Origin of the sequence: Psychrobacter sp. S1-30-MNA-CIBAN-0213 (assembly GCF_040309845.1) — a bacterium.
Taxonomy (GTDB): domain Bacteria; phylum Pseudomonadota; class Gammaproteobacteria; order Pseudomonadales; family Moraxellaceae; genus Psychrobacter.
Map to the genome: position 1 here is coordinate 57,672 of NZ_JBEOPE010000001.1, position 57,671 is coordinate 115,342.

Below are 57,671 nucleotides of genomic sequence, written 5' to 3' on the forward strand. Positions count from 1 at the left end.
ATAAAAAGTTATTGATTCAATATTTTCTAACAAATGCATTTAATAACAATTTAGTATGTTTCTACGACAAATAAACCATATCTTTATTACAGAAATTTACAATGAATAATACTTAAGTAACTTTGCAAAAGCAATCAAGGTAAGCGGATAGTAAATGACATCTATTTTCATTTGATGGTATATAAACATCTGTTTGCGTTTACAGCCTAATGAAAAACACAGTTTCAAGTTTAGGTAGGCTTATATTTTATTAGGAACACAAAAAAGCATTTATACGTATTAATCGTATGAATGCTTTTTTGCAGAAAAAAATATAAAAGGTCAGATCGCTTTGATTTTATCGAAATTTAGCTCGTCTTTAACATTTTTTGCTGTTTTAAAGCCGTTTCAGTCAAGTCTTCACCAAACCATTTTGTCGTTAACACAGCATACGTACCATCTTTTTTAACCCTTCTAGCCCTGTATTGACCTTTTTAAGTAATTCAGGCTGATTTTCATCAATGAGGAAAACTTTTCGAGCACCATCTGCACCAATACCTTCATAGTCAAAATATATTGGCGTTAAATCTGATAAATCGTTTAATAAATAGCGAATAACACCAGAACCATCTACGACCGCATCGACTTTATCTTGTGCCATAGCTTGTACTGCTGCAAATGTGGTTGGATACTGTTCTACGGCACCCACTTTATAATCGCCTTTTGCAAAAAATTGATAAGGTTCAGAATCGCTTAATACACCAATACGCACGTCATTCAAATCATTTAGTGACTTAATATTCAATTTATCATCTAAACACACTAGGCTGGTAGGCAGGGGCGCATAAACATCTGACAGTAAATATTTGCTATTTCTTTCATCACTGTAAGTAAGACCAGCTGCCACCATATCTCTATTTTTACTATCTATATTATCAAATAGCTTCTTCCAAGGATCATTATAGACTTCGACTTTAAATCCTTGATCTTCACCGATCTGACGCATGAGATCGATATCAAACCCAGTGACACTACCGTACTCGTCGTTAAAACCATAAGGCGCAAACTGTGCATCAGTAGAAAGCTTCACTATTGACGCTGTATCAGGCAACTTACTCACAAATTGACTTTCGTTTTCAACAGCTGCTGTACTACTCTTATTAGCGCTCTCTTGCGTAGTCGCGTTATTAGTGGAGTTGCTACATCCAAACAATCCAACACTTAACATAATTGGAAGTACTTTATACAATGTCTTCATAATTCATAGTTGAACATTAGAAAATATTTGCTATACCTCGAATAAGAACTTAATAGATTTGTAGAATATCTTGATAATATTAAATACAAACTATTACATTCGATAATAATTCAGTAACTTTTCGATAGCTATGGACATATACATAAATATAGACAGGTGGACAGATAAGTTGACAAGTGGTATTAACAACTAGTATTAGGAGAATTTAGACGAATAATCACTGATTTAAGATGAAACAGACAGTAGGAACTTTATTAACTGGGCTTACTTGTATTTGAGTTTTACTTATATTTTAATAAAGACGAAAAAAAAGCATCCACTACGTATTAAACGTATGGATGCTTATTAAATAGAGAGAACTCCTTAAATAAAGAGAACTTCAACTTGCCAATCGGTTATTCAGTGTCGTCAAGATTCAAATTACGGTCTATTTTCCAAATCAAAAAACAGCCAAGACTCATTAAGGTAAACATAGCAATCCCAATCTTAAGTACTGGATTAACCGGAAACAGGTTTAATAATAAACCACCAAAGATACCTACTGAAAACATCAATGAGCCTTGCATTGCACTTGCCATACCAGCACGACGCTTTTGAAAAGCCAGCGCAATGGCAGAAGCGTTTGGCTGGGTCAAACCAAGACCGGCAATACAAAAGAAGATACAGGTTAATACCAACGGCAGCCACGCATCTACACCAAGAGTAAGACCTATGATAAACAGTGCAGCGGCAGAGATTACCTGCATCATCGCGCCGAAACGTAAGATACTTAAAATACGGAAGCGATTGGTGAGCCATTGGTTTAGCTGGGTTAATGCTACAAAGCCTGCGGCATTCATACCAAAAAGCCAACCAAAATGCGTTGCAGAAACACCATAAGTATCCATTATTAGCTCAGAAGCTGAGCTGATATAGACAAACATCGCCCCCATCAATAGACCACCTCCAATCGCTGGATAATTAAAGGTTGGATCTTTTAATAGCTCCCAGTATTGACTGAGCACTTCTTTGGCAGGACGCACGTTACGGTTTTCTTCAGTGAGGGTTTCAAAGAAGAAAAACTTAGTTAGCAATAGATTGAGCACCCCAAAAGCTGCTAAAAACCAAAAAATAGAATGCCAATCAAAGAACTGCAAAAATAGTGCACCAAGCGATGGCGCTAGTATAGGCGCTAACCCCATTACTAATATCATAATAGAAAATGCTTTGGCAGTTTGTCGTGCAGTAAGTCGATCACGTATCGCTGCACGAGTAACGACTGCACCTACACACGCTCCTAGCGCCTGCAGCGTACGCCCAGCGAATAACACATACTCGTTACTGGTCGTAGCACACACTATTGACGCAACCACATACAAGCTCATACCAATATATAAAGGTTTTACGCGACCAACGCGATCACTAAAAGGACCATAAAACAGCTGTCCAAATACCAAGCCAAAAAAATAGGCAGGGACAGAGTTGGCCATAAATGCCGTTGATACACCAAAGTCATCTGCCATTGATGGGAGTGCAGGTAAATACATATCAATAGATAATGGCCCTACCGCAACAATCAGCCCGAGCATCATAATCCATGCAACGGGCAAATCAGCAGAACGCACGCGTTCAGAAGCAACAGGTCTATTAGGCAGAGAGGATTTTGGAGCAGACATAGTTAGGCCGTTTTATATAGGTTTATTATTTTGTTATTGATATTTTAATTGCTTGTAGATTTTATTTATGAATAAAAATAGACTACTAAAAACAATAATTATGCATACATAAGTGTTTATAAACCTAGGTACATAATCTGACAGTGTTATATCGTACTGCTCGCTTATATTTCAATGGATGTATAACGTTAATAGAACAAACCCTGACAATTAAAAATCAACTAAAATAATGCCTTAAGATATGTTCCAGCTTAACGGAATTGGCGTTTAGCGAAAGCAGTGCTGGCTTGCTTAGCTTTCTTTAATGCAAGCTTACGGTTGCGTCCCATCATTAGCTTCAATTGCCACATTTTTTCTTTATACAAAGTAATATTCGATTGCTGATACATCGCATTGATGACTCGCTTGCTAGCAAGTACTGCATCAGGAGAACGCTCGGCGAACTCAGCAGCAAGTGTCTGCGCCTGTTGTAATGGCGACTCGCTACAATGACTAACCAATCCCAATTGCTTCCCTTCTTCTGCATCAATGGTACGTGCACTCATCGCCAGCTCTTTTAGGACGTCTGCACGCACTACTCCTAGCGCTGATTGCGTTAGTCCCATATCTGGCACCAAACCCCATTTAGCTTCCATAATAGAAAGCTTGCAATCAGGATGACTGATACGTACATCACAAGCTAACGCTAATTGCAAACCTGCGCCGATACAATATCCTTCTAATACGGCAATCACGGGAATTGGTACATCACGCCAGACCAAACAAACTCGCTGAAATAAACTCTGGCATGGTTTGATTAATTCCCAAAATGCATAAGCCTGATTTTTAGGATGATTTAAATCACCCAGATCAATACCAGCGCAAAACGTCCCTTCAGCACCATTAAGAATGACAGCACGCAACGTTTTATCCTTGCTAATGTGCCCAGCAGCAGCAATCAGTTCATCAACTACTTTAAAGCTCATGGCATTCTTTTTTTCTGGCCGATTTATCGTAACGGTTGCAATATTTTCAGTCACGCTGACTTGCAGGGTTTTATATTGATAGGCGGTGATAGCATGCATAATGATCCTTAATAATAAATGAGGGAGATAAGATAATGTTCATTTTAGCTGCAATATGCTATCAATCTTAACAGGCTTATATCTGCTATACCTTACGAATAATTGACTGTAGCGCTATCAATATCTTTATGTTTAAAAACACGTTTCCATGACATTATAAATAACTTATCAAATAGCTATTTACTACTTATCTAGCCTATTATTTTAGCCAATATTTATTCAACTTATTTTTTATTCTCATTAAATCATCTTCCATGTCATATCATTTTCGCTTAGACGGTGATAGGTCAATTGCGGGTATGGAGATAGATCAAGCATCTGTAAATTGGTCAACGCGAGCAATAGGGCTTCATGATAAGGCTTGAGCATTGCAAACTGTGCTGGCGTAGTGTGTTGTACATTTAATAAGCACTTATCTTCTAAGTCTTGGCTAGCTTGGCGTAATTGCGGAACACCAGTGTAACGACTTGCACCTAAAATTCGATGCGCAACTTGCGCGAGCATGTTTCGGTCTCGTGCCTGCCATGCTTGAGCCAAGGCGTCTTTTTCATCTGCAATCGTATCAATCATCATAATGATTAGCTTAGCAGCAAGATCTGGCTTATTCGCCGAACGGGTCAAGGCGTCTTCCCAGTCCAATACCTTTAATCCATCAATAGCACTACTCTTCCAACCGTTGTCTTTTGACGACTGCTCTTGTGATTGCCCATCTTGTTCGCTGGAAGACTCTTGCAGTTGGTCTTGGTATTGTAAGCCTTGATAACGCGGCTGAGTAACACGTTGCGGTTCTCGCATATAATCATCACGAGGTTGAATATCCCGCATATAATCGTCACGAATTTTCTTTAATGATAATGGGCGCGGCACTACTTTATCTGCTGGCGTGCTTTTTAGCGTGCTGACACTAGCACTATCTATGATCTCAGGAGCTATGACTTTAGAAGCTTCGCCATCAATATTATCAGCAGGCGTAACTGTGCTCAGACTTTGTGTGGTTGACGTGCGCCCTAACCATTTTTGTAGCACTTGTAACAATTGCGGTTGGCTGATTGGTTTGCCAACATAATCATCGATACCGCACGCAAGCAGCTTGTCACGCTCATCAGATAATCCATGCGCGGTTAACGCAATAATAGGAATATGACTATCACCGACTTCGATTTTGCGAATTTGCTGCGCTGCCTCGCGTCCTGACATGCGCGGCATTTGGATATCCATAAAGATAAGATCGATACTGTCTTTATCCTGTGCCTTATCTTGCGCCTTATTTTTTGAGTTAGCTGATTTTTCTTCTGTGTGCATATCTGTAGTCGATGCAGTATTAGTAGAAGCTGTATTGATTTGAGCACGAGCTTGGGCTTTTGAAATCTGCGTTTTGTTGGATAAGCTTTGCTGAGTAGGTTTAGCATTTTTTATATTTTTAGTTTGCTGTTTACTAATCAATTCAATAGCATCAAAGCCACTATTGGCAGTAATGACGTGAATGCCAAGCTCGCTGAGAAGTGCATCTAACACCAAGAGATTGGGCAGATGATCGTCTACAGCAAGCACAGTCACGCCATGCCAGCGCGGTGCTTGCGCTTCGATTGGTTCGCTTTTCTTTTGGGTATCGAGCATGGCATACAGCTGCCTTTTATCCAACGGCTCATATAGGATATTGGCGTGATAACGGTTTAATAGTGCCTGATCGGCGGCAACCTGATAGCCAAAGACAGCGAGCTTACCTTGATAATGCAAACGAATTTGTTTAAGCAGTGCCATCATGTCATCTTGAGTATCATTATCAACGATTACCCAGTCCCAATAATTGCCCTGCTCTTTAAGCGACTCAAGCACACCTGGCAAAGAGTTGGCTTGAGTAAGCTTAATCGGTAAAGTCTGCAAGCTGGCTTTGAGTACTTGTCTGGAAGCATTGTGATTGATCCAAACCAAGACGTTAAATTCATCATTTTCGCTGGCAAGTGGCGCCAGTACCGGTAATGCAATGGTCTGCCCTGTCGCCGCTTCTAACACATCGATATGAGTTGGCATGCGGAACCAAAACGTCGCCCCTTGATTGGCTATGTTCTCTTGGGCGTTATCATAAAAACCAATATCACCGCCCATAAGGCGCGTTAATTGCTTAGAGATTACAAGGCCCAGCCCTGTGCCGCCATACTGACGTGTAATGGATGGATCGCCTTGGCTAAAGCTTTGAAATAACATCTTTTGATCTGCTAGAGAAATCCCTTTACCACTATCTTGGACACTAATCATCAGATAATTATCGCGATGATCGTCCAAGCTTACCCGCACTACTACATCACCGCTATCTGTAAACTTAATGGCATTACCGACTAGATTGGTCAAAACCTGCTTAAGGCGTAGGGCATCACCCACAATGCGCATTGGCACATCATTGTAGAACAACACGGCCATACGTAGGCCTTTCTCCGCCGATACTGGAGAGAGCATATCGACCACGTCATATATGGTGTCGTAAAGGTCAAACTCATGACGATCAAGCACCAACTTACCTGCTTCAATCTTAGAGAAGTCCAACACATCATTCACGAGCGCCAGTAGATGCGCAGACGATTTACGAATCGTATGCACATATAAGTCTTGCTCAGGATTTAGCTCACCGTGGCGTGCCAGCAGATTAATAAAGCCATCGATACTGTTTAGCGGTGTCCGCAGCTCATGGCTAATATTGGCTAAAAATGCAGATTTGGCTTGGCTGGTTGAAATCGCGTCATCACGCGCATTGCGAATAGAGATGTTTTGCATTTCCATCTCATCAAAAGCCAGACGTAAGTCATCCTCGGTCTGTTCAGCATGATCTTTCAATTCTTGAAAACTTGAGTGCAAGCGCCGTAAAGTTTTTACCAAGTCTTGTTGCAGCAAGTTTAATTCACCATCGGACTCTACTGGAATAGGCTTATATAAATTATCTACATGAGTACGCTGTAGCTGCAAACGCAGCTCATAAATAGGCGCAATCCAGCGTTTGGCATAAATATTAAGACTCAACAGCAAGATTAAGATAGTAAAGAGACCGGTAATAACCAGCGCCATAGCGATACGGTAGCGCGCAATGTAAAGCGGCTCATTATCCATATCGACGAACAGCCACAATCTTTGTCCTTCAAAATCACCCAATACGCTGCCATAAGCTGTACCAATAGGCGTGGCTTGCTGTGATAAAAAATTTTGCGACGTATCAATTAAAGGCCAGCTTTCACTAACCCCATAACCTACCGTCGCGAGCACCTGATCATTCTCATTGATAATTGCAATGCGTTGTACATGCTGTTCCGACTGCATACGACTCAGTCTATCGCGAATCGATACCAATGTTGCCATGGCGCCTTTAGGAGCATCAGTTGTCGCACTGAGACTTTCATCAATTACTCGAGCAGTAGATGAATGAGAGGTAGGCATTCCTCCCAGCGCTTCTTCTGATAGAATTGCACTACTCAATCTACCACCACGAGCACTAATATAATGGTCTGAATGTACTTGAGATAAGGGTAGATTCTCAGGTCGGATATTGTTTTCAAGTGCCGCTTGGCTAGCAGCTGCCATATCACTAACCATATTTTGAGAATTTTCCTCATTAGCTTTTGACTGCTGACGTTCTTGCTCCAACAATGCAGGGATCAGCTCAGTTACCATAGGTTTATAACGAATCAACACGGCTTCAGCTAAAGCCTCCTGCTCTGATTCACTGGCACGCATAGTTTCATGAAAAACTAGAATGCCACCTACCGCTGCCAACACACAAATCGGCAAAAACACCAATATGATCAACTGACCATAGGCGCTACTGGTATCAAAGCGTTTTTTGTATGCCATGTTAGATTTAATCCCTACAGACGTTTATGCTATGTATAAATAGCAAATATAAGCTGTTTTGCCTAGGGCATGTCCTCATTTTAAAAATGGTGATAAAAATGAGATAAATTGCAGTCAAACAAGGAAGGTAGCGCAGATAATATCGAGATATTAACCAGCTATTTGACGCTGTTTGGCAAAATTTAGCCATTTTTAGTCCATTTAGATGATAATCGATTGAATTGAGGACATGCCCTAATAGTTAACTTTCTAAATATTTTAGGTATTTTAACAGTATTTATAGATATAAAGGTTGTCATCGCAAATCATTGCTGATGAGCGACTGTAAATCACAACTTAGAAGATTGTTGTTGCCAACTTGCTATGGATTTTAGTGCTTACCTTATATTCCAATAGCTAAAAAACGCTTCATCATTTATGGTTAATAGTTATTACTGGGAGGCAATTTACTTGCACAGCCTTGTTTTTAGCACTATTTGTTTACCAAAATATCTTGATGCTATCAGCGTAGCTAAAAACAAAATGATATAATGGTGCAAATTTTTAATTGTCGCCATTTTCTTATGATTGAAATGCTTTAATGAGCGTTTATATCAATCATTAGCTAACACGGCTAGTAGCTGTGGAAACACTTAGTCAAAAACCAAAACTATATTTAAAAAAACAAACTATTATTTGAAAATAAACAAGGATACCTTATGTCCTCTACGGCCATGTCAAACGCCAACTTTATTACTCAAGTCACTGAGCTTGCCGATTGCGTTGGTCAGACGCCATTAGTGAAATTACATCGTTTGCCTATAGAAGAAAACATTATAAATGGTGCGGTGTTATTGGCCAAACTTGAAGGTAATAATCCTGCAGGTTCTGTAAAGGATCGTCCTGCTTTTAATATGATTTATCAAGCGGAGAAGCGTGGTGATATCAAGCCTGGTGACACTTTGATTGAAGCAACTAGTGGCAATACTGGCATTGCTTTAGCCATGGTCGCCGCTATGCGCGGTTATCCAATGACACTACTGATGCCGACCAACTCTACCCAAGAGCGCAAAGATGCGATGATAGCTTATGGTGCTACTTTGATTGAAGTAGACGAAGGAATAGAAGCAGCACGTGATTTAGCGCTACAAATGCAATCTGAAGGTCAGGGTATCGTATTAGATCAATTTAATAATCCTGATAATAAGCAAGCGCATTATCTGACTACGGGTCCTGAGCTATGGGCACAAACTGATGGTAAAATCACCCACTTTATTAGCTCAATGGGGACTACAGGTACTATCACAGGCGTGTCAAAATATCTTAAAGAGCAAAACCCTGCGATTAAAGTTATCGGTTTGCAACCTGATGAAGAAGCTTCTATCGCTGGTATCCGCCGCTGGCCTGCTGCCTACATGCCCGGTATCTTTGAAGCAGATTTAGTCGATGAAGTTATGGATATTGATCAGCGTATCGCTGAAGTCTATATGCGTAAACTGTCGAAGACTGAAGGTATCTTTGCAGGTGTTTCATCAGGAGCAGCAGCATGGGCAGCTACGCAAGTTGCCAAAGAAAACCCAGATGCCGTTATTGCCTTTATTATCTGTGATCGTGGCGATCGTTATCTATCAACTGGCTTGTATAATGTTGATGACAGCAGCACGCAAGCATAAGTAAGTAACTAGGATTATTTATGTCACATGCCCTACCTGCTAATCCCATACTGGTTTTCGATATTGAGACAGTAGCAGATACTGACGCCGCACGCCGTATCTATCCGCAGTTGGCTGATTTAAACAATGCCGATGCTTTAAGTGCATTGACTGCGATCAGAATACAAGAGGCTGGGCATGACTTTATGCGTTTACCATTACAACGTATTGTCTGCATATCGGCGTTATATATTAAAGATGGACAGTTTTCTTTGTTTTCTTTAACTGCAGATAAATTTAGCGAAAAAGATATTCTTGCCAAGTTTTTTCGAGCATTTAATGATATTGAAACCTTGCCACAGCTGATTAGTTGGAATGGCTCTGGCTTTGATATTCCGGTTCTTATTTACCGTGCTATGCAATACGATTTGTCCGCCCCATGGTTATTTGAGGAAGGCGAACGTATAAAAAGTATGCGTTTTGATAATTACGTCAACCGTTTTCAAACAAAGCATTTGGATCTGATGGACAGATTTAGCCAATACGGTGCGAGTCGACGTGAAGCAATGGATGTCGTTGCAAGCCTATATGGCCTACCCGGTAAGACTGATGTGGATGGCAGCATGGTTGGCGAACTCGTTAACCAGGGTGATTGGCAAACGCTATCGATATATTGCGAATCTGATGTCATGAATACATGGCTGATATATTTACGCTGGCTGCGTCTGACAGGTAAGCTGTCGTCACCGTCTTATACTTATTGGCAACAGCAGAGTCGTGATTATTTGGCAAAATTCACTCAAGCAGATGGCAAAGCTCGCCATCATGAGTTTATTGCTGATTGGTCATCTGCGCCCCAATCATAAAAAACAAAGCCATAATCACCCCAATTGTAAAAACCAGAGTCATAGAAATAGCGCCATAAATAGTAGCACGCGCCATCATTCTTTTAGTTATTTATCATTTATTATTAAGGCAGGTTTATGCAACCCACCGATTCACAAACGTCTACAGCACCTGATACTACGTCACAAGTCAACGATACCCAAACGATCACTATCCCGCCTAATAAGAAAAAATCTAAACCATCGTCAAAGACGCGTCGTCGTCTAAAAGAGGCAGAGCCACTACCTTTTACTATTGATGGCTTATCGCATGATGGTCGCGGGGTTGCGGTATATGGCAATGGCTTTGGTGAGGCCGATGGTCATGTAGAAGATAAGCATGGCAAAAAGGTCTTTGTCAGCTTTGCTTTACCGGGTGAAAGTGCTTTAGTGAAACTAACTAATAGCCGTACCAGTTTTGAAGAAGGCGACGCAATTAGTATCACTGCCAATCCAAACCCTGAACGCGCTGTACCGCCTTGCCCACACTTCGGTGTATGCGGTGGTTGTAACTTGCAACACTGGCAGCCAGATAGTCAGATCAACTTTAAACAATCGGTACTTGCGGAGATGCTCGTGCATCAAGCGAATGTTGAGCCTGATACTTGGCTTGCGCCGGTAGTGGGTGATCGCCTTGGCTATCGCACCAAAGCTCGATTGGGCGTACGCTATGTCGCCAAAAAAGAAACCGCTTTGGTCGGCTTTCGTGAGCGCTCAAGTAACTTTTTGGCAGAGTTAAATGAGTGTCATATCTTAGATCCGCGCATTGGCTTTGAGATTGAGAATTTAAAAACACTTATTAGTACGCTTGAGAGCCGTGACAAAATTGCTCAGCTTGAGCTGGCGATGGGTGAGCAGATGCCAGAGCTACCCGATGGCAATCAGCCAGTTGCACTCATTGTGCGTAACTTGGCTCCCTTATCTGACGCAGATATAGAGAAGCTCAAAGTCTTTTTTACTGCACGCAACTGGCAGTTATATTTACAGTCTAAAGGCGCTGACAGTATTAAACGTATTGCTTTAACTGATGCTGATGATATGACCGAGCAGTTTGGGCGTCTATATTATCAATTGCCAGAATACAATCTTACTTTTGAGTTTATCCCTACGGACTTTACCCAAGTAAATCTATCTGTTAATCGACAGATGACTAAGCTTGCTTGCGAATTATTAGACCTAAAAGCGGGCGAACGTGTACTGGATTTATTCAGCGGCTTAGGCAATTTTAGTTTGCCATTAGCACGCCTCGTCGGTGAAACTGGCTCAGTCGTAGGCGTTGAAGGTAGTGATGCGATGACTGCACGTGCAGCAGAGAATGCGCGTCGCAATGACATTCATAATACTGAATTTTATACTCAAGATTTGACTCATGATTGCTCAGATAAACCATGGGCTAATCAAGGCTTTGATGCATTACTTATCGATCCACCCCGCTCTGGCGCTTGGGAAATTATGCAGTATTTACCTAAGTTTAACGCTGAGCGGATTGTTTATGTCTCTTGCAACCCTGCTACTCTCGCTCGTGATACAAAAGCACTATTGGAGCAAGGTTATCGTCTGACTCATGCTGGAGTGATGGATATGTTTTGTCATACTGGGCACGTTGAGTCAATCGCACGCTTCGAAAAAGTAGCAGCTTAACTTATTTGGGCTGGGCTATTGAATACATTTTTAGGTTCTTTATTGCTTTAGCTGGGACGTTTTCTTAACAAACAAAAGCTTGTTAGGATATAGTTACTCTTATATGCATTATCACTACAGAGCCTTGCTTGAATTACAACTTTAAAATGACATAATAATACCCATACAGTCTGTATGTGTATTATTTAATCTTTATACGTATTGTTAAACAATATTGTGTGCATTTGCACTTATAGTCTTAAGATACTGGGCATTAATTCTTTATCATCGTTAGCAAAAATGGACTTTTGCAGCGGTGTTGGTTATATCCGATAATAATTTATTACGGGTTAGAACGAGAGTTTGTGCATAGCAGGTAAGACAATAAGAAATTTCGAAGATAGCTAAGAGGAGCCGGCTATGGTAAAGATTCGAGAAGGTTTACCGCTGATTGATGGACAAACAACGCATGCTGATAGTGCGGCATTGGCAGCACAGTTAGTTGCCAGCCAGCGCTCTCATCAATCTGCTAATAGCTATGCTCAAGTGCCGCTTGATATCAAACAACAGCTGGCAACTCACAAACTCCATACTACTTTCGATCGCTCTGCCCGATACTCTTATCATAATCATGATCCGAAGCTAGAAAACGAATATTCAGAGCATATTCTTCTAGATAACGTTCAAATGCTCTCAGAAGTATCCAATGTCGATGACTTGGCTCAAGCCAATATTGATGTACCTGCTTGGCTTGATAACGTTGCAAAACGTATTGGTCAAGACTCTGTACCTAATCTATCTACTGCTTGCGAGTTTATCCGCAGTCGCATGAACACTAGCGAATCTGAGCGTTCTGGTGCTTATGTTACTGGTATTGGTATGGCTGATATTCTAACCTATCTATATCAAGACGAAGATGCTTTAGTCGCGGCTATGCTCTATCGTAGCGCACGTAAGTCACTAGTCAGTTTGGTAGAAATCGAGCAAAACTTTGGTGCCGATATCGCGACCTTAGTTAAAGACGCTTTGGCGATGGGAAAACTATCTGCCATTATAGAGAGCAACAAACGCTTGGAAGATCACTTCGTTAATAACCAGCGCGACCAGTTATCGAATATCTACAGTATGCTTATTTCAGTGACTAACGATGTGCGCGTCGTGCTTATTAAGCTTGCTGAACGTACCTTTGCCATGCGTGAGTTGTCATTTTCCAATCCGGAACGCCAGCAACGTGTAGCTCGTGAAGTAATGACCATTTATGCCCCGCTGGCCCACCGTTTAGGTATTGCTCAGCTAAAATGGGAGCTTGAAGACTTAGCTTTTCGCTACCTTGCTCCTGAGCGTTATAAAGAGATTGCCAAGCTATTATCCGAAAAACGTAGCGAACGTGAGGATTATATTCAGCGGGTACAGGACAAGCTCAACGAGGCTTTAGCAGAATCTGATATTACTGCTGATGTTTCAGGACGAGTCAAGCACATCTACTCCATTTACCGCAAAATGAAATTAAAGCGCTTATCTTTTGATCAGCTTTATGATATTCGAGCACTGCGAGTATTGGTTGAAAACCCATCAGATTGTTATCATGTTTTAGGATTGGTACACGGCTTGTGGCGTTATATCCCTGAGCAGTTCGATGACTATATTACTAACCCAAAACCGAATGGCTACCGCTCTTTACATACGGCTGTCATCGCTGAAAATAAATCACTCGAAGTACAAATTCGTACACAAGGCATGCACTTTGAAGCCGAGCTTGGCATGTGCGCACATGTCAATTATAAGGAAGGCCTAAAAAAGAAAAAAGACAGCTATCTAACTCAAAGAATCAGCTCCCTACGTCATCTACTATCTGTTAATAATGAGACACGCAATCAAACACGCTCAGGCCTAGAAACAGATGGTGACTTTAATGATCATGGTTTAAACGAATTTGAAGATGAAGAGCCAATCGTCGATTTCGATGAGCTTGAAAGAATCTATATTTTTAGCCGAGACGGCGACATCACTGAGCTACCAAAAGGCGCTACCGTGCTCGATTTTGCCTATTACGTTCACACACAAGTAGGCAATCGCGCCCAAGCTGCTCGGGTAAACCAGCGTTATGTGCCTTTAACTTATCAGCTAAAAACTGGTGAGCAAGTTGAGATTATTACTAAAGCATCACGCGAGCCCAATCGTGATTGGCTAGTGGCTGCACTCGGTTATATCCATACCAATCGTGCACGCTCTAAATTACGCCAATGGTTCAATAAGCAAGACCGTGATAAGAATATTGAAATTGGCAAACAGATGCTTAGTAAGGAGCTTGAGCGCCTGTCAGTACATCCTAATAGCATTGACTTGAATGACTACACCCAGTTCTTTCACGTCAACACCACTGACGATATTATCGTAGGCCTAGTCACAGGAGATATAGGCCTGCATCAACTGACCGGACATATTTCTCGTCAGCTGCATCTTGAGCCTGAAAAAGAAAAAGAAGAATATGCACCTAGTGTTGACCCAAAAGCTACAGGGAAGCTTGACGCGTATAAAATCTGTATTGATGGTCTTGATAATATTGAGATTAATCTAGCAGGTTGCTGTCACCCTGTGCACGGTGAGCCAATCTCTGGTTACATTACTTTATCTCGTGGCGTTAGTGTTCATAATCGCGGTTGCCCTGAATATATACGCTTGATCGAACGTGATCCTGAACGAGAAATAAGTGCCGCTTGGAAATCTAAATCCGGTCGTTATCAACCCGTTGATATCCATATTGAAGCCTATGATAGACGTGGACTGTTACGTGATTTGACCCAAGTTATTGATAAAGAGAGTGTCAACATACGTAAGGTTGAGACTCTAAGCACTGATGACAATATCGCTTCTTTAAAGTTCCATATTGAAGTGTCAGGTTTAGCCCATTTATCCAAACTACTTGCCAAACTTGAGCAGCAACCGGGAATTCTGCACGCGCGTCGTTCTGTTGCCTAGTGGTAAATAATCAACAGTAGTCATGCAGGAGATATATGCATTAATCATGAATATATCTCCTGCATGACTGAACTTCTATTTTAAATAATATTGTTATATGCAGCTAATAACTTAACTTTTAATTAATGCTTTCCAAATTTTTATAGAAAATTACTATGCCTGAATTACCTGAAGTTGAAACCACTAAAACCAGTCTTGCGCCTTTATTGGAGCAAAGACTAACCGCTGTAGAAGTGTTTCAGCCAAAATTGCGTTGGCCTATGCCTGCCGACTTAGACGCTCTGATTGATTATACTTTGCAGAACGTAGAGCGCCGCGCAAAATATCTAATCCTTACCTTTATACCGAACGCAGAGCTTGTAGAAAACAGTCAAACTATGACTGAGAGCAACTCTTTACGTCAACGTAAGCTGATAATACACTTAGGAATGTCAGGAAGTTTGCAACAACATCCCGTTGGTACTGATAAACGTAAGCATGATCATTTAGTAATCACTTTTGACAATGCTTACGGCATACAGTCGCAACTGCATTACCATGATCCCAGACGTTTTGGAGCTGTGTTATGGTATAAGGATTATAGTGCCAAGCTTTTAGATCATCTAGGTCCTGAGCCGTTATCAGCCGATTTCACTGCTGACTATTTATACCAGCTGATTCAACGTAGTAATGGTGATGAAACGACGGACAAGAAAACTAAGAAACGCCCTATCACCCGTGCTATCAAATCAGTAATTATGGAACAGCAAGTTGTCGTTGGCGTCGGAAATATCTATGCGACAGAAAGTCTATATTTGGCAGCCATACATCCTGCTACCCCAGCGCACAACTTATCTTACAATCAAATAGTAATTTTGGTTGATCATATTAAGATCATACTACAACGAGCCATTAAGCTTGGTGGTTCAACATTACGTGATTTCACAGTAGCAAGTGGGCAAACTGGCTACTTTCAGCAAACTTTAAACGTCTATGGTAAACAAGGCGAATCATGTCCGCATTGTGATACTGCGCTTGATAATATTAAAATCAATGGGCGCGCTAGTGTATTTTGTCCAAGTTGTCAGCGGATTTAATAAACAAAGTTCTATCATAATATATAAGACAAAAAACAGTGTAACGTGCTTTTATGTTGCTTATCGGCACGCATCTTGCTTTAATAAGTAAGCAATGCTGTTTTATGATTACTTTTAACCAGCAGTGCTCATTATTCATACCGCTTACACGTTTTAGGAAATCATGATGACTGTTAATGCCAATACCCAACGCATTGTTAAGAGTAAGCTTCTTACCGCTATTCTAAGCGTAAGCTTCATTGTAGCGTTCACACAGCCTGCCTCGGCCGCGATAGAGATAGATGAGGGCGACTTTGGCCCATCTTATGATACGATGATAGTCGATACAGTCGTTGGTAAGCCCTTACAGCTAGTCACCGCAGTCGCTGGTACCGCCGCTTATCTTGTGAGCCTGCCCTTCTCCCTTATCGGTGGTAATGCTGATCAAGCTCAGCAAAAACTATTCGTTGAACCTTGGGATGCTATGGCGCGCTGCTTAGGTTGTACGGTTGCTGAAGATAATTTTTATAAATCACAAAGTGTTAACGATAATGTCGTACGTATCGTTGTTGATCGTCCATCAGAGATTTTGATTAATACCAATGATTATGTGATCGTTAATCAACCTTAAAACCTAACTTCTCACTTTAAATATTTTAGCTCGGATTAAAGCAAAATAGAATAAAAACAAAACCAACAAAAAGGGCTAACTCATTGAGTTAGCCCTTTTTATTATTTAACTATTTTATCAATGAAGATTGATATTAAGCACCTTTCTTACGACCATAACGCTTACGCTCACTTTCAGTCAAATAACGCTTACGTAGACGAATCGCTTTTGGCGTGACTTCTACTAATTCATCATCTTGAATGAATTCAAGTGCTTGCTCAAGCGTAAACTTAACCGCTGGCGTTAGCGTTAGCGCTTCATCAGTACCACTGGCACGAACGTTGGTTAACTGCTTAGCAGTCGTTGGGTTAACGGCCATATCATCGTTACGTGAGTTAAGACCAACGATCATACCTTCGTAAACTTCAAGCTGTGGCTCAGCAAATAATTTACCGCGTTTTTGTAGGTTAAATAGAGCAAAACCTAAGCAAACACCCTTCGCCATAGAAACTAAGACGCCATTCGAGCGACCACCAACATCACCGATCTTTTGTGGACCGTAATGTGAGAAACTTGACGTCATGATACCGGTACCTGAAGTCAAGGTTAAGAATTCAGAGCGGAAACCAATCAAACCACGTGCAGGCATAGTCGCTTCGATACGCATACGACCTTTACCATCAAGCTCCATATTGGTCATCTCGCCTTTACGCAAGCCGACCTGCTCCATGATAGAACCTTGATGCTCATCTTCGATATCGAAGACAACGTTTTCATACGGCTCTTGTAACTTACCATCAACTTCTTTAACGATAACTTCTGGGCCTGAAACACCCATCTCAAAACCTTCACGGCGCATGTTTTCGATAAGTACAGATAGATGAAGCTCACCTCGACCTGATACTTTGAATTTATCAGGAGACTCTGTATCTTCTACACGTAATGCTACGTTATGAATCAATTCACGCTCAAGACGCTCACGAATATTACGTGAGGTCACAAACTTGCCGTCACGACCAGCGAACGGTGAGTTATTCACTTGGAAGTTCATCGATACGGTTGGTTCGTCAACGGTCAATGCTGGCAATGCTTCAACGTGGTTAGGATCGCAAATAGTATCTGAAATATTAAGCGCATCAATACCTGTAATACAGATGATATCACCCGCTTGTGCATCTTCTACTTCGATACGATCCAAACCGTGGTAACCCATAATCTTTAGGATACGGCCGTTACGCGTGTTGCCATTCTTGTCGATTACAGTCACTTGCGTGTTGGTTTTAACTTTACCACGCTGGATACGGCCAATACCGATAACACCAACGAAGCTATTAAAATCAAGGCTTGAGATTTGCATGCGGAATGGCGCATCTGCATCAACCTGTGGTGGCTGTACAACATCAACGATAGTTTTAAATAACGGCGTCATGTCATCAGCTAAATTATCTGCTTCTAGACCTGCAATACCATTCAGCGCTGATGCATAAACAACTGGAAAATCTAATTGCTCATCAGTTGCACCTAAGTTGTCAAATAAATCAAAAATCTGATCCATCACCCAATCAGGACGTGCACCAGGACGATCAATTTTGTTAATAACAACAATTGGTTTCAAGCCTTGCTCAAACGCTTTTTGAGTCACGAAACGGGTTTGAGGCATTGGTCCATCAACAGCATCAACGACTAGAAGTACACAGTCAACCATTGACATTACACGCTCAACTTCACCACCGAAATCGGCGTGACCTGGAGTGTCAACAATGTTAATACGATATTCAGTATCGTCAGTGCTGTCTGTCCAACGAATGGCTGTATTTTTAGCCAAAATGGTAATACCACGTTCTTGCTCAATATCACCTGAATCCATTGCACGTTCAGCAATGTTTGCACGATCGCCAAAAGTACCAGATTGATGTAATAATTTATCAACTAGCGTTGTTTTACCGTGATCAACGTGGGCAATAATTGCAATGTTACGCAGGTGTTTGATATCGTTCGCCATATAAAATGCTCGTTTTGTCTTAATAAAATGCAGTAGCAGTAAGCGCCGCTGGAGAAACTTTTATCATAAAGCAGATAGATATTTTTACTTTACTATCAAATGACTACGCAATAGGGGTAGTGGGATAAGAAATGCTGGCAAAGTAGAATTTCTATACTGATAAATCCATCGTACAGATAGCTATGCTAATGTACACTTTGTCAATCTACAAAGTGTTTGGGCGGCTAGTATAACATTATTACATTATAAATTTATGCAATAAGTTATTTATCTGAGTACTTAAACAAAAAAAAGCCACCTAATAGGCAGCTTTTTTTGTAACTTTATGATTTAGAACATAACTAACTAGTTATATATTATTGAATAACCATGTCTTTAGTTTGCTCAACAGTCATTGTTTTGTCACCAGTAATGATGGCATAAACACGACGGTTCATAGCACGACCTTCTTCAGTATCGTTTGGAGCGATTGGACGGTCATAACCGTAACCAACTGTTGATAGACGGTTTGGAGCAATACCAAATTCGTTAGTCAACATAGATTTCACAGCAACTGCACGGGCTTCAGATAGACGTTGGTTATAGCGTGCTGAAGGACCAGTTTTAGAAGCATGACCTTCTACACGAGCGCTAGAGTTAGGATACTCACGCATCTTCTCTGCTACTTTAGAGATTTCAGTTTTGTACTGGTCTTTGATAGCTGATTTGTCGTTATCAAAGAATACACGTAGTTCCATTTTCAGCTCGTCAGTAATATCTACTGCTACTGGGCAACCGCGCTCATCGACTACTACGTTCATTGGAGTTCCTGGGCATTCATCGATGCTATCAGGTACGCCATCGCCGTCTGAATCAACGTCTTGCTCAACGATTACCACTGGTGGAACAGAAACTTCAGGCTCTACTTGTGGTGGTACTGCTACTGTTGGTGATAAATGGCCACCAAGTACAACTTCTAGACCGGCCAAAGCCATGCCTTCCCACCAGTTGTTATCAAAGTTATGAATCGCACGAGCTTCACCACGTAGGCTTAAAGCGTCGTTGATGCGATACATAGCACCTAGACCTAGGTTACCGATAGTATCTTTAGATGATGAAACTTCAGTACCAGCCTCAACACGACCTACAGAAGAACCTTGTGCAGTATCATAAGTTTCTTGGTTTTCAACTTCAATCTTAGACTGACCAGCACCAATTAGAACATATGGTTTGAACGCACTATCAGTATAACCAGTAAATTCTTCAGTACCGATTAAGAAGTTACCAGAAATCATAGTTTGTTCGATATCAAAACGGTTAACACCAGCATCTGCAGAATCTTCAGAAGCTTCACCGTTAGCACTTGTTACGCCATACTCTACTTGGAACTGAGTAGAAGGAGTAAGCTCGATACCTAGAGCAGCACCAGTGTAAAGGCTGCTTTCTTTAGCTACGCCACCATTCGGTACATTACCACCACGACCATCGATCGAGTTACCGTTGGCATCGATATATAGGTCTTTACCAGTCTTTAAGATATCACGCTGCTTATCACTAGTATCACTGAACTCTTCAGTCATGTGATAACCAAGTAGTAATGGGCTGATAGTAACGCCAGCATTAGCTGCTAAAGGTGCAGCTGCTACGGCAACTAGAGCTAGAGCAATTTTATTCAATTTCATGGACTTCCTCCAAAGGATGATTTGAGTGATGCGTTAAGCAAAACCGCTTCCTAAGATGTAATAAAAGTAGACATCTTTTACGAATGCATAATTATACAACAAAACTAATTAGGAAGTAGCTTATCGACTATCAATTAAGTTTACAACTTTTTTCGTTAGGCAGCTACACATTATTACACGATAGTGTTGCAACTAAAACACAATAGCCTGCTTATTTTACTAAGAACTAACACACGTTGCAATTTTAGTCTTTTGAATGCTAATTCGCAATAGAAGTAACTCTGGTTGTATCTATTGTCTGTCATCAGTTTAATACAATTGTATTTTTTTCTCTATTACAAAAGATGTGTTTTCACTAATTGAAACATTTTTTGACAGTTGTACTATATTTTGTTTATATTAAAACAATGAACATTATTTGATTCAATAACCAAGATAACGATGTAAAAAATTTGTAAGTGTAGAGAAGTCAGTACGTTTTAGAAATCTAATGCTTTATATAAGGCAAAATAGAAGAATGAATGTTTATTTAAAATTATAAGTCCAATCAAGTTAGCTCACACAATAAATCCATCATTATAGGTAATGACTATATATGACTAAGCGACATAATACGCCATGCCCTACTCAGCAGATATCAAACCCTGGTTTGCTTAATTTCATTGTCATTGACCATTTAAAAGCTATCAAAAACCTTTCTAAACACTATAATCAAAAAGGATTTAATCTTGTAGAACTCATAGTAACAATAGCAATTTTAGCCATTATCGCTACCATAGCAGCTCCAGCCATTTTAACCCAACTGGCAAGTATGGAAGCTAAACGTATTAAAAATCAATTAGAGACCACGCTTAAGATAGCAAAAGCTGAGAGCTTTATAAGAAGACAGAATTTGTTGGTTTGCCTATCTAATTCAGGAGGGCGTTGCCACCGAGATAGCTATAAAAAGCTTCTATTATTTGTAGACAATAACAATAATAAGCATTTTGATGTTCAGGTTGATGTGCTATTAAAAGAGGAATCTTTGAACCCTAAATACAGCACCCTAAGTTTGCGAGTAGGAAATAAGCGCCATTATACTAAGTTTTGGGGAGATAGCGGTAAACCACGTGGGCATTTTGGTCATATAAAATACTGTCCAAGCTCAACTTATGGTCAAGCTATGTATCAGATCTCATTTAATCAAGGTGGTATCATTAGATACAAGCCTAATGATATACATCCTACTGACTGTTTATAAATATAACATCTATCATAACAATATTAGTTAGTCACTATCAGATTCAACCCTGTATAGAAAATCACTCATACATCGCAGTTTTCATCATAGTCACTGCTTGCGACAACCCTACAAATATTGCATCGGCAATCAATGCGTGCCCAATGTTCAGCTCATAAATATCGTCAATTTGTGCAATCGCATTAACATTGTCACGAGTTAGACCATGACCTGCATTAATTAGCAATTTATCATCTAAATTTTTTGCGACAATCACTGCTTGTTTAATACGTTGTAGCTCAACATTCTGCGCATCAAAATCTCCAGCCAAACCTACCTCGGCATAAGTACCGGTATGCAGCTCAATAGCATCAGCATGACAAGCAACTGCTGCAGCAATTTGGACCTCATCTGGATCGATAAATAAAGAGACCTTAATACCTGCTGCATGTAACTCATTGATGTATTTTTTCAGATGAGTGATTTGCCCTGCAACGTCCAACCCTCCCTCAGTAGTTAGCTCCGCACGCTTTTCAGGTACTAAGCAAACCCAAAATGGTTTAACTTCGCAAGCAATAGATAGCATTTCAGAAGTTGCTGCCATCTCCAGATTCAACCTAGTAGTCAATTGTCTCGCTATCTCATACACATCTGAGTCTTGGATATGACGACGATCTTCACGTAAATGTATAGTAATGCCATCTGCGCCTGCTTGCTCGCATAATAATACTGCCTCTAAAGGGCTAGGATAGTTGACACCACGCGCTTGACGTAAGGTTGCTACATGATCAACGTTGACACCTAATAGCGGTCTGTTTACTGAGTTTTGTGAAGAGGTGACCATAAGAAATCCTTTTAAAAACGAAATCTGATTGACGTATAGATGATAATGCTAAAATAGCGTCACATTTAATATTGATTTAAACAGCTATATGTTAAACAAATGACTGCTTTATTATTGGTAACGCTGCTGCTGTTGCCATAGTAAGCGACTTTGTAATGGCTGATAGTCAAGCAGATGATCAATCAGATGTCTATGTAGCCTTGACCAATTGCTTAGCGTCGCGTCAGTAATGCCCAGTTGTGCCATTTTTATAATATCAGCCCCACTGAAAACTGTTTGTAATGCATTAATTGTCGTTTTATCAGGTTGAAAAGTAACAACAAAACCTACATCAGACAAAAACCGATAATCAGTATCAGGCTCAATAGGTGCTAGCATATTGTCATGCGTTAACGTTAAAGAAAAGCCCAGCTCTTCGAATAAATGAGATTCAAATTGGCGTAAGCATAATCTCAACGCATCCGCTGCTAACGGCTGCTTTAGCTGTAATAAGCTGTTTTGATAATGTCGCCATAATACTGGCATTGGATCTTCGCTAGGCAACAACTTCCACAATATCTCATTTAAATATAATGCAGCGTACTGTTGCTGACCGCTTATCTGTTGATAACGTGATGGCTTAGTGGCCGTAGTAGACTCTGTAGAGTCATCCTCTGCTGGCATCAAATTAATCTGACTAAAGGTTTTTAAATCACGCTTGCCCGTTGCAAACAGTTGTAACGGCTCAAAGAGAGGTGCACCCTTTTTACCAATACCGTGCACTACACCATGTTGCTCGGAAAACAAATAGTAAAGCGCACGTTTTTCTTGATAAGGTCGCTGATGTAATAAATAACCTATTAATACTTCATTGCGCATTGTTTGTTACCTCAACATCATGTCCAGACTTGATGTTTAGTTTAATCAATAACCCAAGCTTGTTAATGCACGCTCATCATCAGACCAACCACGCTTGACTTTTACCCATAGAGTTAACATTACTTTTTTATCAAATAACTTTTCCATATCTTTACGGGCGTCCATACCAACTTGCTTGATACGCTGACCTTTTTCACCAATCACGATGGCTTTTTGGCCATTACGTTCTACATATATTGTTGCATCGATGAAAGTACATGCTTTACGTGGACGACCTGTTTTAGGATCCATATGAGCCGCTTCATCTTTGAACTCGTCAATCTGTACGGTTAAATCATAAGGCACTTCATCACCAGCGCTACGCATAATTTTTTCGCGGATAATCTCACTGGCTAAAAATCTCTCTGAGCGGTCAGTGATTTGTTCAGTGTCATAAATTGGCGTCGCCTTTGGTAGGTGCGAAGCAATAACTTCCTCAAGACGATCTAGGTTTTGGTTCTTTAGAGCTGAGACCGGTACGATGTCGGCAAAGTCAAAGCTGTCACTGAAAGTTTCAATCAGTGGCAGAATAGACCCTTTATCTTTTAACGTATCTGCTTTATTAATGACCAATACGACAGTCAAGTTAGTATCACCAAGCTTCTGTAAGGTCAATAAATCATCATCACGCCACTGGTCTGAGTCAACCACAAACAGTACCAAATCTACATCTACCAGCGCTGATACAGCAGCTTTATTCATACGCTCATTGATAGCACGTACTTCATTGCGATGAATACCGGGCGTATCTACAAATACTGCCTGCATTTCATGAGTGCTCAAAATGCCATGAATGCGGTGACGAGTCGTTTGGGGCTTACGTGAGGTAATCGACAGCTTTTGGCCTAACAAATGGTTCATTAAAGTCGACTTGCCAACGTTTGGACGACCAATGATCGCTACGTAGCCTGCTTTAAAGTCTTCAGCAACGCCATCATTATTACTTGGCGCAAAGAACCCATCAATCGCATCGTTATTTTCAAGATCAGTATCGCTATCAGATTCGTCGGCATCGTCATTATCTTGCTGCTGAATAGCTGTTAACGACTCTCCTATTTTTCTACTTTCTTGTGTGTTTTCTACTTGTTCTACAGTAGTAGCTTGGTTTGTATCAGTGTTCTCTGTCATATTATTGGCATTATCTTCGGGGGTAGATGGCAAGTCAGTATGATTGCTCATAGGGTAATCCTGTGGAGTTTTGATGATAGGCCTAGCAGTATATTTAATCTGTTAATAATACTTACTAGGCTAATTTCAATTTAGAAATAAAGAAATTTGAAGGTCTGTATTGTTTATTAAGTTGTTGATAACCATTAGGTTAGTCTTTAACAAGTATCTAATATTTAATCGAGTCAGGTGAACAAGTTATCAACGTTAGGAATTAAGTTATTAACGTTTTTTAAGCGCGCCAGGTAACTTGTGCAATTGATTGATCATTAGTTCAGCTGCTTTTTGCTCAGCAATCCGGCGACTCTCACCAGACTCAGTGATATCAGGGCAACTGCTAATATTCACCTGACAGCGTACAACAAATATCTGATAAGGCGCATTGCCACGGGTTTCGACCAACTCATAGTGTGGCAAATCAAACTGTTTGGATTGTAGCCATTCCTGTAAACGACTTTTGGCGTCTTTTAGTGCTTTTTGGTCATTAACGTTGTCGATTAAGTCACCATACCATGACAGCACACAATTACGAGTGATTTCCATATCTTGGCTGTCTAGATAAATAGCCCCAATCAACGATTCTACCGCATCAGCCAATATCGAAGCGCGATTACGTCCACCACCTTTACGTTCACCAATACCCAAGATCAGATGGTTGGATAGCTCTAAGTTCTGAGCGATGGTAACTAGGGACTCTTGGCGTACCAATGTGGCACGCATACGAGTCAAACGCCCTTCATTCTGACTAGGATAGCGATGATATAGTGCCTCGCCAACAATCATTCCAAGAAGTGCATCACCTAAAAACTCTAAGCGCTCATAGTTTTTTTTGCTATCGAACGAGCGATGCGTTAAGGCTAACTTTGGTAGATTTAAATCATTAAAGACGTAGCCTAATTTGCGTGTCAATACTTCCAGACGCTGAATAAAATCTGAGCTGATTGGCAAAGTCTCCATAGTTGCGCTATTTTTTTTGGCGGCAGGCAGCGCTTGATACTGTTGTGGAGTTGATTTCATGCGTGGCTTTTGGCTATCCTTTAATGTTAGTAATTTAAACGTTTAAATAATTGATAGAATTATTTCACAAGAGTCGTCTGACCCTTATGAATTATTGTTAATGGGTAAAAATCTTATGAGAATGCCTACTCTACCGAGGCAGCATTTATTTCACCTTCAAAACGATTAACGATATCGACATTACCGAAAAAGTTACTGGTTTTATCATAGTCTTTATAAATGGCCAGTTGACCTGTCTTGTTATTGGTAAAAGTAAATACTTCTTCAGCGGTCGTATCATAATCAGCATTAATAGAGAGTTGACGGTTAACACGTTCAACGAACTGTTTTGCAGTCTCACCATTATTATTAGCTTCTTTTAACTGCGCACCTAACGTTTTGCTTAGCTGGTAATCACCAACTTGTGCAGGCATGATCGCAATAATCAATTTGCCAGCAATAACAATAATAATTAGCAGCAAGACAATACTAGTCACACTAGACCCACGCTGAGACGTCAAACTCGTTAACTGGTGCGCCATGAGGCCCCCTCTAATGATTTAATTTAATGTATTCTAACCAGTTGTTTTATCCGCCCTATCTATTTTTATATCTCATTTTTTTATTATCCGTTTGTGTACCTTGATATCCACTACGATTAATATGTCAAATATAGTATAAATTTTATTTTGATTAGGGTCAGTATGAATACTAGCATAATATATAATAAACAAAACAGTTACTGATTAGAAACAATAATCAATCAATTGAACCATTACGAGAGAAAGTTGGAAGATTAAGTCCTGGTGGCTTATGCATCCAAATATAGACGGCTTTACCCGCTAAATTTTCATCGGGTACGAAGCCCCAAAAGCGTCCATCAGCACTACGATCTCGGTTATCACCCATGACGAAATACTCACCATCAGGCACAGTAACTTGCCACTCTGTCCCCACTGAACTGACTACTTCTGGCGATTGCTGCTGTAAGAACGGTGCATATTGCGAACTATTCATATCTGAAAGATAGCGCACTAAATGCTTATTCTCACCTTGAGTTTCTTGAAAATATTGTGCTTGGTCTTCTTCTTGCTGCCCCATCTGTGTCGCTTCATTCTCAGTCAGTACCTGACCTGGCATCACTTGACCAGCTGGGTAAAGTTGCGCCGTTAGATCAGTGTTAGCATCGAAATTCACTGACTTAGTATCTACTGGCACATCATTAATCGCAATTTGTCCCTGATTATAGCTGACCGTATCTCCCGGTAGACCTATTACCCGCTTGATATAATAGATGCTAGGGTTTTCAGGATAGCGAAATACTATGACATCACCATGCTCTGGTGAGCCAGTATCTAGTACTTTATTATAGGTGAGCGGTAAGCGTACGCCATAAGCATATTTATTGACGGCAATAAAGTCACCAGTATATAGAGTTGGCACCATAGACGATGATGGAATATTAAAAGGTTCAATCAAAAATGAGCGCACAACCAGCACTACTGCCAATACAGGGAAAAAGTCATAGGCCCAGCGCACTAGCAAGCTCTCTTTACCGCGGCCACGTGTTTTACGCTGTTTTAGTGTTAACTTGTCTAGTAACCATATAAAACCTAAGGCTATAGTTAACGGCACCAAAATCAAATTGAAATCAAAATCCATGCTAATTTGCCTATTAAAGATCTGCTTCTATGACCATGTCAATTTGTCATGCCAGTCATGGTCATTTAGAGTTTTAAACAGTGACTTACATGCAGTGATTACTTACTAACTCAGCTATCAGATTATTTAATCTACCTGCAATACCGCTAAGAAGGCTTCTTGTGGAATCTCCACATTACCAACTTGCTTCATACGTTTTTTACCAGCTTTTTGCTTAGATAGCAGCTTTTTCTTACGCGAGACATCACCGCCATAACATTTGGCTAATACATCTTTACGCATGGCTTTAACCGTACTACGTCCAATTATTTGGCCGCCGATAGCGGCTTGAATGGCCACGTCAAACATCTGCCGTGGAATAAGCTCTTTCATCTTGGTAACCAGCGCATTACCGCGATAACGAGATTGTGTTTCGTGCACAATCATGGCTAAAGCGTCAACTTTTTCACCGTTGATAAGTACGTCAACTTTAACCAATTTATCGACTTGATAACGTTCAAAGTTATAATCAAGTGACGCAAATCCGCGCGAGACTGACTTTAGGCGATCAAAGAAATCCATCACCACCTCACCCATCGGAATATCAAATATCAGCTGAACTTGTCTGCCCATAAAGCGCATATCAACCTGTACACCGCGGCGCTCAATACACAAAGTCATAACGTTACCGAGATAATCCTGCGGCACTAAAATCTGACAACGGGCAATCGGCTCACGGAACTCTTCGATATTATTCGGTTCAGGCAATCTTGATGGATTATCAACATAGATGATGCTGCCATCTTTTTTTACAATCTCATAGATAACTGACGGCGCAGTGGTGATAAGATCCAAGTCATACTCACGCTCTAGGCGCTCTTGGATAATCTCCATATGCAGCATACCTAAGAAGCCACAACGGAAACCAAAGCCCAACGCATCAGAAGTATCTGGCTCAAAAAATAGCGACGCATCATTAATTTGCAACTTCTGTAGTGCTTCACGAAACTTTTCAAAGTCAGTAGATTCAACAGGGAACATACCAGCATAGACTTGCGGCGTAATCTGTTTAAATCCAGGGATACGATCAACGTCAGGTGTCTTAGAATGCGTAATGGTATCACCGACTGGTGCACCAGCAATATCCTTGATACCAGCGATAATAAAGCCTACTTCACCAGCTTCTAAAATCCCTGTATCTAAAGGTTTAGGCGTAAACACGCCAATAGAGCTGACTGGATGAGCCTCTTTGGTCGATTTAATATAAATTTTATCGCCTTTTTTAACAGTACCTTGACGGACACGTACTAACGAGACAACGCCTAAATAGCTATCAAACCATGAATCAATAATTAATGCTTGTAATGGTGCTTCACGATCACCTGTTGGCGGTGGAATAAACTCAACCAACGCTTCAAGTAGTTTATCAACACCAAGACCAGATTTTGCTGATACTCGCGGCGCATCTACCGCGTCAATACCAATAATATCTTCAATCTCTTGGATAACGCGCTCAGGCTCAACTTGTGGTAAGTCAATCTTATTCAAGACTGCCATCACTTCCAAGCCTTGATCAACGGCAGTATAGCAGTTGGCAACAGACTGGGCTTCCACGCCCTGCGCCGCATCTACAACCAATAACGCACCTTCACAGGCAGCTAATGAACGCGAAACTTCGTATGAAAAATCAACGTGGCCAGGGGTATCAATAAAGTTAAGCTGATAGCGCTCACCATTTGGATGGTCATAAAATAAGGTGACCGATTGTGCTTTGATAGTAATCCCACGCTCGCGCTCAATATCCATGGAGTCGAGTACTTGCGCCTGCATTTCACGATCTTGCAAGGCACCGCACATCTGAATAAAGCGATCGGCAAGCGTCGACTTGCCGTGATCAATGTGGGCAATGATAGAAAAGTTACGAATATTGGCTAATGCAGTCACAAAGCGCCTACTAAATAAAAGGTGATTGGATAACCGCTACTGAACAAAAATACTTGAACAAACGGTACTTGAACAACAGTGGAAAAATAACGGTTATTAGATATTATTGCGATAATAATTTTGGAAATAAGATTTAAAAAATAAAAACTAGTGGTGTCAATTGTGGTAACTAAAGCGTATTTAAAAAGAGCTAAGTTAATAACATTTATTATTAAAGCCACTGTTCATGACGCTTGATGATATACACAGACATGTGAGCGTATTCTAGCAGTTTTCCACTGTAAAGTAAGGCGATTTTATTGGTAAGGATTTGATTCGTAGCTAAAATTGACGACTGACTGGAGCTAATAGTTATAGAAAGCTTTAAATTAAAGGTTTATAACTCTAAAATAGTTACTGCAAGATATCGACAGATATTTACTGACTATGGCTGCTGAACTATTTAGCAGTATCAGACATTATGCCTGTGGTCTCTGACTGCGGTAAGTACTTATACATCCATGGCGATTTACCGTAAAACGCCCCGTTGATTTGAGTTTGCTCAATCAGATACTCACGGAATCTTAGATAGAACTCATTATCTGGATGTGTAGGCTGCTGCCAAAATTGCGCAAGTGTCTTAGGATCTGTGAGCTTAGGGGTATCGTAGATGGCTCGTCCCATCACTTTGGTAGGTTTTTTATGGTACACCGACTGCAGACCCGTTGTACTATTGATAGTCACCATACCGATACTATGCTTCATAAGTGTTGGCAAGTGCATATCACAACCATAAAACACTCTTGATTTAACTTGATAACGTGCTGCTAGGCTTGCCACCAACTCACGATAATCACGGTGACCACGATCTAACGGATGATGCTTAAATACCAGTATCTGCGTTGTGTCAGCATATTCTGCAAAACTAGCGATCACCTCGTCAATGAACTGCACCACATCACGGTAACCACTATGATGAGTAATTTGCGAGTCATTATGTACCTGCAAGCTAACCAAGAAATAGTTGTTGTCTGCTTGGGTGATTAGCTGCTTTTGTAGCTTTTTATCGGGTAGATAACCACATAGCTTACGCCAAGGTGCTTTTAGCCAAGCTATCGCTTCTTGCCATGCTGTCATCCCGCGATAATGGGAATAATGCGGATAGCGCGATTTATATAGTCTAGTAATAATGTAATACACAATGGCGGCGATACTCAATCGATAAAAGCGATTATGCGTATACAGTGGTTTATCATTGGCTTTTTTGAGTGCCTTAATATCCGCTATATTTAAGCGCGAATAACCATTGATGCCGTGCTCTTGCAGGGTAATATAATCAGGACGTAAATAGCCTTCTTCAAATACAAAAAAGGATATGCCTAGTTTTTCACTTAAGCAGGCAGCCTGTGTATGATGAGGACGACAATCACCAAAACAGACAATCGCATCAATACCATGTTCGACAATAAAAGCTTGCAGCCAAGATGAGAACTGCGCCAAAGTACCTGTATATTCATGAGCATTAGAATGGCGATAAAAAAATGCATCACCAGCATTAAAGTTAATTTTGCTCACTTCAATATCTTGAGTTTGCAAAAACGTAGCAAAACGGCTAAAAAACCCGCCCATCTTTCCTTGTAGCAGCAAAACGTGTCGATGAGTAAGCAATTGATGCATCGATGCTGCCATAATATTACATACCATTAATTAATGAATAAAGGATGAGACTAAATTGAACGGAAAAATTTCTGATAATAACCAGATTGTACATAAATTATACCGAAAAAAATCATACTTGTCGTAATGGATTTATTTTGACATAAATTAATGAGAAATTTTGCGTAGGCGCTGTTGCCATTTATGACGCTGCTGCATAAAACGCGTGGCAGTACGACGTTTAAGATGAGCAGTTACTTCTGATAGTTCGGACAATTTCGCTGATGAACTATTGGTTGCACTGGCTATACTACTATGTTGTTTAATTTGCAAAGTCTTCGCATTCTTATTAGGCGGATATAAGTAGTCAATCACTTGTTCTACTTGAGCAAGCCCATAGCCTTTAGGCAGGCGATATAGTGGATAACGTATGAGTGCACAATGCAGCAGTTGCTCAAGTGATAACGTAGTGTCTCGTTTGCGCCTATGTAGATAGTCAGATTTTGGCGATAACTGTGCATCAATATCGGTCGTTAAGCCCCAACCTGCATAAAACGGCAAACCGTAACAAGTGACTTTTAAACCACGCAATAATGCCTCAAAGCCCGTTAATGAACTGATCGTATGTACCTCATCAATACACTCTAAACAATCAGGCATCGCTGTATCATAAGCGACCGCTTGCACCTGCCGTAAGCATTCTGCCTCGACTCTGCCTGTACGCAGTCCTGCTTCCACATCTGGATGGGGTTTGTAAATTAAATAAGCATCAGGATTGTCTCGTCGTACACGCTTAATCAAATCTCGATTGGTTTTAATGTCTGAACCACAATACTGAACCGATAAATCATCCTCTACTTGTCCAACGATAAGTAAGCGCGGTTTACCAGATACCTTTGCATCCTGCATCCATTGCATTTTTTGACTGACAGCGTTCAATTTATTATCAGAACCAACCTTATTAGCAATGTCAGCATCAACCTCAGTACCAACATTATACTTACTAACTCGCTGAGTAAGCAGTTTGGCTTGAAGCTCCCGTACTCGTGCATTTTGCTGTGGATTTAACGCCTCACAGTTACGTAATAATGTCTCTAAATCCGACGGCTGAGTCGCATCATAGTAGATACCTTGCTTATCTATCACAACCGACAAGGGTGCTAGTAATGTAGCACCCAAGCCATTTGAACGGATAAAACCATCTTCCATACAATAAATAGTTGGCATGTCCGACATTGGCTGTTTCGTAAGTTTGCTCTGTAATTTTTTTTGAATTTGTTGCCGTTTAGCTAAGCCCCAGACTAATAGTGGCTGCTGGTAATTGACTGTAAAATGATCTGGATGTAGCAAGTTTTTCAGACGCGGTTTGGGTTTAATGAATAATGTCGTGCGCGGCAGATTAACAAAAGCCTTCACAAAAGGCAGCTTCCAACGGCTGAATTCATATACCGTCAAGTTACCTTCGAGACGTGCTTGCCAATATCGATTGGTCACTAACCATTCAATCGCGGTATCAATGTCACAAGCCTGCTTGGTTGCTGGATCTACATAATGACTATAGTCAATATAGACGCTATAGAATAATGCCTCTAACGTCGCATTGAATGTACTATTAGCTGCTATAGAAGATTGTTTGTTACGCAAGTTACGCAGTCGCTGAGTGATTTTCAATCGTTTAGTAGATTGCTTAGATAATGATGCTGATTTTGATGGTTTTAATGACTCTTCAACCGCCGGCAATGTGGCTGCGAATGTTTGACGACGTTGTTTGACTGATTTGAGTAAATTTTTTGGTGCACCACTATCATCGGTAAGCCCCCAACCACTATACCAATTAACCCCAAAGCAATGCACTGTTTTGCCTAGCATTAATGCTTCAAAGCCCATATGTGAGCTGACCGTATAGACATCACTGACTTGCGCAAGCAATCCAATAGGATTAAATGCTTGAGTCAATAGTCGGACGTTTTTGGGTAATTTTAGGCTGGTAAGATATCCTGACTTTGCGGCAGGATGAGCCTTGATCCAAATGTGAGCATCGGGATGATTGCGACAAGCAGCTTTTAGCATTCGCTTAAACTGGTTTTTATCCGCACCAGCACCTTTGATGGAGGCATCGCCAGCGACTTGATCAATCAATAACACATGCGATTTTAACGAGTCTTGTTCTACGTGACCGTTTTCTTCAGCAATCAGTTTATCTAATGACGGACAAGTAATCACAGCATTATATTTACTTAGTTTCTCTTCGCAAATACGTGTCATCAACTGCAGAGCATGTTTTTTATCTAAGACATTGCTATCAGCGTTAGAGCATTCTTTGGCACGCGCAACGATTAACTGCTCAAGGCGTGAGGTTTGCATTAAATCAAAGTAAATACCCACATCATCGACAACTACGCTTAACCCATGACGACTGCTAATACCAGAATCTAATGAGCGTAAAAAGCCATCTTCGATACTTAAAGTCGTCAGCTGTTGACGATCAGCAGACTTTTTGGCTCGTTGATAGCTCTTTTTATGACCCCATCCAATAAAGGCGTCAGGTGTCTCAAGATCCGAATTAAGATGCTGCTGTAAACCTGACCATGGATACCAGCGCTGAATGTTTGCTTGTAGCACCTGAGATAACAGTACGTTGTTGCGACGCATGCCTTTGCCAATTACTGCTAGATTATTCGGTAGTTGGCGTTGAGTGGGCAAAAAACGTAGCGCATCATTAGAGGTAGAAGTTATCGCCACCTTGCCTTCACGTGCTACGTTTTTTGCCATTTTTGACATCCTTTTTGATTATTTCTGCCTCAACTTATGAATCTAGCATCAATAGTTATAAGTCTAAAATAACTTTAGCTGCGACTGCCAATTGATAAACAATCTGTGAGATTCCGCGCGTAATCTCTACACGTTTGGTTTTAACCTTTGGTAAGACCATAATTTCATCACCTTGCTGAATACGATAAGCAGTATTGACCACTTCGTTTGCACCATTTTGATGAATAATCAGAATCTCTTTAGTATCGGCATTATCCCCAAAGCCACCTGAATTAGCAATATAATCGCCAACCGTAAAGTCTGGATTAAAGGTCAACGCACCTTGTGCTCGCACTTGACCGTTGACGGTAATCACTGATGTTTGCGCAGGTATCTCAATGATATCGCCTTGCTGGAGAATAATATCCTGCCAAGAGTTTGGTACGACCACTATTCGACCATCAGTCTTTACACTACGTGCTTTAGCCACGAATTGTTTAACTAAATTGGCATCATCTTGACGTAGCGCTGCCTCTTCACGCGTCGTTGATTGAGTAGCCAGCGTTAATTCTTCTAAGCGATCAAGCGACTCATTAATCATGCGTTTTTGCTGCTCAGCCACTGATTGACGGTAAATAGTCAAATGGGTCAGCTTCGCTAACGGGCTCGGTTGTAATTTTGGCACGATATCTTTCAGGCGTGCGCCGTAAGGTACGACCATTGCACCATTACCAGTATGAGCGCCTTTGACTTGTACCGCGATAGTACCTGCATAACGGTCTGAGGTCACTACCATCTGATCGCCATTATAGACAGGAACGTTTTGGGCGTCAGCAAGTGAATAATACTCTGCCGTCTGCGCGCGTCCTGCACTACGAGTAATACTAACGTTGGTGGCATTCGCTGCGGGACTGGCAACTTGCAATACGTCACCAATGGTCAAGTCATTGACATCAAACTCAAAAGTATATTCGTTCTGAACTTGCCCGCCAACTACAAACGTCTTTTTCTGCGGTGCAACAGTAATCACATCACCATCTCGAAATGCGAATGACTGTAGCTTACCTGCTAATAGAAAATCATACAGGTTAACTTGCTGTAGCAACTGACCATTACGTTTTATTTGAATATCGATATAGCTACCACGAGTCGGATCAACACCGCCTGCCCGATCTAAATATGACAATACTGAATCTGCCGCAAGCCCGCCATAATAACCGGGTTGCTTGACGAAACCTGTCACAAATACTTTAACCGGTTGCGCTTGCTCTAATGAGGCATAGACACCAACGTTTGAGCGATAAATACGACTGACAGCACTTTTAACTACGTTTTGTAGGTTGCCGTTCTGTACACCGGAGACACGAACTGGACCGATATTAGGTAAGAAGATATTGCCTTGTGGATCGACTGTCATCGTTGAGGCGTATTGATAGGCACCCCACATGCGTACCTGTACATTATCACCAGGATTAATCGAATAGCTATCATTAAAGGTAGAACCCGAAGTCGTTGAAAATGCACCACGGAACAGCTGCTCACCAAACATCAAGTCTTTAGTATTGATATCTTGATAAGGGCGCGTCGTATTGATAACCGACTGACTAGGCAAGCTTGCTGAGTTAACCGCCTCTTGCGTCGCTCCTTGTCCTAGAACACCACCAGCAAAAGCTTGCGTTGAGACATTAATATTATTGCGATTTTGATCTTGGCTCGCATTATTAGCACTGGTACCAAAGCTAGAACCTGCTATTTGATCTGCGTAACTGCTCGCTGCTAGCGCTGGAACGCTGGTTGCAGCCATCGTTAAACTTAATACTTTAATCATCGTCACGATAGGACGTGGTTTCATGTTCATGAGCTGTATTCCTTTGCTGATCTGTCGATCATTACTAATATCTGGTTTATCCAATCGTTCACGATTATCAAGTGTATTAAGCTTTTAACATTCTACAGTGTAAATAACCAATAGATGTGATTATAAAGAAGTCATAATCAAACTAGCTGCGATGGTCACGCACAACGGCCATTACTAAACGCACGAAGCCATAAAACATTAATAGTAGTGCCAGCGATGTCCAGATGATATAAAGACGGCGTGGATATAACGCTTCTTCAGCTTCATAAGGAGTCGAAATCACAATCAAATTTTTCATTTTTCTAAAGGCTTCTAAGCGCGACTTTTCAAGTGAAGACAGTGACAACTTATATAGCTCAGTAGCGAACTCAACATCAGCTTTTATACTCTCAAACTGTACAGCTTGACGGTTCAATTTGGTCGTATTTGGTGAAGTTAGCTTGGTTTGCTCTTGACTGATTTGTTCTTCAACCGCTTTGATTTGGCTTCTTAACGATACTACTTGCGGCGCATCAGGATTTAGATAGCTAAGCAGTTGGCGCTCTTCAGTCCGTAGTGAACTAAGTTGCCCTTGCAAACTACCGATCAGCTGGTTAACAATTTGCGCATTGGCTTGCGGATCGTAAATCTCATTTTCATTTTGGTAGTTAAGTAATTGTTCTTTCGCTTCATTTAAACGATCTTGTGATTCATCCAATTGAGTTTCAGCAAATATTAGCTGATCACGAGCGACTTCTTGTGAGATACGGTTAACGAACTGCTCAGACTCACCCAAGATAGCTTTGTTAAGCTCAAAAGCATAATCTGAATCAAAAGCTTCTGTCGATACTGAGAGTACATAGCTTTGCTCATCGAGATCGATATGCACACGTTTTTTAAAGTATTCTAGTAAATCCTCTTGCGAGGCGTCAGGGTCTATCTCATAGATAGGATCTGAGCCATCTACATAATAAGCTTCACGGAACTTAAACTTATTATCAAGACGTTTGACCATATCATTTGACAAGATATATTCAGTCAAATAAGTGGCATCTTCTTTACTGGTGCTGTTTACCCCTAACAATGCCGATAAACCACCGCCAGAAGGCACACTAGCATCACTGACTTGCTTTACCACCACGTCAGCAGTTGAAATAAAGCGCGGATGAGCAAGTGTCATGACATAATAAATCACCAGCACCCAAGGGAGGATCACCAAGCCAATAAACAGCAAGAAGTCAATAATCTTATTTTTTCGCTTTGTGGACATGCTCTTCATATACCTCAATCGCTTCTTTTGTATCCTCAAACACGTGTGCTGTTTGATCCATTAACACAATACCAATATCACAGTTTCGCTTAATATCACCAATATTATGTGACACTATTAGAAATCCTGCTTGCGCACGGCGAGCCGCTAAAATATCTTCACTACGTTTACGAAAAGCGGCATCACCAACAGCGCCCGCTTCATCAAGCATATAATAATCAAAATCAAACGCTAGGCTTAAACCAAAAGTGAGGCGAGATTTCATGCCCGATGAGTAGCTTTTGACCGGCATATCAAAGTAATTACCGATATCAGCAAACTCTTCAACGAAACGAATCTTTTCATCAATATAAGGTCCGCTTGAGTACAGACGACAGACAAAACGTACATTTTGCCGTCCCGTCAAGCTACCCTGAAAGCCACCTGCCACGCCAACTGGCCACGAGATCGTTGAGTTGGTGATAATTTCGCCATGATCTGGCTCATCAAGTCCGCATATAATACGTAGCAGCGTTGATTTACCAGCACCATTACGGCCTAGCAAACCGACACTTTGTTTATCACCAATGGTCAGATTTAGATCTTTAAATAAATAATGCCGACCTTGCTTGGTCATAAACGATTTAGAAACGTTCTTAATTTCAATCATTTACTTACCATACTTTTACTTACCATACCTTGTTATTTAATATATCTGAAAACTAATCACTATAAATGGATTGGTAGTCCTTCAAACCTTCTATTTTGAACGTATTAAATCTCTTTCCACTGCTTTATACATTAATAGACCTAGGAAATTAACAGCTACTGTCCACTTTAAAAAATAACTCATATCGATATGATATGCAGGATAATTGGGCGCGAGTGAGTGCCTCATGAGTTCAATATTATGGATAAAAGGATTATAGAGCAGGTAGCTAAAATAAGGTTCAGGAATGATATGAATAGAATAAATAATACCAGAAGCAAAATATAAAATAGTGAAAATCAAACTGATAATTTTACTAATCTCACCACCATAATAGCCGATAACCATCATAATCATCGCTAGACCAAAGCCAAATAAAAATAAGGTCAGCCAGCAAAATAACACCACGTCTAAATGCGCAAGACTAATAGGAATATCGATAAATGCCAGTACGAGCAACAGAAGTACAAAGGTAAAAAAGTAAATCACTAACTCTAAGAATGAGCGCGCAATAATAACGTCAATATGACGGACTGAGCGGTACATTAAGAGACCTTGATTGGCTTCTACTGCCCCTAATGATCGTGTTGCTATCGTACTCATCATACGAAACGGTACTAAGCCTGCCACCAAAAACAGCATGTAGTCCATCCCTGGGAGCACACGCGTCATAATAGTACCAAAAATAACTAAATAAATAGCAACTTGGAATATGATTTCTAAGGGTGCCCACAGATAACCTAATCGATAACCACCAAAGCGCGTTTGTAGCTCACGCATGAGCAAAGCGTGGAATGCAGCACCCATGACTTTCAGGCCACTGCGATGCTTAATAGGACGATAAGGAGGCAATTGTACGGACATGTCGTTACAGGACTTCACTAAAAACAGCCCCTATGATAAGTAAGAGGGACTTAAGTTACAAGAATTAATCTGTGAGTAAGCAGATAAAGCTATGATTTAGCAAGAAATAGGCAGGTAAACGGAATAGGTAGCAATCGTTTGTCAGTCTTATATCATTGCTATGCACGTTATCTAGCAGTTTATTTTAGGCAAAAAAAAACCAACCACAAAGGATTGGAGTTTTTAATAAAACGAGCTACTGCAATATAAATGGTGGCGATGAAGAGACTTGAACTCTTGACCTCACGATTATGAGTCATGCGCTCTAACCAGCTGAGCTACATCGCCATTTTAGGCTCGGTATTATGCCGATACAGGTGACTAACGTCAACCCCTAAACAGCATTTTTTTGCAAAAAATATGAATTTTATTCAAATTAACTGCAATTATTAATACTACTACCAAAAAACGAACAATAAAAATGTTGGTAAACCGATAAGCCGGGTTCTGTCGTGGACAATCATTCCTCTAGGCGTACAATCGCTCGTACGCTCAAGCAACCTACCCGCATCGAACGCGGGCCGCGCCATGCCGATGCCTATTTGGTCTTGCTACGCGTGGAGTTTACCATGCCGTGAACTGTTGCCAGCCACGCGGTGCGCTCTTACCGCACCCTTTCACCCTTACCGATGATATCTAGGATACCAAAGGCGGTCTACTCTCTGCTGCACTGGTCGTCAAGTTACCCTGCCCAGCCGTTAGCTGGCACGCTGCCCTATGTAGCCCGGACTTTCCTCCCCTGCTCATCTGTTGCCAGTGTGCAGCGGCGATTGCCTAGTCTACCAAGCGCGCTAGTATAGCAAATCTAATGACAATATAGGAATGTCTTTTGGGTTTATTTGCACTTTTATAATAATACTGTCAAAAAATCACTCAAATAAAGCCCTGTGGTAAAGTCCAATCATTATCTCTCAGTGATATTTTAGTATCAGACACTGCTATGTTTCTTAAGTAAGGCAACTGTAGCCAATGCGTGGTTGGATACCTTTGACTGAGATGCTGTTGTAGAAAATCAATGGTGCTGTTCGCAATCTCGGTATCCGTATTATCAGTAACGTCATGAATATGATTATAAATGACGCTATGAATTTGTAGACCACGCGATTTTATTGCTTCCAAACTAAGTAAAGTATGATTGATACTACCAAGCCGTCCCGAAGTCACTAAAACAATAGGATAGCCTTGAGCTGCAATATAATCTAAGGTTAATAATTGCTCAGTTACTGGCACTAATAACCCGCCAGCCCCTTCTAATAGCACTACCTCATAATCTACTTGCAGGCTTTTTGTAGCACCAGTAATAACATCAGGATTGAGCGTTTGCCCTGCTAATCTGCTAGCTAAATGCGGTGAAGCAGGTTTTGGATAACGATAAGGGCAAGTTGTAAAATCCAAATCGCATGGCTGTAGTGGAATAGCCATTAATTGACGATGAATAATAATATCGTCAGCAACACTCATTTCACCATTGTTTGAATTTATTGCCACCCCCGTTTGCACAAGCTTTTGGGTCATGACACTGATGCCTTGCTGCATTAGCGCTTTAGCAATCATTCCGGTAGCATAAGTTTTACCAATATCGGTATCAATGCCGGATATAAATAGAACACTCATCGTTTACCTTATAAAAATAGCTTAATTTTATAACTTAATTTTATAACTTGGTTTTTGCGTATGCTTAATTTCATTGAGCCAGTTTTGAGGTTTCAAGATAGCTTGTCACTACCTTTAACAATGCTTGGCATAAGACCTCAAGTTCACTATCAGTGATAATATAAGGGGGCATGATATAGACCAATTTACCAAAGGGTCTGACCCAAATACCTTGAGCTAATAGCAGCGTTTGAAAGATAGGCATGTCAACGGCCTCATACAGCTCAATGACTGCTACCGCTCCTAAACAGCGCACTTCTTTGACACCGTTTAACCTTGCGGCTGGGGCAAGCTGTTGCTCCATCATCGTTTGCATCTCTACGGTACGATTAGGAATGTCGTAAGACAATATCAAGTCAATCGAAGCACAGGCAACTGCACAGGCTAGCGGGTTCCCCATAAAAGTAGGGCCATGCATCAGTGCTGGATAATCACTATCATGAATGGTATCAGCAATTTTTCGGGTACATAAGGTAGCGGCAAAAGTCATGTAGCCGCCTGTAAGCGCCTTACCAATGGTCATAATATCAGGGCTAATATCAGCATGCTCACAGGCAAATAATTTGCCGCTACGGCCAAAACCGGTCGCAATCTCATCAGCTATCAGCACCACATCATGCTCATCGCAAAGCTGACGCAACAGTTGCAAATACTCAGGGCTATAAAAGCGCATACCACCTGCGCCTTGAATAATGGGCTCAATAATAAAACCTGCTAACTTTGAACCATACTCTACAAAAAATGTGGTCAATACTGCGCGCTCAGACTCTGTTAACGCTCGTCCAAACCCTAAAGGCGGCGCAGGTACAAAGTGCTGCATCGGCAGTTGCTTTCCATACAAGCTGTGCATCCCTGCTACCGGATCACAGACACTCATCGCATGCCAAGTATCACCATAATAACCAGAATGGGTTGAGGCAAATTGTTGCTTGGTTGGGCGTTTTGCAGCAATCTGATATTGCAGGGCCATTTTAAGCGCGACTTCTACTGCGATGCTACCACTATCAGCGTAGAAGATAGCATCCAGCCCAGCAGGGACGATAGAGAGAAGTTTTTTGCCTAAGTCTATCGCTGGCTGGTGGGTCAAGCCTCCAAACATGACATGCGCCATTTTACCCAATTGCTTGGTAAGTGCTTCATTCAGTTTAGGGTGATTGTAGCCATGAACGCTTGCCCACCATGATGACATGCCATCGATAAGGCGCGTGCCATCTTCGGTAATGATATAAATACCCTCGGCACGATCAATAATGATATTCGGATAAGTAGGTGGCAGGCTGGCATATGGGTGCCAGAGGTGCTGCTGATCAAAGTCGCTGGTAGCAGTATTGACAGTCATAGTACGCTCTCAAACGACAGGAATTTGCTTTCAAAAAAACATATTGCAAGTTGAATATCCGTATTCGTCATATTATTCCTAGTCTTTAGAATTTTTATCCATTGATAGCATAATCTGCAACGTATTATTGACCAGTAATGCGTTTGTATTTGGACAATAAATCGCTTTCAGTTTCGACATGGTTAGGGTCATGAGGAATACAGTCAACAGGACAAATTACCACGCATTGTGGTTCATCAAAATGACCAACACATTCAGTGCACAAATCAGGGTCGATAACATAAATATCGTCCCCTTCTGAGATAGCCTCGTTCGGGCAGGCAGGCTCACATACGTCACAATTGATACATTCATCAGTGATTAATAATGCCATGATCTGCTCCTCGCTCTACTGGCAGCCGATATTGTTCGGCGGTGTCAGTGAGTGCTTATTTTATTTAACGTTTAACTTTTGCGTAAAGGCTTGCGAGACGCAAGGGGGAACGAATTTGGTGACATCACCGCCAAGTTTGGCAATTTCACGAATCATCGTCGATGAGATAAACGAATAGTTCTGAGATGGGGTCAAAAATACTGCTTCAAAGTTTTCATCGAGCTCACGGTTCATATTAGCCAATTGAAACTCATATTCAAAATCTGACATCGCGCGCAGGCCACGCAATACGGCAGTAGCGTTTTTTTCACGCATAAAGTCTACGAGTAAACCTTCAAAGCCAATCACCGATACTTGCGGTAAATCAGCAAATACTGTTTCGACCAACGCTACGCGTTCCTCAAAATCAAATAAAGGCTTTTTATGATGTCCTGAGGCCACCGCAATCACCACTTCATCGAACAGCTTAGTTGCTCGCGTCACTAAGTCCACATGACCATTGGTAATGGGATCAAAGGTACCTGGGTATAGAATTTTGGTATGCAATTTTGAAGAAGTAGCAGGATGGCTCATAGCATGGCTAATATAGTCGGTAATGTTACGCTATATGCTAGCAAATTTTGTCCAAACTTAATACTTATCTGCTACATTTGTCCTAACAGTTGACTTACATTTTTGTTAGGCGCTTTGCTACAATAGTCGGTTCGACTCATCCCTTCTAGCATGCCTAGTATAACAAACCAGCATGACAAAAAAGACAACTTCTATTAAAGGGGTAGGATGAGGAATAGTTAGACAAGGACAATATATACAAACTATGCATATAGAAGTCCTTATGGAGAAATTATGTCAAAAAAATCAAGAAAACCTGACAATCAAATTGCCAGTAATAAAAAGGCTCGGCATGAGTATTTTATTGAAGAGACATTTGAAGCAGGATTAGCATTACAAGGCTGGGAAGTTAAGGCTATTCGTGCCGGTAAAATGACCATTACCGAAGCTTATATTATCTTTCGTAATAATGAGGCGTTTATTTTTGGCGCGCATATTCAGCCGCTGCTCTCAAGCTCAACGCATGTCAGCCCTGATAGCATCCGTACCCGTAAGCTGCTGCTCAATCGCCGCGAAATCGAAAAGCTCATGGGCGCGGTCAATCAAAAAGGCTATGCTTGCGTGCCATTATCTTGCTACTGGAAAAACTCACTAGTGAAATGCCAGATTGCACTTGCTTTAGGTAAAAAACAGCATGATAAACGTAAAACCCTAAAAGACCGCGATTGGGAACGTGATAAGCAGCGCGGCTTTAAGCAGCATTTAGACTAAATCTAATTGGATTAGAACTAAGCAGTTAAAGCCATTATTTTAGTCTATAACAAAAACGGACGACTCAACATTAAGCTGAGTCGTCCGTTTTTTATTTATCTATTATTTTACAAGAATATTATTGATTATCATTCTTACGCTACTTGCTCTGTTATCGAAGATTGCATATTTTTACGAGCTCGGTACAGCTGGCGAATACCATGAACAATCAAACAAGCAATCCCTAACCAAATCAAACCGTAGCTATAGATCATCGCTGATTCAAATGGATTGCCCAATACTGTGACCGCTAAAATAAACAATAGCGCAGGTTCTAAATAACTCATCATGCCATAGACATTCACTGGCAGCATTTGGCTGGCATCAACGTTGGTTTTCATGGCTAAAACACTAAGTACGCCCAACCCTACTAGCATCATGATAAAAAATCCAGACCCGCTAACGAGCATTAGACTACTCGGTGCAATAAAGAATAAGTAAGCCATGGCAAATGGAGCAAAAATGGTTAAATCAACTAGTAGTCCAGTGACTGCGCCAATGCCCTGCATGCGACGTAAAATATAATAGATAGGATAAGTGCCGCAGACCCAAAGCGTTGCCCAAGAAACGCTTTGGGTTCTTACAATCTCACTGCCCACGCCTAATGCAGCAAAAGCAACGGCTAACCACTGTAAACGGCTGAGCTTTTCGCCAAATAAGACGCAACCAAATATCACCATCATCAGTGGAAATAAGAAATAGCCCATCGCGGTTTGTACGCCCTGCCCATTAACCGGTGCCCACATAAATAGCCAAAACTGACTCAAAAATATCGGTGTTGGCAATAGTAACCACGCCCATTGCTTTGCGGTTCTAAGTGTCTTTAATTTATCAAAATGTGAACCTAAGCGACCGCTAATGAGGAGATACCCTATTAATGCGCCCCACATTGCCAGCATACGCCAGATAAATACTTGCGTACCTGATAACGGTGCTAAAAAGCTGCTATACGCATAAAGCACGCCAAATAAAAGGTTTGATAATACGGCCAGCGCCACACCCATTATTAATGTACGTTGCTGAACGCTTCCCGCTGTCCACATCGTAGGCAATGGCAAGCGCGAAACAGTGGTTGCGAGTGTATTTGCGAATACGTTAGATAGCATTGAGATAGACATAGTCAGCCCCGTAAATTTGAATAGACGTTTGAGAAGTCAGCTATTAGCTTTTGTTTTTCACTGCTAAGCTCTGTTCGATACCGTCTATTTTACTAAGACACTGTGAAATATTATCTCTATATAAATGCAATTTTGAATTTATATATCAAAAATTCGCTTTAAAATTGGATTATTTATCAATTTTTAATCTATAGTGATAATACTTTCTATAAGAGTTAATACGATGAGTGAAACTTTAGATGATGTTGATAAAGCCATTTTAAACTTGCTACAGGACGATGCGACGCTACCCTTAAAAGCTGTTTCAGAACGTGTCCATGTGTCTATCGCCACTGCGCAACGCCGTATCCAAGCATTAATAAATAATGGCGTTATTACCAAACAAGTCGCTATCGTCGATCCCAATAAGGTCGGTTACGGGCTTACCGCCGTAGTAATGATAGAGATGGCACGTTCTAATACCTCGATGCAACATCGGTTTGAGCGCTTGATGAATACGCAGCCACAAGTCATGAGCTGCTATGAAGTATCGGGCGATGCGGATTTTATGCTGATGGTCAATGCCAAAAACATGCAAGACTATCATCAGTTTACGACTGGTTTGCTCACTTATGAGAATAATGTGCGCAACTTTAAAAGCCAGTTTGTGATGAATTTTACGAAGAGTGGGACGAAAATTTTGTTGGATTAGCGCGAATGAGATTATTGTATTTATAAAATTTCTAGTAGCCCTTTGATTTTTAACATGCCTGAAAGTCGGCAAGTTGTGAACTTTCCTTTTTACTTTCTTTTATATCAATAGATTATCTCACGCTATCAATAACTTATCCCTACCTGAGGCGAATTCATGTTAAGATGAGCGGTTTTCGAAGGTATGGGAAAATCCCTCTATTTATCTTCAAAAATTCTTAACGATACACAGCCACATTCTTAGCCAACAGGTCCGCTCATGTCTGCCGATACCATCGCCCGCACCGCCTTTAAGAAAGGCACCAAACCTCTTTACGACTACGACAAACACTGGGCGAGCTGCTACGAGCCTGCGCCTTATCTACCCATGAGCCGCAAAGAGATGGACGATTTGGGCTGGGATGCCTGTGATGTCATTATCATTTCAGGTGATGCGTATGTCGATCATCCAAGCTTTGGTATGGCGATTATCGGTCGTCTATTAGAAGCACAAGGCTTTCGTGTCGGCATTATTGCCCAGCCAGATTGGAAGAGCAAAGATGCCTTTATGGAGCTTGGTAAACCAGTTTACGCTTACGGCGTGACCGCTGGCAACATGGACAGCATGATTAACCGCTATACCGCTGACCGCAAGATTCGTAGCGATGACGCTTACTCTCCAGGTAATGTCGCCAACAAACGTCCTGACCGCGCCGCTATCGTTTATAGCCAGCGCTGCCGTGAAGCTTATCCTGATGTGCCAATTATCTTAGGCGGTATCGAAGGTAGCCTACGCCGTATCGCCCACTATGACTATTGGTCAGATAAAGTTCGTCGTAGTATTTTGCTGGATGCCCGTGCTGACGTTTTATTGTATGGTAATGCTGAACGCGCCATCGTCGATGTAGTACATGGTCTATCGAAAGGTTACACTTTTGAGCAAATGAGTAAATTGCGCGGTACGTCGTATTTATTGACGCCGACACGTCGTCATTGGCAAGCGGACATGACCGAAGTCGCCAGTAACGATGTCGATACCGTCGGCCGTGTTGATCCAATTATCAATCCGTATGTGATGACCGAAGACGTGGATCAATGCTCAATTGAGCAAGAAAAGCCTAGCGACTCACCAGTTGGGCAAGCCATGACAGGCATGTCGGCACAGTATCAGGGTTTCGTCGCAGAGCCAGTCACCAATAAAATCATCAATGCCGATCAAGTTGACGAAGAGACTCAAGTAGTGCAGATGCGCGGCTTTGATACTACCCTTAATGACAAGCCGATGACGGCGCGTAAGTATAAGATCAAAATGCCGCCACGTGAGCAAACCGTCATTCGCCTGCCTGATTATGAGCATGTCAAATCTGACCCAGTCTTGTATGCGCATGCCAGCCGTATTTTGCATCTGGAGACCAACCCAGGAAACGCTCGTGCGCTGGTGCAACGTCATAGTAGCGGTGCTGGTAATTCACACACCTCAATTGACGTTTGGCTCAATCCACCACCGATTCCGCTATCGACCGAAGAGATGGATTACGTCTTTGACTTACCGTATGCGCGCCTGCCACACCCAAGTTATGGCGATGCACGCATCCCTGCTTATGACATGATTAAGTTTTCGGTCAATATCATGCGCGGCTGTTTTGGTGGTTGTACTTTTTGCTCGATTACTGAGCACGAAGGCCGTATTATTCAAAACCGCTCAGAAGAGTCTATCCTACGTGAAGTAGAGGCGATTCGTGATACCGCGCCGAACTTTACTGGAGTGATATCCGACCTTGGTGGCCCGACTGCCAATATGTATCGTCTCAACTGTAAAGATGAAACGATTGAAAAGCATTGCCGTAAGCCGTCATGCGTCTATCCTGATGTCTGTGAAAACTTGATTACTGATCACAGTAATTTGACCAAGCTATATCGTAAAGCGCGCGATATCAAAGGCGTGAAGAAGATATTAATCGCTTCTGGCCTACGTTATGACTTGGCGGTTAAAGACCCTGAATATGTTAAAGAATTGGTCAGCCATCATGTCGGTGGCTATCTAAAAATCGCCCCTGAGCATTCAGAAGAAGGCGTGCTGTCGAAGATGATGAAGCCCGGCATGGGCAGCTACGATAAGTTCAAAGCCATGTTTGAGCAGTACAGCCAAGAGGCTGGCAAAGAGCAATATCTGATTCCTTACTTTATCGCCGCGCATCCGGGTACTAAAGATGAAGACATGATGAACCTTGCGCTTTGGCTAAAAAGTCACGGCTACCGTGCTGACCAAGTGCAGGCATTTTATCCTAGCCCGATGGCAACGGCGACCACCATGTATCATACCCATAAAGACCCGCTACATAAGATTAGTCGTAGTGAGGGTGACATGGATATCGTCAAGTCTGGCAAGCAGCGTAAATTGCACAAAGCGTTCTTACGCTTCCATGATCCAAAAAACTGGGTACTTTTACGTAAAGCATTACAAGATATGGGTCGTAGTGATTTGATTGGTAAAAACCGTGGCTGCCTAATTCCGCCATTTAATGCCAGTTTGGAGGGCCGCGATGCCGCGCAAGACAGCTATCAATCGGCACGTAAAAAGAACAGCCGCCTTGGTAATGACTCAGTGAAGCGTAGCAATGGCTCAGCCAATAACAATGCAGCTAGTAAGAACAACAAAAAAAGTGTGAGCAAAGGTAATTTCCAAACGCAGCATACTGGTTTACCACCGCGCAAAACTAAGTAATATTGATAAGTCGTTTAAGTAACATAAAACGATGGGCTGAACCTTATCAGCCCATCTAAGTAAGACAATAAAAAGCGCACATTGGCTCCCAAGTCGATGTGCGCTTTTTTATTTGAACTGGCTTATTTAATTTGAGAACTATCGATATAGTCGATTCACTCTAAAAATGGCATGGTGCGGCTGATAGAAATTTTTGCAGCCGCGCATGTAGATCAAATATATGACACTTCAATTTAGTACAATCTATAGTTATTTGAACTCACATATTATTCAAATTTATGCTTTTGCAAACTCTCTAAATTAAGAATTACATTAGTCAGCTGTTACGTAACGAAACTCACAGCTAGCAAACAATTTCTAACATTTCTCAGGCTTCGTTTTCGTTACTATATGCGTCATATGCTTAACGCATTGTTAAATACAAATAAACGATATGACTTGATGCTTTTGGAGAGAACCATGAATACCTTAACTAAGATTGCTACTGCCTTACCTGCCCTTGCTCTACTTAGTGCTTGTGCTACTACCGCGCCAACGCCTACTGCGCCAAACACTCCTACGACTCCAACAACGCCAAGTACTACTACTCCTGCTTCAGAAAGCGTAACCAATGCTGCCTATGATCGCATGGCGCCAGCTCCTTATACTTGTACTGATGACAGCCAAATCCTTGCAAAACAATCTATTAATAAAAAACAAGTAATGTTGACTGCTACGTTACCTAAAGTAAACTGGTCACAACAACCAATTATCTTGAATGGCGGCGTAGAAGGCGATACGGCAAGCTATGTAAATGAGTCAAACCCAGAAGTTGTCTATGCATGGCATATGAAAGGCGATAAAGGTATCTTAGCGATGAAATGGGCTGATGGTAAAGAATACCAAGTAAACTGCCAAGTGGATAGATAGTAATTCCATTTTAATCATTCATTAATAATGATAAATCTATACTTGTTAACCTTAGCATTAGTGTAAACAGTCATCGAAAGATGGCTGTTTTTTTTATGCATGTAGTCCATAAAACATATAGTCAGTTCGAAATAAAATCGATACGTTAATAGCGATGTGCTACTGGGGTAAATTTTTCTTGCGTGCTGTTCGCAAGCGTGACAGAGGCTGCAAAAAATTTACCCCAGCAGCACTGTATCAGTTTTAAAGTGAACCAACTATACCTGTCTTACCGATATTTCTATAACAATCGCTCGTTTGCTGCATTTTGCTAGAGAAGCATAACGAAAGCTGTCAAAATAGCGCTTATATAAAAATTTATGATTAATAATAAAGAGGATATGTCGATGACGAAGCGTCTAATGAGTATTATGATAATTGCTACTGCAAGTATGTGGGCGCTAACAGGCTGCGACAACAGTGCTGATACTGCTAGTAAAGTCTCTGAAGATGCGGTAACAACATCAGGCTCATCGACGACAGCAAAAACCATCGACTGGTCAGTAATGTCAAGTGGCGAATCAGCTGCTAACCTCGCTGACTACAACTATCCGTTTGAGCTCGATAGCCAATCTGTACAGTCATATGCTGATTACTTCAAAGTAGATAATGCAACTGCCCAGCATAATTTGACAATAAGTATGGCAAGTAACGAAGCACTGTCAAAGGTGCTCGATCAAGTCAGTGATAGCTATACTTCTCATGAGCTGACCGATGGCAAAGATATGAAGCTTATCATTCATACTACGCCCGATGTCGCTGCCAGCAGCTATGATTATGTGTTAGCTGATGACTTTGCTAAAGGGCTGGTGTTGCCTATCGTGATTCAGCCGGATGGGGTGAAGGGTGAGGTTGAGGTGCATGGTGAGGTGGAGTAGAAGTTAATAGCGTGTGTTTTGATTTATATGACACACGCTACGAGGAAATATTAAGTTTGACGGTAAGGATTATTTGAGGATTCGATTTTAATCTTTTTACCCATACCATTCTTACCGCATAATAGCTTAGCAAAATAAGGCTCATAGTGACTGGCAGCAGGAGCGATGTAAATTTTGTCTAAATGCGCTTTTACCTCTGGTTCGTACTCTACATATAGAAACTTACCAAAATCCATCTTTATCTCAGGTCTATCTAAGTGAGTAATATATACCATTCGACATTCTTGTTCTTCTTGAAAAGCTGAGTGCTTAATAAGATATTTTAAAGGTAGGAGAATTTCGTTTAATAATATTTTTATATTATTTATCAATCTTGAGTTTATCTCCTCAATTTTAATCATTTCTTCGTCAATCGCTTTATAATGAGTTTTGAGAGTTGTAAAAGCGATGCTAAAATCATCAGTTTTTTTATCAATAAAGCTTTTGTAGCTCTTCCATTCGTGTTCAGCTTTACTTATTTTCTCACTTCCTGCTTGTACAGTTTCATCATTAAACTCTCGAAAAAATGTTAGTCGATTACGCTGAGCTAAATGAATGTAGTTAGAAGTAGGATCAAGATAAACACATCTCATCACTGGCTGTTTTCTTATTTTGAAATAATCTTCATTATTTTTTTTGATATTAAAAAAATCAGAATCTTTAAAATCAATATTTTCAGTTATGACAGATGGTTTTTTCTGCATATCTCTAAATTCATGCAAATCGTCACTAGATTTAATACCACTTTCAAATAATGGAAAAGGCAAGTTTAATATTGAACTATCAAACTCGAAAAAATCTTTTTTAAATACAATACTAACTCCTGAAGCTTCTTTATTATCTTTTTTACCATACAATCTAAACTGATTAAGGCTATCATGATTAAAAGTAAAGCAACTAAGAAACGCATGGTATTTTTCATCGAATTCTGGTGTGTAAGATGATGTATCTTTTATATTTTTTAAGTGATTTAGGAGTAATTGTCCCTCACTAGGATCATTAACATTATTTATAGTATTAAGTCGAAAACTGCTTGATTTCTTTCCGTCTTCTGTGTTCAGTAACTTATCTACGGTATCAGTGCTGGTATAATGAGCTAATTTTCTTTCAGGTATTATATTTTCAATAGACGAACTACTAAAATTTATAGATAAAATGTCAATAATTTCTTGAACTTTATTGAATATCTCTAAAGTTAGTTTCCCTAGTTGTTCTGATTTCGAATGTGATAAGAGTTCGCAGATAAGAAGATAAGTATATGATTCATAAGCGTAGCATTCTTTTGCTTTCTCAAAAGAAGCTATTGCGTTCTTAATATCTCGATCTTCACTAGAATTAATATTTTTTTCTCCAAATTTAAGTTTTGAATATGCATAATCTTTTGGACTATTAACAACATCCCATTCCGAGAAAGCTTTTTTAATTTCATCTTTATTACTCAATATCCACTTACGTTTTAACTCTAATTTTTTAAACACTCTTTTATGGATATCCATATTTTCTATAATCTTGTCAATATTAAATTGAGCTTTGATATAAACTTCAGGATTATCTTCACATTTGACCTTGCGCCATGATATTAAAGCATCTTCTTTAGCATCTTGTTTAAAGAACATATTGCCAATATTAAATTGTGCCTTAGCATATCTGCTTTTATCATTCTCATACTTTATTTCAGACCACTCTTTTAAAGCTTTTTCGCTATCTCCTCTTTCTTCAAAAATCTGCCCTAAAAGCAGCCTAATTTCACTATTAAATTTAGGCCTATTCGATTTACCTAGTTTTTTTGCTATTTCCCATGCTTTTTCGGCACCTTCTAGATCCTCTTGATCTCTTAGTATTTTTCCAACTAGTACTTGAGATAAAGGATCTTCGCTCTTTCCTTCTATATCTTTTGTTCTCTGCCAAGTCCATATAGCCTTTTCAGTATCGCCTACTTCTAAAAATATAGCTCCAATATCAAACTGGGCAGCATGTTGCCATCTAAAATTACCAACATCCTCTGCATCCTTTTTCAATTTCCTTAGAATACTATGCGCATTTTTGAATAGTTCATTTCCTCTTAAAAGTTGAGCTATATCGTATTGAGCTTCGAAAAATTTGTTATTCTTATCTTTCCCACGTGTTACTTTCTGCAACTCTTCAATCTCTTCCCGAGTCGCTTCATCCAAACCTTCCAAGTCATCAAGATTCATAAACTACTCCCCAACCAACGCCAAAAACTCTTCCTCACCCACTATCTTAACGCCCAATTTTTCTGCTTTGGTCAGTTTAGAGCCAGCCTTATCACCTGCCAGTAGCGCGGTGGTTTTTGCCGAAATACTCCCTGAGACTTTTGCACCTAGTGCTTGCAATTTGGCCTTGGCTTCATCGCGAGCCATGCTATCGAGTGCGCCTGTGATGACCCATGTTTGTCCATCGAGTGGTTGATCAGCCGATGCGGTTTGCTCGACCTTATCCCAATGCACGCCTGCTTCTCGTAACGCGGTAATGACTTCGATATTATGCGGTGCGCGGAAGAATTTATGTGCCAGCTCAGCGGTGATAGCGCCCACATCAGGCGTTTGTAGTAGCGTATCAATATCTGCTGCCATTAAACTATCTAGATCACCAAACTGCTGGGCGAGATTTTGCGCCGTGCCTTCACCTACACCACGAATACCGAGTGCATAGATGAAGCGTGCTAGCGTGGTATGTTTGCTGGCTTCGATAGCGCTGATGATATTTTGTACAGATTTTTCGCCCAACTTTTCAAGGGTGATAAGTTCTTCTTGATGGTTATGCAATTGATAAATATCAGCAACGGTTTTGACAAGTCCATGCTTAAAGAAGCTGACAAGCCAGCTTGCGCCTAAGCCATCGATATCCATCGCCCGACGCGAGACAAAATGAATGAGTGCTTCTTGCTGTTGCGCTGGACAAAATAGACCGCCAGTACAACGCGCCAAGGCCTCATCTTCGGGCAGCACAACAGGCGAGTCGCATACTGGACAGGTAGACGGTAACTTAACGGGTTCTGAGTCTTCTGGACGCTGGTCATGCCAGACGCGCGTGACTTTTGGGATGACATCGCCTGCACGATGGACGCTGACCATATCGCCTGCGCGCACGTCCAAGCGCTGAATCTCACCGAAATTATGCAAGGTAACATTGCTGACGGTGACGCCGCCGACTTTTACTGGCTCAAGCTTGCCGACTGGCGTGATTTGTCCAGTACGTCCGACTTGCCATTCGATAGAGTGCAGGCGGGTCATGACCGTTTGGGCAGGGAATTTATAAGCGGTTGCCCAGCGCGGCTCACGCGATAGAAAGCCAAGCTGCTGCTGCAATGGCAAGCTATTAACCTTAATCACCATACCGTCAATTTCAAACGGTAGATTATCACGCGTTTCAATCACCGATTCATAGTAGGCTTGTGCCTCGCGTGGATTTTGCACGACCTCAACCGCGCTGACCGTAAAGCCAATGTCTTTTAACCATGCTAACGCGGCTGATTGAGTGTTGATATTTTCAGGTAGACCTTGATTGACTGAATAACAGTAAAATGCAAGCGGACGGCTGGCAGCTATACTTGGGTCAAGCTGACGCAAGCTACCAGCAGCGGCATTACGAGGATTGGCAAAGGTCTTTTCTTCTTTCTCTTCTGCTAGGCGGTTTAGACGCTCAAAGCCTGCCTTGGGCATCAGCACTTCACCGCGTACTTCTAACAGCTCGATATCAGCGGCCTCAGTTAGCCAAAGTGGCAAGTTACGAATGGTTTTAGCGTTTTGGGTGATGTCTTCACCTGTTTGCCCATCACCGCGTGTGACCGCTTGGACAAATTTGCCATACGCATATTTTATTGAGACCGCCAGTCCATCAAGCTTTAGCTCCATCTCATATTCAGGGTTTTGCTGCGCGTCATTGAGACGATCATTAACGCGGCGCATAAAATCGCGCAATCCATCATATTCGAACACATTACCAAGCGATAGCATGGGGATGTCATGGGTCACTTGGGTAAAAGCAGATAGCGGCGTATCACCGACTTGATTGATAGGGCTGTCCGGCTGTACCAAATCTGGACGTTCTTCTTCGAGCTCAAGCAAAGAGCGACGCAATTGATCGTATTCGCTGTCTTCTAAAATAGGATTGTCGAGCACATAATACGCATAATTATGTTTCTTGATGGCGTCAATAAGCGAGCGCATCTGCGCGATAGTATCAGTATGTTCATCAGACAAAGTAAGGTTTTGCGAAGTCGTTTTTTGATTGGTTTGGGTTTGTGCAACGGTTGGTAAGATAGGGTCAGTCATAGTCAGCGTCTTTGCAATTCAAGATGCCGATATGATAACAAGTTTGCAGGATACTCGGATATCATTTTATAGAAAATCAGAACAATTGAAAAAGGCAAATAACATCTATGGCAATATTAATTGCGCGACATTATTTACCTTTTAGGATTCTGCTAGAATTGATTTTAAATTTCGTCTTTATTAAACTTCATAGTCGCGTACTTGATTGCGTAGCTGTTGTTTATATTCAGGTGTAATCGGCTCATTACTTTCATCAAGCATCATCGCATTGAGGTCATCGGCCATCATATAAGCAATACTCATCATACTATCGAAGCTGCGTAGCGCTTGTGGATGCGGCAGAGATAAAAATACGACCACACCGTTGTAAGTATTGGTCGCCACGCTATGCGGATCGAACGGTGCGATACCACTATCTGTAATACCCATCATGCTGAACCAAAGCATGCCAGTGCCGTCTTTTTGCTCATAGCGATGGAACATATTCATCGCCCCAAAGCGCAAACCATATTTATCAATTAAAGCCAATAAATCACGACCACGAATAATTTCTACAGGACGATCACGATACTGGCGCGGCAAGATAGTAATATTGATATTGTCTTTAGCATTGATGAGTGGACCGTTTTGCGCTTGGTCAACTGGCTCTAAGAGGTGCTGATCTAGTATCGGGCTGTTATCATCAAAGCTTGGCTCTTCGGCCGTATCAATCACTGGCATCAAGCTATCCGTCGCTGACATAAGGCTAGAAAACGCATCTGGCTCATACTCATTATCACCCTGCATTTCACTAGCAACTTCTACAAACTCAGCATTGTCAGCGCGCTGTTGCTCGTCCTGCCAGCGTACATAGTTCTCGCTGTTTTCTGCACTTTCATCAATTGCAGTATCACCACGCCCCTGTGTCAATTGTGCATCGACATTGGTATGAGTCTCAGTTGAAGGCTCATCTTCGATCACCGCATTTAGATAATCACGATCAGGAGCGATGGTGGTTTCACCAGCGACCGTATCGTCCAAGTCTGGCTGATCGACAATATTACGCTCGTGGCGCGGTATAATTGGGATACCATTTTTATCATAATTGACTGCCGCAATCTCCGCGCTATTACGACGCTTAAAGCTACGAATGACCATAAACAGGCCTGCAAGCACGATAAATGCAGCAATGGCAATCAATACAAACTGAATAGCGGTCATGAGAAATATATCCTAATAACTATGATAAAAGGGAATACATAAGAGGGAATAAATGGCAATAGTCTAGCATGGCTGACTAACCTCGTCACCATATAGTAATCGTTTATAGTCAGCCTGACATAGTTGCGTTACGTTACAGTCCTAGCATCGACTATAACACTAGGGACTGTATAGAATTCGATACCAGTTATCAATTTTTAATATCAGTTATCAATTCTTAATACTAGTCATTAATACTAACTATCAATATAGCTTACAGCTTCATCGAGTGAGACACTGACTAAAGTAGAAATGCCTGCGTTAGGCATCGTAATACCCTTAAGCTCATCGGCAATCTGCATTGTCAGCTTATTATGACTGATAAATATAAACTGCAAATCGTCTGCCAACTCATGAATCAGACTGGTAAAGCGGGCAACGTTAGCATCATCAAGGGGTGCATCGACTTCATCAAGCACACAAAATGGGGCAGGATGCTGCTTAAATATCGCAAAAATTAAGCTAAGTGCAGTAAGCGTTTTTTCACCGCCTGAGAGTACGGCCAAGCGACTATTATGCTTGCCTTTCGGCTGCGCCATCAAGGTTAGCCCTGCCCGCCACTGTTCTGATTTTGATGCATTAGCAGGCATGTCGTCAGTGTTGAGCGTTAAGCTAGCTTGTCCACCGCCAAAGACTTTGGCAAATAAATTGGCAAGCTCATCATTGACCGCCTCAAGTGTCTGCATAAATAGCGTCTTGGTGGTCTCATCAATAGAAGCAATCGCCTCGGTCAACGTCTGCATACTGGCAGCAATATCTTCTGTCTGCTGCGCCAGCGGTTCTAAACGCTCATTGACCTCAGCCAGCTCTGCAACTGCCGCTAGATTGACCGCGCCAATTTTACTTAGCTGCTGGTCAAGCTTAGCATGCTCGCTCTCAAGCTCAGCTATTTTTTCTGGGCGTACACGGCGATCATGGGCGATAAAGTCCGCTAATAAATTTGAGACACTAATCGGTTGCTGCATTAACTCTTCATCAGTTTTATATCTATGCCTAATGCTATAGTAAGCTTCTAAAGCCTCTTGCGTATGAGTACTGGCATCTTCTAGACGTGCCGCGCTTAATGCCAGCTCGGTGGCGTGATGTGCAAGCTTGCTTTGCTGAGTCTGCAATGTATGTTGTAGCGTATCTAGCGCTGCCTGCTGCTGACTATACTCCCCTTTAAGCGCCGTTAATGCCGACTCACGCTCTGCTAATACTGCCTGCTGTTCATCGCGTGCTGTCTGCGCTGTGTGCAATGCTGCTTGCAGTGCTGGCAGTTTATTTTGCTGCTGTTCATTACGCGCCTTTAGACTTTGCTCGTTTTGTAGTGACTTGTCATATTGCTCACTCGCACGGGTAAGACTACTAACGCTATGCTCTAAACGCATCTCGCTTTGTTGAATACGAAGCTGCAATGCTTGCCAAGCGTCACCATCTGCCTGACGTGTGCGGGTAAGCTCACTACGTTCGGACTGCAACTGCTGACTCAACGTCCGAGCATCCGCTATTTGTGGCGTCAACGCCGCTATCTCACTTTGGATATGCTGCTGTTCATGATTAAGTGTTTGCTGCTCTTGCACAAGCTCTTGTTGCTCTTGCTCAAGGGCAACTTTATCAGTATTTAGACGCTGGCTGTCTGCTTGTAGACGTTCAGCGTTGGCGCGCTGAGTGGTAAGCTGCTGCTGGTATTTATGCTTATCGCGGGTTAATTGTTCAGCTTGCGCACGAGTTTCTTCTACGCTAACTGTTAATGCATCATAATCGCGCTGGTTATTAGCGATGGTCTTTTGCTGCTCTTGTATTTTGCTTTCAAACTCATCAAGCAAATCTTCTAACGCTTGTAGACGGCTGCGCTGCTGTAAACGCTGCGTTAAGAATTGATTATTGCTATCGTTTTGACCATCTTGCACACCAATAAATTTACTGAGATTAATCGTACCCTGACGACTGATAAGCCAGCCATCCGAGGTTAGCAGGATGGCTGATAATGGCAGTGCTTTTAAAATATCGGCAAGCGCGTCAAGAGTCTGATTATTAGTGACCTCAGATTTTGCGACATATAAATAACATTGCTGCCAAAGCGCTAAGTTAGGTGCAATAATTAGCTGTGATAAAGGCAGTACTTTATCAACCAAGCTATCAGGCAATGGGCTAACAAATGAACTGTCTCTAATTTCACTTTGCTTAGCAGATAGCCAAAGGCTATGACCAGTTTCTATTGAAGAACTCTCTTCTCTATTACTATGCTCATTTTGTGCAGTCTGATAAGTAAACAAATCGGTTAAGTTATGCTCAAGCGCTTGCCATAAGCTATTCGCTTTTTGAACGTCGCCGTTAATTTTTTCATTACTTGATTGTTTAGAAACCAGCACATGACTATCCAGCCATAACGCCAATACGCTATCGAGTAGCTCTGCGTGCTGTTGCCCTTTGGTGCTTAACTCAATCTGCTCACGCAAGGTCGTGATAGCCAAGTCTTTATAGTCGTTGGCTATTTCATTTTCTAAATCAGTTTTTAAATTGTCATTTCCTGAAATAGATAATTGCTGTTGAAGTTTTGCCGTAGTTTTAGGATGCAATATCTGGTGTAGAGTATCGTACTCACCTGCTAAAACTGCGAGACGTTTTTCATCCTCACTCAACTCGCGTTGCTGCATATTCAAGCGCTGCTGTAAATCATGCGCTTGCGGTTGTAGCTCAGACAGTCGCTCATCGATACTATCTTGCTGACGCTCAATCTGCTGCAACTGTTTATTTAGCTCAGCAACTTGCGTCTCTAATGTGCGCTGCAAATTGTTCGCGTCAGCCTGCTCTTGCCCATCACCATCAGCCCCGTCAGTATTGGCAGCTGGTGCTAGTGACTGTTGTAGTTGCTGCCATAGACTCTGCCAGTTTTGCTGGCGACGCTGCCATTTCTCATGGTTTTGCTGATGCCGTTTTTGCGCTTGGCTATTAATCGCTTGCTGCTGCTCAAGCGCACGCGCATTATCTTGCAGGCGTGACAGCTTGTTTTGCGCTTCATGC

40 protein-coding genes, 1 tRNA gene and 1 other RNA gene (1 of these 42 only partly in view) are annotated in these 57,671 nt (G+C 41.4%); 12 read left to right on the plus strand and 30 right to left on the minus strand.

What is annotated here, in order from left to right:
• Positions 1 to 418 precede the first annotated feature (418 nt).
• The 4 genes from AAEY87_RS00270 to AAEY87_RS00285 all read right to left on the minus strand — a co-directional run bounded on the left by AAEY87_RS00270 (position 419) and on the right by AAEY87_RS00285 (position 7,793).
• Positions 419 to 1,207: a substrate-binding periplasmic protein gene (locus AAEY87_RS00270; RefSeq protein ID WP_350655446.1), complete on the minus strand. Its 789-nt coding sequence runs from the start codon at positions 1,205 to 1,207 to the stop codon at positions 419 to 421.
• Between the two features lie 425 nt (positions 1,208 to 1,632).
• Positions 1,633 to 2,892, minus strand: a complete 1,260-nt coding sequence (locus tag AAEY87_RS00275; RefSeq protein ID WP_350655447.1) for a multidrug effflux MFS transporter — start codon at positions 2,890 to 2,892, stop codon at positions 1,633 to 1,635.
• A gap of 251 nt (positions 2,893 to 3,143) precedes the next feature.
• Positions 3,144 to 3,956 carry a crotonase/enoyl-CoA hydratase family protein gene (locus AAEY87_RS00280; protein ID WP_350655448.1) on the minus strand — a complete coding sequence of 271 codons (813 nt, stop codon included), beginning with the start codon at positions 3,954 to 3,956 and terminating at the stop codon, positions 3,144 to 3,146.
• Between the two features lie 240 nt (positions 3,957 to 4,196).
• The gene (locus tag AAEY87_RS00285; RefSeq protein WP_350655449.1) at positions 4,197 to 7,793 is read right to left on the minus strand and encodes a hybrid sensor histidine kinase/response regulator; all 3,597 of its coding nucleotides are present in this window, start codon (positions 7,791 to 7,793) and stop codon (positions 4,197 to 4,199) included.
• 698 nt (positions 7,794 to 8,491) lie between these two features.
• Here AAEY87_RS00285 and cysM point away from each other — a divergent pair.
• The 6 genes from cysM (at position 8,492) to AAEY87_RS00315 (ending at position 16,593) form a co-directional block, all read left to right on the plus strand.
• Positions 8,492 to 9,445 carry a cysteine synthase CysM gene (cysM, locus tag AAEY87_RS00290; RefSeq protein ID WP_350655450.1) on the plus strand — a complete coding sequence of 318 codons (954 nt, stop codon included), beginning with the start codon at positions 8,492 to 8,494 and terminating at the stop codon, positions 9,443 to 9,445.
• A 20-nt stretch (positions 9,446 to 9,465) separates the two neighbouring features.
• Positions 9,466 to 10,290 carry a 3'-5' exonuclease gene (locus AAEY87_RS00295; RefSeq protein ID WP_068034364.1) on the plus strand — a complete coding sequence of 275 codons (825 nt, stop codon included), beginning with the start codon at positions 9,466 to 9,468 and terminating at the stop codon, positions 10,288 to 10,290.
• A 117-nt stretch (positions 10,291 to 10,407) separates the two neighbouring features.
• The gene (gene rlmD, locus AAEY87_RS00300) at positions 10,408 to 11,949 is read left to right on the plus strand and encodes a 23S rRNA (uracil(1939)-C(5))-methyltransferase RlmD (protein ID WP_350655451.1); all 1,542 of its coding nucleotides are present in this window, start codon (positions 10,408 to 10,410) and stop codon (positions 11,947 to 11,949) included.
• Positions 11,950 to 12,348: 399 nt separating this feature from the next.
• Positions 12,349 to 14,907 (plus strand): RelA/SpoT family protein, encoded by a 2,559-nt coding sequence (locus tag AAEY87_RS00305; RefSeq protein WP_350655452.1) that lies wholly within the window; start codon positions 12,349 to 12,351, stop codon positions 14,905 to 14,907.
• 155 nt (positions 14,908 to 15,062) lie between these two features.
• On the plus strand, positions 15,063 to 15,983 hold the full coding sequence (gene mutM, locus AAEY87_RS00310; RefSeq protein ID WP_350655454.1) for a bifunctional DNA-formamidopyrimidine glycosylase/DNA-(apurinic or apyrimidinic site) lyase: 921 nt from the start codon (positions 15,063 to 15,065) through the stop codon (positions 15,981 to 15,983).
• Positions 15,984 to 16,146: 163 nt separating this feature from the next.
• Positions 16,147 to 16,593, plus strand: coding sequence for a hypothetical protein (locus AAEY87_RS00315; RefSeq protein WP_228138900.1), 447 nt, complete (start codon positions 16,147 to 16,149; stop codon positions 16,591 to 16,593).
• Positions 16,594 to 16,726: 133 nt separating this feature from the next.
• On the opposite strand, the gene typA is transcribed toward AAEY87_RS00315, so the two are convergent.
• Positions 16,727 to 18,574 carry a translational GTPase TypA gene (gene typA, locus AAEY87_RS00320; protein WP_068034356.1) on the minus strand — a complete coding sequence of 616 codons (1,848 nt, stop codon included), beginning with the start codon at positions 18,572 to 18,574 and terminating at the stop codon, positions 16,727 to 16,729.
• A gap of 356 nt (positions 18,575 to 18,930) precedes the next feature.
• Positions 18,931 to 20,235: an OmpA family protein gene (locus AAEY87_RS00325; protein ID WP_068325863.1), complete on the minus strand. Its 1,305-nt coding sequence runs from the start codon at positions 20,233 to 20,235 to the stop codon at positions 18,931 to 18,933.
• A 595-nt stretch (positions 20,236 to 20,830) separates the two neighbouring features.
• On the opposite strand from AAEY87_RS00325, the gene AAEY87_RS00330 reads away from it, so the two are divergent.
• Positions 20,831 to 21,475: a GspH/FimT family protein gene (locus AAEY87_RS00330; RefSeq protein WP_082785607.1), complete on the plus strand. Its 645-nt coding sequence runs from the start codon at positions 20,831 to 20,833 to the stop codon at positions 21,473 to 21,475.
• A gap of 61 nt (positions 21,476 to 21,536) precedes the next feature.
• Here the strand turns inward: AAEY87_RS00330 and AAEY87_RS00335 are convergent, their stop codons facing one another.
• The 19 genes from AAEY87_RS00335 to coaD form a co-directional block, all read right to left on the minus strand.
• On the minus strand, positions 21,537 to 22,298 hold the full coding sequence (locus AAEY87_RS00335; RefSeq protein WP_068325862.1) for a pyridoxine 5'-phosphate synthase: 762 nt from the start codon (positions 22,296 to 22,298) through the stop codon (positions 21,537 to 21,539).
• A gap of 111 nt (positions 22,299 to 22,409) precedes the next feature.
• Positions 22,410 to 23,156 (minus strand): DNA repair protein RecO, encoded by a 747-nt coding sequence (gene recO, locus AAEY87_RS00340; RefSeq protein WP_350655456.1) that lies wholly within the window; start codon positions 23,154 to 23,156, stop codon positions 22,410 to 22,412.
• A gap of 45 nt (positions 23,157 to 23,201) precedes the next feature.
• Positions 23,202 to 24,374 carry a GTPase Era gene (gene era / locus AAEY87_RS00345; protein ID WP_350655457.1) on the minus strand — a complete coding sequence of 391 codons (1,173 nt, stop codon included), beginning with the start codon at positions 24,372 to 24,374 and terminating at the stop codon, positions 23,202 to 23,204.
• A gap of 210 nt (positions 24,375 to 24,584) precedes the next feature.
• Positions 24,585 to 25,379, minus strand: a complete 795-nt coding sequence (gene rnc / locus AAEY87_RS00350; RefSeq protein ID WP_068034348.1) for a ribonuclease III — start codon at positions 25,377 to 25,379, stop codon at positions 24,585 to 24,587.
• Between the two features lie 125 nt (positions 25,380 to 25,504).
• A complete protein-coding gene (locus AAEY87_RS00355; protein ID WP_068034346.1) occupies positions 25,505 to 25,900 on the minus strand; it encodes a DUF4845 domain-containing protein in 396 nt (131 codons plus the stop codon).
• A gap of 217 nt (positions 25,901 to 26,117) precedes the next feature.
• A complete protein-coding gene (lepB, locus tag AAEY87_RS00360; protein ID WP_350655458.1) occupies positions 26,118 to 27,020 on the minus strand; it encodes a signal peptidase I in 903 nt (300 codons plus the stop codon).
• A gap of 126 nt (positions 27,021 to 27,146) precedes the next feature.
• Positions 27,147 to 28,943, minus strand: a complete 1,797-nt coding sequence (gene lepA / locus AAEY87_RS00365; protein WP_068034341.1) for a translation elongation factor 4 — start codon at positions 28,941 to 28,943, stop codon at positions 27,147 to 27,149.
• Positions 28,944 to 29,381: 438 nt separating this feature from the next.
• A complete protein-coding gene (locus tag AAEY87_RS00370; protein ID WP_068325856.1) occupies positions 29,382 to 30,611 on the minus strand; it encodes a capsule polysaccharide biogenesis protein in 1,230 nt (409 codons plus the stop codon).
• A 135-nt stretch (positions 30,612 to 30,746) separates the two neighbouring features.
• Positions 30,747 to 33,350 carry a capsule polysaccharide biogenesis protein gene (locus AAEY87_RS00375; protein WP_350655459.1) on the minus strand — a complete coding sequence of 868 codons (2,604 nt, stop codon included), beginning with the start codon at positions 33,348 to 33,350 and terminating at the stop codon, positions 30,747 to 30,749.
• A gap of 55 nt (positions 33,351 to 33,405) precedes the next feature.
• The gene (locus AAEY87_RS00380) at positions 33,406 to 35,187 is read right to left on the minus strand and encodes a polysaccharide biosynthesis/export family protein (protein WP_350655460.1); all 1,782 of its coding nucleotides are present in this window, start codon (positions 35,185 to 35,187) and stop codon (positions 33,406 to 33,408) included.
• A 142-nt stretch (positions 35,188 to 35,329) separates the two neighbouring features.
• Positions 35,330 to 36,436, minus strand: coding sequence for a KpsE/RkpR family capsule polysaccharide export protein (locus AAEY87_RS00385; RefSeq protein WP_227514101.1), 1,107 nt, complete (start codon positions 36,434 to 36,436; stop codon positions 35,330 to 35,332).
• A complete protein-coding gene (locus tag AAEY87_RS00390; protein WP_068034331.1) occupies positions 36,414 to 37,085 on the minus strand; it encodes an ABC transporter ATP-binding protein in 672 nt (223 codons plus the stop codon). The genes AAEY87_RS00385 and AAEY87_RS00390 overlap by 23 nt, the downstream gene beginning before the upstream one ends.
• Before the next feature lie 90 nt (positions 37,086 to 37,175).
• Positions 37,176 to 37,988: an ABC transporter permease gene (locus tag AAEY87_RS00395; protein WP_068325849.1), complete on the minus strand. Its 813-nt coding sequence runs from the start codon at positions 37,986 to 37,988 to the stop codon at positions 37,176 to 37,178.
• A gap of 250 nt (positions 37,989 to 38,238) precedes the next feature.
• Positions 38,239 to 38,315, minus strand: a tRNA-Met gene (locus tag AAEY87_RS00400).
• 132 nt (positions 38,316 to 38,447) lie between these two features.
• Positions 38,448 to 38,813, minus strand: an RNA gene (rnpB, locus tag AAEY87_RS00405) — RNase P RNA component class A.
• Between the two features lie 87 nt (positions 38,814 to 38,900).
• The gene (gene bioD, locus AAEY87_RS00410) at positions 38,901 to 39,641 is read right to left on the minus strand and encodes a dethiobiotin synthase (protein ID WP_350655461.1); all 741 of its coding nucleotides are present in this window, start codon (positions 39,639 to 39,641) and stop codon (positions 38,901 to 38,903) included.
• 70 nt (positions 39,642 to 39,711) lie between these two features.
• On the minus strand, positions 39,712 to 41,019 hold the full coding sequence (gene bioA / locus AAEY87_RS00415; protein ID WP_350655462.1) for an adenosylmethionine--8-amino-7-oxononanoate transaminase: 1,308 nt from the start codon (positions 41,017 to 41,019) through the stop codon (positions 39,712 to 39,714).
• A 124-nt stretch (positions 41,020 to 41,143) separates the two neighbouring features.
• Complete coding sequence (locus tag AAEY87_RS00420; RefSeq protein ID WP_021814308.1) at positions 41,144 to 41,392, minus strand: YfhL family 4Fe-4S dicluster ferredoxin; 249 nt, start codon at positions 41,390 to 41,392, stop codon at positions 41,144 to 41,146.
• A gap of 60 nt (positions 41,393 to 41,452) precedes the next feature.
• The gene (gene coaD / locus AAEY87_RS00425) at positions 41,453 to 41,965 is read right to left on the minus strand and encodes a pantetheine-phosphate adenylyltransferase (protein WP_068034323.1); all 513 of its coding nucleotides are present in this window, start codon (positions 41,963 to 41,965) and stop codon (positions 41,453 to 41,455) included.
• A gap of 273 nt (positions 41,966 to 42,238) precedes the next feature.
• Between coaD and smpB the strand changes: the two genes are divergently transcribed.
• On the plus strand, positions 42,239 to 42,715 hold the full coding sequence (smpB, locus tag AAEY87_RS00430; protein WP_068034322.1) for an SsrA-binding protein SmpB: 477 nt from the start codon (positions 42,239 to 42,241) through the stop codon (positions 42,713 to 42,715).
• 134 nt (positions 42,716 to 42,849) lie between these two features.
• Here smpB and rarD read toward each other — a convergent pair whose 3' ends face one another.
• On the minus strand, positions 42,850 to 43,872 hold the full coding sequence (gene rarD, locus AAEY87_RS00435; protein ID WP_502945431.1) for an EamA family transporter RarD: 1,023 nt from the start codon (positions 43,870 to 43,872) through the stop codon (positions 42,850 to 42,852).
• Between the two features lie 223 nt (positions 43,873 to 44,095).
• On the opposite strand from rarD, the gene AAEY87_RS00440 reads away from it, so the two are divergent.
• From AAEY87_RS00440 to AAEY87_RS00455, 4 genes are all read left to right on the plus strand, one after another.
• Positions 44,096 to 44,563 (plus strand): Lrp/AsnC family transcriptional regulator, encoded by a 468-nt coding sequence (locus AAEY87_RS00440; RefSeq protein ID WP_350655463.1) that lies wholly within the window; start codon positions 44,096 to 44,098, stop codon positions 44,561 to 44,563.
• A 258-nt stretch (positions 44,564 to 44,821) separates the two neighbouring features.
• Entirely contained in the window at positions 44,822 to 47,266 is a 2,445-nt protein-coding gene (locus tag AAEY87_RS00445; RefSeq protein ID WP_350655464.1) for a YgiQ family radical SAM protein, read from the plus strand.
• A gap of 459 nt (positions 47,267 to 47,725) precedes the next feature.
• Positions 47,726 to 48,175, plus strand: coding sequence for a hypothetical protein (locus tag AAEY87_RS00450; protein WP_350655465.1), 450 nt, complete (start codon positions 47,726 to 47,728; stop codon positions 48,173 to 48,175).
• A 386-nt stretch (positions 48,176 to 48,561) separates the two neighbouring features.
• Complete coding sequence (locus AAEY87_RS00455; protein ID WP_350655466.1) at positions 48,562 to 49,092, plus strand: hypothetical protein; 531 nt, start codon at positions 48,562 to 48,564, stop codon at positions 49,090 to 49,092.
• A 50-nt stretch (positions 49,093 to 49,142) separates the two neighbouring features.
• Here AAEY87_RS00455 and AAEY87_RS00460 read toward each other — a convergent pair whose 3' ends face one another.
• The 4 genes from AAEY87_RS00460 to AAEY87_RS00475 all read right to left on the minus strand — a co-directional run.
• Complete coding sequence (locus AAEY87_RS00460) at positions 49,143 to 51,326, minus strand: tetratricopeptide repeat protein (RefSeq protein ID WP_350655467.1); 2,184 nt, start codon at positions 51,324 to 51,326, stop codon at positions 49,143 to 49,145.
• Positions 51,327 to 51,329: 3 nt separating this feature from the next.
• Entirely contained in the window at positions 51,330 to 53,321 is a 1,992-nt protein-coding gene (gene ligA, locus AAEY87_RS00465; protein WP_502945435.1) for an NAD-dependent DNA ligase LigA, read from the minus strand.
• Between the two features lie 285 nt (positions 53,322 to 53,606).
• Complete coding sequence (locus tag AAEY87_RS00470) at positions 53,607 to 54,626, minus strand: cell division protein ZipA (RefSeq protein ID WP_350655469.1); 1,020 nt, start codon at positions 54,624 to 54,626, stop codon at positions 53,607 to 53,609.
• Between the two features lie 236 nt (positions 54,627 to 54,862).
• Positions 54,863 to 57,671 carry the 3' portion of an AAA family ATPase gene (locus AAEY87_RS00475; protein ID WP_350655470.1) on the minus strand. 1,139 nt of this gene lie beyond the right edge of the window, so only the last 2,809 of its 3,948 coding nucleotides appear in the window; the start codon falls outside the window, past its right edge; its stop codon occupies positions 54,863 to 54,865.

Coding starts and splice junctions, on each gene's coding strand:
- AAEY87_RS00280 (WP_350655448.1), bottom strand. CDS start 3,956: ATGCATGCTATCACCGCCTATCAATATAAAACCCTGCAAGTCAGCGTG.
- bioD (WP_350655461.1), bottom strand. CDS start 39,641: ATGAGTGTTCTATTTATATCCGGCATTGATACCGATATTGGTAAAACT.
- AAEY87_RS00455 (WP_350655466.1), top strand. CDS start 48,562: ATGACGAAGCGTCTAATGAGTATTATGATAATTGCTACTGCAAGTATG.
- coaD (WP_068034323.1), bottom strand. CDS start 41,965: ATGAGCCATCCTGCTACTTCTTCAAAATTGCATACCAAAATTCTATAC.
- bioA (WP_350655462.1), bottom strand. CDS start 41,019: ATGACTGTCAATACTGCTACCAGCGACTTTGATCAGCAGCACCTCTGG.
- mutM (WP_350655454.1), top strand. CDS start 15,063: ATGCCTGAATTACCTGAAGTTGAAACCACTAAAACCAGTCTTGCGCCT.
- AAEY87_RS00270 (WP_350655446.1), bottom strand. CDS start 1,207: ATGTTAAGTGTTGGATTGTTTGGATGTAGCAACTCCACTAATAACGCG.
- AAEY87_RS00295 (WP_068034364.1), top strand. CDS start 9,466: ATGTCACATGCCCTACCTGCTAATCCCATACTGGTTTTCGATATTGAG.
- cysM (WP_350655450.1), top strand. CDS start 8,492: ATGTCCTCTACGGCCATGTCAAACGCCAACTTTATTACTCAAGTCACT.
- AAEY87_RS00375 (WP_350655459.1), bottom strand. CDS start 33,350: ATGGCAAAAAACGTAGCACGTGAAGGCAAGGTGGCGATAACTTCTACC.
- typA (WP_068034356.1), bottom strand. CDS start 18,574: ATGGCGAACGATATCAAACACCTGCGTAACATTGCAATTATTGCCCAC.
- lepB (WP_350655458.1), bottom strand. CDS start 27,020: ATGGATTTTGATTTCAATTTGATTTTGGTGCCGTTAACTATAGCCTTA.
- AAEY87_RS00390 (WP_068034331.1), bottom strand. CDS start 37,085: ATGATTGAAATTAAGAACGTTTCTAAATCGTTTATGACCAAGCAAGGT.
- AAEY87_RS00450 (WP_350655465.1), top strand. CDS start 47,726: ATGAATACCTTAACTAAGATTGCTACTGCCTTACCTGCCCTTGCTCTA.
- rlmD (WP_350655451.1), top strand. CDS start 10,408: ATGCAACCCACCGATTCACAAACGTCTACAGCACCTGATACTACGTCA.
- AAEY87_RS00305 (WP_350655452.1), top strand. CDS start 12,349: ATGGTAAAGATTCGAGAAGGTTTACCGCTGATTGATGGACAAACAACG.
- AAEY87_RS00380 (WP_350655460.1), bottom strand. CDS start 35,187: ATGAACATGAAACCACGTCCTATCGTGACGATGATTAAAGTATTAAGT.
- AAEY87_RS00395 (WP_068325849.1), bottom strand. CDS start 37,988: ATGTCCGTACAATTGCCTCCTTATCGTCCTATTAAGCATCGCAGTGGC.
- smpB (WP_068034322.1), top strand. CDS start 42,239: ATGTCAAAAAAATCAAGAAAACCTGACAATCAAATTGCCAGTAATAAA.
- AAEY87_RS00445 (WP_350655464.1), top strand. CDS start 44,822: ATGTCTGCCGATACCATCGCCCGCACCGCCTTTAAGAAAGGCACCAAA.
- ligA (WP_502945435.1), bottom strand. CDS start 53,321: ATGCGCTCGCTTATTGACGCCATCAAGAAACATAATTATGCGTATTAT.
- AAEY87_RS00370 (WP_068325856.1), bottom strand. CDS start 30,611: ATGGCAGCATCGATGCATCAATTGCTTACTCATCGACACGTTTTGCTG.
- AAEY87_RS00275 (WP_350655447.1), bottom strand. CDS start 2,892: ATGTCTGCTCCAAAATCCTCTCTGCCTAATAGACCTGTTGCTTCTGAA.
- AAEY87_RS00385 (WP_227514101.1), bottom strand. CDS start 36,436: ATGTCCACAAAGCGAAAAAATAAGATTATTGACTTCTTGCTGTTTATT.
- rnc (WP_068034348.1), bottom strand. CDS start 25,379: ATGAAATCAACTCCACAACAGTATCAAGCGCTGCCTGCCGCCAAAAAA.
- era (WP_350655457.1), bottom strand. CDS start 24,374: ATGAGCAATCATACTGACTTGCCATCTACCCCCGAAGATAATGCCAAT.
- AAEY87_RS00330 (WP_082785607.1), top strand. CDS start 20,831: ATGACTAAGCGACATAATACGCCATGCCCTACTCAGCAGATATCAAAC.
- AAEY87_RS00315 (WP_228138900.1), top strand. CDS start 16,147: ATGATGACTGTTAATGCCAATACCCAACGCATTGTTAAGAGTAAGCTT.
- recO (WP_350655456.1), bottom strand. CDS start 23,156: ATGCGCAATGAAGTATTAATAGGTTATTTATTACATCAGCGACCTTAT.
- AAEY87_RS00440 (WP_350655463.1), top strand. CDS start 44,096: ATGAGTGAAACTTTAGATGATGTTGATAAAGCCATTTTAAACTTGCTA.
- AAEY87_RS00285 (WP_350655449.1), bottom strand. CDS start 7,793: ATGGCATACAAAAAACGCTTTGATACCAGTAGCGCCTATGGTCAGTTG.
- AAEY87_RS00460 (WP_350655467.1), bottom strand. CDS start 51,326: ATGAATCTTGATGACTTGGAAGGTTTGGATGAAGCGACTCGGGAAGAG.
- AAEY87_RS00355 (WP_068034346.1), bottom strand. CDS start 25,900: ATGGCGCACCAGTTAACGAGTTTGACGTCTCAGCGTGGGTCTAGTGTG.
- AAEY87_RS00470 (WP_350655469.1), bottom strand. CDS start 54,626: ATGACCGCTATTCAGTTTGTATTGATTGCCATTGCTGCATTTATCGTG.
- rarD (WP_502945431.1), bottom strand. CDS start 43,872: ATGTCTATCTCAATGCTATCTAACGTATTCGCAAATACACTCGCAACC.
- AAEY87_RS00420 (WP_021814308.1), bottom strand. CDS start 41,392: ATGGCATTATTAATCACTGATGAATGTATCAATTGTGACGTATGTGAG.
- AAEY87_RS00335 (WP_068325862.1), bottom strand. CDS start 22,298: ATGGTCACCTCTTCACAAAACTCAGTAAACAGACCGCTATTAGGTGTC.
- AAEY87_RS00325 (WP_068325863.1), bottom strand. CDS start 20,235: ATGAAATTGAATAAAATTGCTCTAGCTCTAGTTGCCGTAGCAGCTGCA.